Here is a 54963-nt window from a genome sequence, read left to right as displayed (position 1 = left end):
GCGGCGGTCGTCTCCTTCTCGGCGCAGCTCGGCCCGACCCACAGCTCGACGGTGCCCGCCTCGACGGCGCGCACGCCGCTCCGGTCGGTGAAGGCGAGGCGGGCCGAGGGCACGTCGAAGCGCACCTCGGCCTCCTCGCCCGCCGCGAGCTCGACCCGGGCGTAGCCGAGCAGCTGCGCGACCGGCCGTGTGACCGACGCGTAGACGTCGCGCGCGTAGAGCTGCACCACGTCGACCCCGGCCCGCTCCCCGGTGTTGCGCACGCGCACCGAGGCCGTGAAGGCTCCCGATGTCGGTGCCTCGCCGGATTCGAGCGCCAGTCCCTCGTGCGTGAACGTCGTGTACGACAGCCCGTGCCCGAACGGCAGCACCGGAGTGCTGTCGGCGCTCGTCACGTCCGACGGCCCGCCGAGGATCGGGTGCAGGTACGAGAACGGCTGCGCGCCCGCCGAGCGCGGCAGCGACACGGGCAGGTGTCCGGAGGGGGTCACGCGCCCCGAGACGACGCCCGCGATCGCGCCCGCCCCCTCCTCGCCCGGGAAGAACGCCTGCACGACGGCCGCCGGGCCCTCGAGCGCCCAGCCCACCGCGTACGGCCGACCGGTCAGCAGCACGAGCACGACCGGGGTCCCCGTCGCCACGACCGCCTCGACGAGCTCGCGCTGCCGCCCCGGCAGCTCGAGGCTCTCGACGTCGTTGCCCTCGCCGACTGTGCCGCGGCCGAACAGCCCGGCGCGGTCGCCGACCACGACGACGGCGACGTCGGCACCCTGAGCGGCGGACACCGCCGCAGGAATCCCCGACGCGTCGTCACCCTCGACCGCGCAGCCCTCGGCGAGCACGAAGGTGCCGTCCGGGAACTCCGCGGCGAGCGCCTCCTTCACGGTCGGGATCTCGAAGCCGAGCGGCACGCCCTCGTGGTGCGCGAGCACGTGGTTGGCGAAGGAGTAGCAGCCCATCAGGGCCGGGGCGCTGTCGGAGTTGGGTCCGATCAGCGCGATCCGGTGCGGCGAGGCGAGCGGCAGCACGCCGTCGTTCGTGAGGAGCACGATCGACTCCTCGGCCAGCCTGCGCGCGATGCCGCGGTGCGCCGGAGAGTCGAGGTCGATCGACTCCGGTGCGTCGTCGAAGCGCGCGTCGAGCAGGCCGAGCCGCTCCTTCTGCGCGAGGACCCGCAGCAGCGCGCGGTCGACCAGAGCGATGTCGGCCTCCCCCGAGCGGATGCGCTCGGCCAGCGGCGCGAGGAACGCGTCGCCGGTCGGCAGCTCCACGTCGATGCCTGCCTCGAGGGCGAGCTGCGCCGCCTCCCCGAGGTCGGCCGCGACCGCGTGCATGAGGTGCAGGAAGGCGACCGCGAAGTAGTCGGCGACGACGACTCCGTCGAAGCCCCAGCGCTCGCGGAGCACCCCGGTCAGGTAGGCCGGGGTGGCGCCGACGGGGTCGCCGTCGATCTCGGCGTACGAGTTCATCACCGAGCGCGCGCCGCCGTCGCGGATCGCCATCTCGAACGGAGGCAGCAGCACGTCCGCGATCTCGCGCGGGCCGGCGTGCACGGGGGCGTGGTTGCGCCCGCCGCGGGAGGCCGAGTAGCCGATGAAGTGCTTGAGCGTCGCGTCGACTCCGGCCGACTGCAGACCCTTCACGTAGGCGGTGCCGATCGTGCCGACCACGTACGGGTCCTCGGCGATGCACTCGTCCACCCGCCCCCAGCGCGGGTCGCGGATGACGTCGAGCACCGGAGCGAGGCCCTGGTGGATCCCGAGCTCGCGCATCGAGCCGCCGATCACGGCGGCCATCTCCTCGACGAGCGCGGGGTCGAAGGAGGCGCCCCAGGCGAGCGGAGTCGGGAACGTCGCAGCCTTCCACGCCGCCAGCCCCGTCAGGCACTCCTCGTGCACGATCGCGGGAATGCCCAGCCGGGTCTCCGCGACGAGGCGCCGCTGCTCGGCCCAGAGCCAGTGCGCGCGCTCGATCGGATCGACGGGGCGGGTGCCGTACACCCGGGTGAGCTGGCCGATCCCCTCCCGCGTCGCGTCCTCGTAGCGGGTCGACGTGGCCATCTCGCCCGCGAGCGGAGCGACGACCTCGCCGCCCTGGTCGACCCAGTACCCGACGAGCTGCGTCAGCTTCTCCTCGAGCGTCATGCGGCCGAGGAGGTCGGTGACGCGGGCGGACGGTGCCTGCGATGCGGTCACAGTGCGATCCTCTCGGTTCTCGGTGGAGCGGCGGTCCTCAGGGGCGCGGTGATCCTCTGCGGAGCCTCCGGTCTCGCTGGAGCGGCCGGTCTCGGCGGAGCGGGTGACGTCGAGCGTCATCCCTTCACGGCCCCGGTGAGCCCGCCGACGATGCGGCGCTCGAAGACGCTGAAGAAGATCAGCGCCGGGATCATCGACAGCGACACGAAGGCGAGCACCTTCGCCGTGTCGACGGAGTACTGCGACGAGAACGCCTGCACGCCCAGCGGCAGGGTGAACGTGCTCTCGTCGTTGAGGATGAACAGCGGCAGCAGGTAGCTGTTCCAGCTCGCGATGAACGCGAGGATGCCCGTCGTGATGACACCGGGCATCGCCAGGCGCACGACCATGCGCCAGAAGAAGCCGATGCGGCTGCAGCCGTCGATGAAGGCCGCCTCCTGGATCTCGTCGGGGATCGCGCGCAGGAACGGCACCAGGATGATGATCGTCGTCGGCAGGCCGAACGCGATCTGCGGCAGCACCACTCCGGCGAGCGAGTTCATCAGGCCGAGGCTCTTGATCACCAGGTAGAGCGGAGTGATCGCGACGGTCATCGGGAACATCAGGCCGGCCGCGAAGAGCGCGTAGAACACGCCGCGACCGCTGAAGGAGTAGCGGGCGAGCACGTAGCTCGCCATCAGCCCCAGCACCACGACGCCCAGCGTCGTCGCGAGCGCGGCGATGGCGGAGTTGCCCACCTCGCGCCAGAAGATGCCTCCGGTGATGACGTCGATGTAGTTCTGCACGTTCCACGGCGAGGGGAAGCCCGCCGGGTCGGTGGTGATCTGCGCGTTCGTCCGGAACCCGCCGATGATGATGTACGCCACCGGGGCGAGCATCAGCGCGATCACGACGATCGCCACCGCGTAGGCGATGAGCGTGCCGCGACCGAGCGGGCGCTTGCGCGGCTTCTGCCTGTTCACCGTGATCGGCGATGCGGTGCCGGGCGGTACGGCTGTCAGAGTGCTCATCGCTTGTCTCCCGTGAGTGCGCCGTCGGTGTCGCGCCGCAGCACGAAGCGCTGGTAGAGCAGCGCGACGATGAGCGAGACGAGGAAGAGGACGACGGCGACGGCGTTGCCGTAGCCGTAGTTGCCGGCGTTGCGTCCGTTGGTGACGAGGTACGTCGCCATGGTCGAGGTGCCGGCGGTCGAGGACACGTACTGGCCCCAGATGATGTAGACGAGGTCGAACAGCTGCAGGGCGCCGATGATCGACAGGAACGCCCAGATGCGCAGCGTCGGAGCGAGCAGCGGGAGGGTGATCCTCCGCTGGACCTGCCAGTACGTCGCACCGTCGATGGCCGCCGCCTCGGACAGCTCCTCGGGGATCCCCTGGAGTCCGGCGAGGAAGAGGATGACGGCGAAGCCGACGTACTTCCACGTGATGATCAGCATCAGGGTCCAGATGGCGATGGCCGGATCCGACAGCCAGTCCTGCTTCAGAGCGCCGAGGCCGACGTTCTCGAGGAAGCCGTTGACCGCACCGCTGGTCTGGAGCATCAGGCTCCAGCCGGTGCCGACCACGACCTCCGAGATCACGTAGGGCACGAAGATCAGCACGCGGATGATCGACTGCCCGCGCAGCTTGCGGTTCAGCAGCAGCGCGATGAGGATCGCCACCGGCCCCTGGAGCACGAGCGACAGGATCACGATCGTGCCGTTGTGGCTGAGCGCCTCGTGGAACGTCGGGTCCTGGAGGATCGTGAGGTAGTTCTTGAAGCCCACGAAGTCGGTCGGGACCCCGTAGCCCTGCCAGCTGAAGAAGCCGTAGTAGGCCGCCATCACGACCGGGAAGATCACGAAGGCGAGGAACACGATCAGGGCCGGGCCGACGAGGATCGCGACCTCGAGTCGTCCTGACCAGCCCAGTCCCCGGCGGCGCCGGCGCACCGGGGGCACCGCAGTGGCGCCCCCGGTGGTCGGACGCTCGCGCGGCGGTTCCGCTCCGAGGAGCGGGCTCTCGCGGAGCGCCACGGTCTAGGCCTTGGCCGCTGCGGCGTTGACGGCCTCGACGAGCTGCTCGGGGCTGCTCTTGCCGGCGAGCAGGTCGACGACTCCGACGTTCAGCGCGTTGCCGACGTTGAGGCCGTAGACGGTGTCGAGCCACTGCGAGACGTACGGCGCCGAGTTGTACGCGGCGAGGATGTCCTGCAGGTAGGGCTCGGTGACGGCCTCCTGCGCGACGGTGTTCACCGGCGGGGCGTTGAAGGCGGCGTAGTACTCCTTCTGCACGTCCGAGGTGGCGAGGTAGTTCAGGAAGTCGACGCACTCATCGGGAGCGTCGACCGAGCAGGAGTAGCCGTCGACACCGCCCATGATCGAGCCGGGCTCGCCCTCTCCGCCGTCGATCTCGGGGAAGGGGAACCAGCCGAGGTCGGGCAGCGGCTGCTCGTCGGGGGTGAGGGAGGCGATGACGCCGGGGTTCCAGGCGCCCATGAGCTCCATCGAGGCCTGGTGGTTGGCGAGCAGACCCGCCGAGCTGCCGGCGCCCTGCTGGGCGGCGGTGGTCAGGAAGCCCTCGTTGAACGGCTCGGTCTCGGCGAAGGACTGCAGGTCCTCGCCGGCCTTCAGCCAGCACTCGTCCGAGAAGTCCTTCGAGTCGGCCGCCTCGGCCATGGTGTCGGCGCTGCACTCGCGCAGCGCGAAGAAGTAGAACCAGTGCGCGGCGGGCCAGGCGTCCTTGCCGCCGAGCGCGACGGCCTGGGTCCCGCTCGCCTTCAGAGCGGTCACCGCCGAGTCGAGCTCGTCGATCGTCTTCGGGGTCTCGGTGATGCCGGCCGCGGTGAAGAGGTCCTGGCTGTAGAAGACACCGCCGGGCAGCACGGCGACGGGCATGGCGTAGACCTTGTCGTCGATCGTGTTCGCCGAGAACGAGCCCTCGGGGATCTCGCTGCGGGCCTCGTCCGAGATGCTGCCGGTGAGGTCCTTGACCTGGCCGCCGGCCACCATCGCCTGGAGCTTGCCGCCTCCGCGCTGGAGGAAGAGGTCGGGCGCGTCACCGGAGTTGAGCGCCGTCTGGAGCTTGCCGTCCAGGTCCTCGTTCTGGATGGCCTGCGCGTCGATCGTGACGCCGGGGTTGGCCGCCTCGAAGTCGGCGATGGTCTTCTCCCAGAACTCCTGGCCGGGGCCGGTGGTCGAGTTCTGCCAGAGGGTCATCGAGACGGAGCCGTCGGAGGACCCCGCGTCCTGGGCCGAGCAGCCGCTGAGGGCCGCCGCGGCGCCGAGCAGGGCGACTGTGGCCACTGCGAGCTTTCTGAACTTCATCGTTCGAACCGTTCTCTTCGCTGAGAAGGCGCCGCCAGGGAGAGCGGCGCCGGAGGTGCGCCCACCGAGGCGGGCACGCTCAGTCTCAGTTGAGGCCCGACGATCGACAAACGTTTTCGAAATCATTTTCGACGAGCGGCGTTAGAGTCGGTCGCATGCCACTGCGCCCCTCGATCCACGACGTCGCCGCCGCCGCCGGCGTCTCGGTCGCCACCGTGTCCAAGGCGGTCAACGGCCGCTACGGAGTGGCCCCCGCCACGGCCTCGCGCGTGCTCGAGATCGTGCGCCAGCTCGGCTACGAGTCGAGCCTCGTCGCGAGCAGCATGCGCTCCCGGAGGACGGGGGTCGTCGGCGTCCTCGTCGCGGGCTTCGAGCCGTTCAGCGCCGAGATCCTCAAGGGCGTCGGCTCCGTGCTCCGCCAGTCGCGCTTCGACCTGCTCGCCTACAGCGGCTCGCACGAGGGCGAGCAGGAGGGCTGGGAGCGGCGCTCGCTCAGCCGCCTGAGCGGCACCCTCATCGACGGAGCGATCATGGTCACGCCCACGGTCGTCAGCGCACCGTCCGACATCCCGCTCGTCGCCGTCGACCCGCACACCGGGCGGGCCGACCTGCCCACCGTCGAGTCCGACAGCTTCGGCGGGGCGCTGCAGGCCACCCGGCACCTGATCGCGCTCGGTCACCGCCGCATCGGCTTCGTGGCGGGCCGCGTCGACCTCCGCTCGGCGCGCCTGCGCGAGGCCGGCTACCGCGCGGCACTGTCGGAGGCGGGGATCGCCTTCGACGAGCGCCTCCTCCGCATCGGCAGCTACGACCACGACACCGCGCGCCGGCCCGCGTCGACGATGCTGTCGCAGCCCGACCGGCCGACCGCGGTGTTCGCCGCGAACGACGTCTCGGCCATCGCCATCATCGAGACCGCCGCCCACCTCGGCCTCGACGTGCCGCGCGACCTCTCGGTGGTCGGCTTCGACGACGTCCCGGAGGCCGCCCGTTTCGACCCGCCGCTCACGACCGTCCGCCAGCCGATGCAGACCCTCGGCGCCACCGCGGCCGAGATGCTGATCGCGCTGATGGCGGGCGAGACCCCGCGCTCGATGCACGTCCAGCTCCCGACGCAGCTCGTGCGCCGCGCCACGACGGCACCGCCCCTGTGAGCGCCGACGACGTGCGCGCCGTGCACGACGAGCTCTTCGACGCGCTGGAGCTGACCGACCTGCCCGCCCTCGAGACCCTCCTCGACGAGCGCTTCGTCATCGAGCACCCGACCGGCCTCGTGCAGTCGCGGGCGGAGTGGCTGGCCGATCTCGACGAGGACCGCAAGTCCTACCACGCGATCGACCACGTCGAGAGCGCGGTCTCCGGAGGCGCGGCGCACCCGGTGCTGACCTCGCGCACCCTCACCGAGGCCACCATGGGCGGCCTCCACGCCACCTGGCGCCTGCAGCTGACGAGCCGCCTCGTCGAGCTCGACGGGGCGTGGGTGATCACCCGGACGGTCGTGTCGACGTGGTGACGGGGGCGGGGCGCGCGCGGTCGGGACCTCGGGGTCTTCTGCAGACCGGGATCGTGTCCCGATCGGCGCCCCGTCACCGGGCGCATGAGCGGGCGGCTCATACGGCACGGAACGCCCCGCAGTGGTCCGCGAGGTGTGTCCTCGTCCGAGCGTGGCGGTCGACGACCCTCATGAGCTGCACCGCCCATCGCGTTGCTAGCGTCGAGGGATGGCGAGCATCTCCTACCCGAAGCAGCTTCCTACCGGCGGTCGGGTCGAAGTGCCCGCACCGTCGATGGGAGTACCTGAGCACCTGCACGAGCGACTGCACTCTGCCGTCCGCCAGCTCGCTTCGCGCGGCTTCGATGTCCGCATCAGGCCGCACGTGATGATCGGCGGCCTCGTTCCGCCGTCCGTCGCCGAGCGCGTCGCCGATCTCCACGACGCCTTCCGGAGCGGTGACACGGTCCTCCCGCCCTGGGGCGGGGAGCTGGCCATCGAGCTGCTCGACACGATCGACTGGCGAGCCCTGGCGGACGCCCGCTCCTGGTTCGTCGGCTGGTCCGACATCTCGACCCTGCTCCTGCCACTGACGACCCTCACCGGGCTCGCGACGATGCACGGCGCGAACCTGATGGACGAGCCGTGGGAGCTGCCTGTCGAGTTCGAGCGCTGGACGGACGTCGCCGCCCTCCCCGCGGGAAGCACTTTCACGCAGCGGGCCGCACCGCGGCGCCGCAGCCGCCCCTGGGGAGCGTGGGAGGACGAACCTCTCGACCGCGATCGGGCCTACGAGGCTCCGACCCGCTGGCGATCCCTCGACGGGACCGCCGCCGTCGCGATCCGGGGACGGCTCATCGGCGGCTGCCTCGAGACCGTCTCCCCTCTGGCCGGCACGCCGTACGGTGACGTCCCGGGCTTCGCCCGGCGCCACGCACCGGAGGGCACGATCGTCTACCTGGAGGCGGCCGAGTCGACCGCGCCCACCGTCCTCAGAATGCTCACCTCCCTCCGCCTCGCCGGCTGGTTCGACCACGCGAACGGCGTCCTGATCGGACGGACCGGCGGTAGCACCGTTCCCGGACTGAGCCAGGACGACTCGATACGACGCGCCCTCGGCGGTCTCGACATCCCCGTGATCCTCGACTTCGACACCGGACACCAGCCTCCGCAGATGCCTCTCGTCAACGGAGCTCTCGCCGACGTCGTGCTGGACGGAGAAGCCGCCTCGATCACCCAGCAGCTCATCCCCTGAGATACCCGCTCGGCGATCTCCTATCGGAACGTCAGGCGTCCCCCGAGAGGGCCTCACAACAGAGCGGCGGGCACGCGGACGTACGTCCGCGTGCCCGCCGTCATCGTTGTCCGGGTCAGAGTCCGAGGGAGGTCGAGGTGGTGCGCCAGGTGTCGAGGTCGTCGCGTCGCTGATCGAGGATCGTCTCGACGACGCTCACTGCGTCCTCGCCGGCCGCGAACCGCAGGGGCGGCCGGTCGGCGGCCACGAGGTCGAGGGTGGCCTGGGCGAGCTTGTCGGGGTCTCCGACCTGCTGGTGATTCATGTCGTCCTGGGACTTGCGGAACGCGGCGGATTCCTCGGCGTAGTCCTCGATGGTGATGTCGCCGTAGACGACGGAGCTGCTGTCGAGGAAGTCGGTCTTGAAGAACCCGGGCTCGACGATGGTCGCTTCGATCCCTAGGGGAGCGAGCTCCTTCTTCAGTCCCTCCATCCACCCCTCGAGGGCGAACTTCGAGGCGCTGTAGACGCTGCTGCCGGTGACGCCGAACGTGCCGGCGATGGAGGAGATGGTGATGACGTGGCCGCTGCCCTGTCGGCGCATGAGGGCCAGAACGGCGCGGGTGACCTCCATCGTCCCGTAGAGGTTGGTGTCGATCTGCTTCTTCACGAGGTCGAAGCTGGTCTCCTCGAACAGGCCGAGCTGGCCGTAGCCGGCGTTGTTCACGAGGACGTCGATACGACCGAACTTCGCCTCGGCCACCGCGACGGCCGCGGTGATCTGCTCGGCAGAGGTGATGTCGAGGGCTTCGGCGAGGAGGGCGTCGGAGGCGCCGAGGGCGTCGGTGACCGTCTCGGCGCGGCGGGCGGTCGCGACGACGTTGTGGCCGGCGGCCAGGGCGGCCTTCGCGATGGATGCGCCGATGCCGCGGTTCGCGCCGGTGATGAACCAGGTCTGCTGCTCAGTCATGGTGTTCTCCTTCTGTCAGTTGGGCCTGTGGGCCGAGAGCGCGGCTCGCGTGCTCGTGATCTCCACGACACCACCGTCTGAGCGGGGGAACGTGGCCGAGGTTCGCCCGGGGCATGAGTTGCCCGGGGTCGGATTGACCCCCCTCTATCGGTCCCGGCGCGATCTACCGTGGAAGGCATGGACCAGAAGGCAGAGCGGCGCGAGTTCTTGACGTCGCGCCGTGCGAACCTCACCCCCGACGAAGCAGGCATCGTCTCCTACGGGGGCGTGCGCCGCGTCCCCGGGCTCCGCCGTGAGGAAGTTGCTCAGCTCGCGGGGGTGAGCGTCGACTACTACACCCGGTTCGAGACGGGGAAGATCGCCGGCGTCTCCGACACCGTTCTCGAGTCCATCGCCCGGGCCCTGCGCCTCGATGACGCTGAACGAGCACATCTTCGCGACCTGGTGGCCACTCCGTCCACGCGCGGACGCCGCGCACTGCGCGCCCCGGCCCATCAGCAAGTCCGTCCCGGCGTGCGGCTGCTCCTCGATTCGATGGGTGACGTCCCAGCGATGATTCAGAACGGCCGGATGGACATCCTCGCCAGCAACGCCCTCGGGGACGCCCTCTACCTCGGGTTCGGGGCGACGCCGGAGCGGCCTGCGAACTTCGCCCGGTTCGTGTTCCTCGACCCCCGGGCCCCCGAGTTCTACGTTGACTGGGCTCGAGCTGCCGCGGACTCGGTGGCGATGCTGCACCTGCACGCCGGCAGGCACCCTGAGGACAAGGCTCTGGCCGATCTGATCGGGGACCTCTCGGTCCACAGTCAGCCGTTCCGCCAGTGGTGGGCCCAGCACGACGTCCGCATCCACTCCGCCGGCAGCAAGAGCTTCCACCACCCGATCGCCGGGGACCTCACCGTCGCGTTCGAGTCGTTCGATGTCGCCGCTGATGACGGCCAGATCCTCGTCACCTACACCGCCGAGCCCGGCTCGCCCTCGGCCGGCGCACTCGGGCTCCTCGCGAGCTGGATCGCCACCGAGCAGCCGGCACGCCCCACCGAGCCCGCCACCGACTCGAGCCGTATGAGCGGCACCGCGTGACCGCCCACGACGCGGCCCGCGCCTCGTCTACTACGGCCGGCGCTGGCAGATTTCCGCTGCTTTCCGTGCTCGTGCTGGCCTTCGCCGGGTTCGTCAGCGTCACCACGGAACTGATGCCCTCAGGGCTCCTCACCGAGATCGCGCCCGCACTCGGGGCGTCGGTCTCAGTGACGGGCACCATGACCTCCGTCTACGCGCTCGGCATCGTCCTGACCGTGCTGCCCCTGACCAGGCTCACCCTGACGATGACCCGCCGCCGGGTCCTCGTCGGCACGGTCCTCCTGTTCGTCGCCAGCAACATCGTCGTCGCCCTCGCCCCGAACCTGCCCGTGGCGCTCGTCGGCCGGTTCCTCGGCGGCGCCTCGCACGGGCTCCTCTGGGCGGTACTACCACCCGTCATCGGTCGCATCGCCAACCCCGCCCACGCCGGCCGGGCCATGGCGATCGTCTTCACCGGCAACAGCCTCGGACTCGCCGCCGGCGCACCCCTCAGCGCCCTCCTCGGCGGAGCGGTCGGATGGCGCATGGCCTTCGTCGTCATCGCCGCCGCAGGGCTCGCCACCGCGGCGGTACTGCTCCGGGTCGTCCCGCCCATCAAGATGCAGCAGCACGAGCACATGCCTTTTCTTCAAGCCGCTCGCCTCCCTGGCGCTCTGCGGGTCTCGGTCGGCTGGGCCCTGATGCTCCTCGGCCACTTCGCCGTGTTCACATACATCGCCCCGTACCTCGAAGACGCAGGCCTCGGCGGAGCCGCCGTCAGCGGCTCCCTCTTCGTTCTCGGCGTCGCCGGAATCCTCGGCGTCACCCTCGCCGGCCGCGTCCCCCGACGAGCGCTGCTCGCAGGACTCCTCGTCTCGCCGGCCCTGATCGTTGTCGCGTTCGGGGTGCTGGCGATCGCGCCCCTGTCGACATCGCTCGTCGTGGCCGTTCTCATCACCTGGGGCGCCGGCTTCGCCGCCGCCGTCCTGTTCAACCAGCAAGCCGTCCTCGTCGCAGGCCAGCGAGCCCCCGAAACAGTCACCAGCGTCTCGGTCCTGGTGATGCAGTTCGGAATCGCCCTCGGAGCCACCGTAGGTGGAGTCGCCGTCGCCACCTGGAGTGTTTCCGCGACCCCACTCACCGGACTCGTGTTCGTTGCCGCCTCTGCTGTCCTACTCGTCGGAATGCGGCCCGCGCTGAGAGTGTCCGTGTAGCCAGCCCACGGGACTCGTCGCGTTCGTCAAAACCCACGCCATCAAGCGCTGCCAAATTCACCGCCAACGAGCGCGAACATCCACAAATTTTCGTGGCACTCGGTGTCGCTTCTGCGTGTACCGGTGAGCGATCCCTTATCGGAACGCAGAAGAGCCCCGGACACCGACGTGTCGGTGTCCGGGGTTCTTCGAGGTGGTCAGGCGGAGAAGACCTGCTTGGCGACGGTGATCGCGGACATGGCCTTGGGCCAGCCGGCGTAGAAGGCGACGTGGGTGATCGCCTCGATGATCTCGGTCTCGGTGAGGCCGTTCTCCTTGCCGTAGTTGAGGTGGTACGGCAGCTGCGCGGCGTTGCCGCCGGTGATGAGCGCGGTGATGGTCACCAGGCTGCGATCACGGGGCGAGAGCTCCGGGCGCGCCCAGACGTCTGCGAAGAGGACGTCATCGGTGAGGGAGACGAGCTTCGGGGCGAAGTCTCCGATCATCTGCTGGGTCGCGGAGGGCTGGGTCGCGGAGGGCTGGGTCGCGTCGGTCATGGTTGCTCCTTCAGGGGGTGGGGTCGGGTTACGCGGCCGCGATGTTCGCGGTGCCGTTGTAGTCGTCGTCGGTGATGTGCTCGAGCCAGGTGTTCGTGGTCGCGGGGTCCTCGCCGTTCTCGACCATCGCGATGTGCTCCATGAACACGCCGGGCGCCGAGGCGTGCCAGTGCTCCTGGCCGGGCGGGGTGTAGAGCGTCTGTCCGGGGTGGACCTCGATGATCCGGCCGTCGCGGGTGCCGAAGCGGCCGATGCCCTGGGTGACGCGGAGGTACTGGCCGTGCTCGTGGGAGTGCCAGGCGGTGCGGGCGCCGGGAGCGAAGCGGACGGTGACGACGACCATGTGCTGGTCGGGCTCGTGGGGCTGCGCGATGGGATCCATCCACACGTCGCCGGCGAACTGCGCGGCGGGCACGACGGTGGTGGGAACGGCGGGTTCGATGTTCATGGGTGAGGCCTTCCTCGGTCAGGGGATGGTGTCGGCGGGAACCCCCTCGGAGGTCGCCTGCCAGAGGGCGAGGAGGCGGATCGCGTCCTCGTAGGGGGTGCCGGGAGTGGGCGGGTAGACGAGCATCGTCAGGCCCTCGTCCGGGCCGAGAATCAGGGCCTCGTAGTTCAGCCGCAGATCCCCGACGACGGGGTGGTGGAAGTGCTTCTCACCGGACACGTGACGGGTGACGTTCTGCGCCGCCCACCTGCTGCGGAACTCACTGCTTCGGGTGGAGAGGTCCCCGACGAGACCGGTGAGGGCCTTGTCGTACGGGTCACGGCCGGCCTCGGCGCGCAGCAGCGCCACCATGTCGTCCGCGGACCGGTCCCACTCGGGATAGAACCGTCGAGCGCGCGCATCCAGGAACACGAAGCGGGCGTGGTTCACCGGTCGGGCCGGTTGCACGTACATCTCCGAGTAGAGCGCGCGTCCCAGCTCGTTCGCGGTGAGGATGTCGCCCCTGCCGTTGCGGATCACCGCCGGGACGCTCGACACGCTGTCGAGCACGAGCTGCATGCTCGCGCGGATCACCGGCCTGCGAACAGGCCGCTGACGCGGGACAGCTCCGGCCCCGAGAACCTGCGCGAGGTGGATCAGGTGCTCACGCTCCACCTCGTCCAGCTGCAGCGCACGAGCGAGCGCATCGAGCACCGCCTCCGACACTCCCCGGACCGCACCGCGCTCGAGGCGGGCGAGGTACTCGACGCTGACACCGGCCAGCATCGCGACCTCGCTGCGCCGAAGACCTGCCACCCGACGAGTCCCACCCGAAGGGAGCCCCGCCTGCTCGGGGCTGAGGCGCGCCCTCCGCGAGGAGAGGAACACCCCGAAGCTGTTCTCGTTGATGTCCACGGCTTCGACGCTACGTTCCCCCGTCGATGCGAGGGACGCCCACGTTGTACGCCCTTCCGCGGGACACCCCTCCTAGCGTCCCGGACGCCGATCCCCTTGCCGGATGCTCAATGCGACAGCTGAACAGCGACGCTCCGGGCTACGTTCGACCAACATGCCGACGGACCGAGCTCGGAGGCGGCTCATGCCGGACACGACCGCACACCTGTCTCTCTCGCTCGACGGTTCCGTCGCCGGCCCGGATCAGAGTCGGAGGAACCTCTTCGAATACGCGGCATCGAGCTGCACGCCTGGCACATCGGCGATCCGCGCGCTACTCAAGCGGACGCGCAGGCCGCTGACTGGTTGATGCGCCCTCGCGGGTCGTACGTGATGGGCCGCAACAGGTTCGGCCCGGTCCGAGGTCGTCGGGACGAGGAATGGCGCGGCTGGTGGGGCGACGAACCGCCGTATCACGCACCCGTCTTCGTGTTGACGCATCACCCTCACGACCCGATCGAGATGGCGAGCGGGACGACCTTCCACTTCGTCACAGAAGGCTCTACCACCGCTCACGCCCGAGCCGTCGAAGCAGCCGACGGCCAGGGTGTGCGCGTCGCCGGCGGAGCGTCCACCGTGCGTCAGGCTCCGGCTGCCGCCGACCGGTCGAGGTACTGCACTCGCCCTTGGCGACGCACGTGCGCTACCTGCGCTGACGCGCGGGATCCGTCTCCCCGAACGCCGACGAGAACGATCAGCCCGCGGTGAGCGCTCGACGATCCCCTCTCGGGACTCGGACTCGACAGACGACACCTTGAGTTCGCAGTCGAGGACACAGTCCTCCAGGTCTGCGAGTCCCGACCGGACCGTGCCCACCCGGACGAGCGCGGCGTCACCCACTCCCGAGCCGTCGTGCGTGAAGACGACGAGCTCGCGGTGGGTCGGCGACCAGACGACGTCTCCCGCTCGGTAGTGGGCGACCGCCTCCGCCGAGGCGAGGGCCCCCGACACGGTGACGTCCTCGGCGACGAGCGCGGCGCCCATACGGTCCTCGAACACGAGGGAGGCGGGGAGCCCGGTCGCGATCGAGCGCGCGGCGGGTGAGTTCTCGAACTCGATGGTGATCGCGGTCACGTCGGCGGAGGAGAGCGGGACGGGAACGGGGAACGCGAGAGCCGGAGCGAGCAGCGCGATGAGTCCTGCCTGGGCGAGAGCACCGAGGAGGGCTCCCAGACGGCGACGCGACGACGCGGCCGTCGTGCGGACGATCGGGGCGCCGTCGGTCTCGCGGTCGTCGGTCGCGCTCAGGGGGAGTCTCATCTGTGCCTCCGTGGTCGAATCGAAACGGTGACCGCGGCGGTCGACCAGTGCTGCCTCTGCGGTACGACTCAGCGAACCGCTCGGCGAGTGCCCGTGGGAGTCCCGTCGCTGACGCGCCCTCTCAGGGCGCCCCACTCCGGCCGAGGGTCGACCTACTGTTGCCGCATGGTCGATCGATCCGAGATCCGCGAGTTCCTGGTGTCGCGCCGCGCCCGCGTCGAACCCGAGCAGGTCGGCCTCCCGCGCGGGACGGACCGGCGGGTGCCGGGCCTGCGCCGAGGCGAGGCCGCCGCGCTGGCCGGCGTCAGCGTCGAGTACTACGCCCGGCTCGAGCGGGGCGCGATCGGCGGCGCCTCCGAGGCGGTCCTCGACGGACTCGCCCGCGCCCTGCGCATGGACGCCGCCGAGCGCGAGCACCTCGGCAGACTCGCTCGCGGTGCAGGAGACGGACCGTCGGCCCGCAGCCGGAACAGGGCGGCGCCCGCGTGGGCCCCCTCCCCCAGCGTCCGGTGGATGCTCGACTCCGTCGGCACCGCCGCCGCCCTCATCGGGAACGGCCGCACCGATCTGCTCGCCGGGAACCGCCTCGGCCGCGCGCTGATGTCGGACCTGATCGCCACCGCGACGACACAGCCGCCGAACTTCGCCAGGTTCCTCTTCCTCGAGCCCGCCTCCCGCCTCTTCTACCCGGACTGGGACGCCGCCGCGCGCATGAATGTCGCCCAGCTGCGCACCGAGGCCGGGCGCGACCCGCACAGCAAGGAGCTGCACGACCTCGTCGGCGAGCTCTCCACCCGCAGCGACCACTTCCGGCACCTCTGGGCCCAGCACGACGTCTGGCAGCACGACTCCGGCACCAAGCGCTACCACCATTCCGCCGTCGGCACGATGACGCTCCACTTCGACGGACTCGACCTCGTCGGTCACCCCGCGATCCAGCTCACCGTGCTCACCGCGGAGCCCGGCTCCCCCGACTACGACGCACTCCTGCTCCTCGGCTCCCTCTTCACCACACCGGCGGAAACCGACCGCACGGTGGACTTGAAGAAAAGGTAGAGAGCCGACCTTCACGGAGAGGTGAAGCAGTAGCCCGGTCGACAATCGCAGTCCCGAAGAACCATCCCCATAGGGGACCGCGTGCCGACGAGAGATCCTGCTCATCGGTCTCGACGACGCACTCTCGACACGCGTACAGGGATCCCGACTCGGCGCTTCGCTGGCACGTACCCGTAATTGTCCGCCCATAGCTCCGGCTCGCTCGCGCGGTCGATCCAGCGCAACGAGTACACGCGCCCTCGGACGTCGACCGAGGCTTCGAGAAGTTCCTCGAAGAGCGACTCATCCCCCAGCTCGAAACCGTCCTCGTAGGCGGGGCCCACGCGCGGATGGGATTCGTCGAAGGCAGGCTCGTAGAAGAACGTCCACGCGATCCCCCAACGCGGATCGCTCAGCTCCCGTCTCCACCACCGGCCACTGGCCGCGAGGTGAGCGCCGACCTGCACCGAGAAGTAGCCCGCTAGCTCACCCTCGAATGATGCCTCAGCGAGAGCCTCGCGGAACCGCTCGAGTTCAGGACGCAATTGCGACGAATCACGCTTGCTCGAGTGGAAGAACATTCGCTGACGGTACTGCGCCGCACTGGCGAGGACGAGCGCCGCTGACATACTGGCCGAATGACGATGGCGAAGCCCGTCATCGGACGCGAGCGGGAGTCCGAGGCCCTCCGAGACGCTGTCCGCGACGTCGAGAGCGGCGGTTCCGCGTTCGTGATCGACGGTGAAGCGGGCATCGGCAAGACGTCGCTGGTCGCGGACGTGATCGAGTACGCGACCGGCCGCGGCGCGCGGATCCTGACGACCACCGGCACCCTGGCCGAGTCGACCGAGCCGTACGCCGCGCTGCACATGCTCCTGTACCCGTTGCGCGGCGGCATCCCGTCGCTTCCGGCACCGCAGCGACACGCACTGGACGTCGCGTTCGGGGTCGAGACAGGTGTCCAGCCCTCGCCGCTGCTCGCGGGACTCGCGGCGCTGACCCTGCTCTCCGACGCCGTCGCCGAGCATCCTCTCCTGGTCGTCGCCGAGGACCTGCACTGGATCGACGCGCCGTCCGAATGGGCACTGCGGATGATGGCGCGACGTGTCGCTGAGGATCCGATCGTCATGATCATGACCACACGGAACACGGACACGGCGGTGGAGGCGGGGCTTCGACGCCTGCATCTCGCCCCGCTGGACGAGGCGGCTGCCGACGAACTGCTCGAAGGGATTCCGGAGGCTCCCCGGGGTCGGGCTCGACGCGACCTCCTGCTTCGAGCCGAGGGCAATCCGCTGGCGCTGCGCGAACTCGGCCGCTCGGCGTCGGCGGGCCGGACGCGGGATCGGCCTACCGCGGGCAGAGTCGAGCAGGAGTTCGCCGGTCGATACGCGAAGCTGGACCCGTCGATCAGGCTGGCCGTCCTCGCCGTGGCGCTGTCCGAGGGCACCAGTGCGGAGGAAGCGGCGCGCGTGGCCGCACGCACCATCGGGCGGTTCCCCGCGCCGACCTGGACGGAGCAGGCGTCGGCGTCCTCACTCCTCGAGTGGGTCGCTCCGCGCGCGATCCGCTTCCGCCACCCGCTCGTCCAGTCGGCCGTGCTGGCAGCGGCGTCGCCGACCGAGCGGGCCGCGGTCCTGCGGTCGCTCGTGCTCGAGCACGAGCACGATCCGGCGCGGACGATCTGGTGGCGTGCCGAGCTGGCGACCGGCTACGACGATCCGCTCGCCGAGGAGATCGCAGCGCTCGGCGACGGCAGCGCGGCGATGTCCGACCCGTTCGCTGCGAGCCGCGCCTACGAGCGCGCGGCTGAACTGACATCCGACGTCGCCGGCCGAGTCGAGCGGCGCGTCATCGCAGCGGAGCTCGCCGGATTGTCCGGGAGGATCTCCGAAGCGTCGCTCCTGGTGCAGCGAGCACGCGACGAGGCGCCCGATCGGCTGCTCGCGGCGCGCGCGAAGTGGGTCGCCGAGACCCTGCCCACCGGCACGAACAGGCTCGCCGCCGGCGACCTCGCCCCTGCGCTGCACGCCGTCTCCGAGATGCAGGCGGCCGGCGGGAGCGGACTCGCTGCGGCCGCTCTGCTGCACCTGGCCGCGATCGCCTGGGATCACACCTCCGAGGCGAACCCGGGCGACCCGATGCTCGTCGTCGTCGACTCCCTCGCGCTCCCGGAGGACGATCCGCGGTCGATCCTCCTGGCAGCCCGGACCGAGCCCGTGGCACGCGGCGACAGTGTGCTGGAACGCGCACTCGCCTCGGCCCCGACGGCCCTGGACGAGGAGTCGGCATGGCTCCTCGGGTACGCCCTCAACCTCGTCGGCGAGATCGACACGGCCCGCGTCCTGCTCGACCGGGCCCTCGCGAGCATGCGGGCGAGGGGGGACCTGCGGACGTTCCCTCAGGCGCTGATGGGGAGCTCCATGACCACCTACCTCGCCGGCGACGCCGCGGGAGCCCGTGTCCTCGCAGAGCAGGCCCTCACGCTCGGCCACGACCTGGGAGACCCGGGGTTCTCGACCGCGGCACGGTGCGCACTCGCCTGGTTCGACGCCCTCGAGGGGGAGCAGCCGGACGTCGAGCGGATCGCGGCAGCGACGGACGCGGGCCGACAGGTCCTCCGCTCCAGCGCGATGCGGGCGACCGTCCTCGGGGCGGCCGGGGCCGCGCATCTCGTCTCCGGCCGAGCGGCGGAGGCGCTCGAGCGCCTCCGCTGCCTGCTCGACCCGGGCCACGACGCCTATCACCCGTGGTTCGCCGTCGTGACCTCGCACGACTTCGTCGACGCCGCGCTGGAGTCCGGCAAGCGCACGGACGCCGAGCAGCGGCTGGCGGGCCTCGAGCTGCTCCACGCGCGCTGGCACGCACCCATGGTGCGGACGGCCGTCGACTACGCCCGGCTCGCGCTCCTACCCGACGACCAGCTCGAGCCGGCGTGGGCGGCACTGCGGCACGAACGCTGGCCGATCCCGTACTTCCAGGCCCGCGCGCTCCTCCGACTGGGCCGGCGTCTTCACCGGGCGGGCCGGAACGACGCCGCCCGCTCCGCTCTGCACGCCGCCCTCGACCTCTTCGGGGCGATGCCGGCACCGGCCTGGGAGGAGCGTGTGCGAGACGCCCTCCGGGCCACGGGCGAGCGATCGCCGGTCTCCGGGCGGCGGGGCCTCGAACTGCTCACACCGCAGGAGCTCCGTGTCTGCACGCTCGCGGCGCGAGGGATGAGCAACCGTGCCATCGGTGAGCGCCTCTTCGTCTCGCCCCGGACGGTCGGTGCGCACCTGTACGCGGCCTTCCAGAAGCTCGGGATCTCGAGCCGGCAGCAGCTGCCGATGGCCCTGACGACCGACGGCACTCTGAGTCCGTCCGCGGACGACTAAGTCACCCGGCGCCGGATCTCGGTCATCGTGACCGATGCGCCGCCGCGGCGCGCGGCCGTACCGTCACGAACGGAATCACGCACCTCCGTCACCGGCACAGCTCCGCACCAGCGCGCGCGGATCAGGAAGGACATCGCCATGCCCGACTCCCCCACCATCGTCCTCGTCCATGGAGCGTTCGCCGACGCCGCCAGCTGGGCGCCCGTCACGAAGCTCCTCCTCGACCAGGGGCACCAGGTCCTCGTTCCGCCGGTGTTCAACCGCAGCCTGTCCGGGGATGCGGCCTACATCAGGTCCTTCGTCGAGCAGATCGACGGCCCGGTCCTCCTCGCCGGGCACTCCTACGGCGGCGCGATCCTCACCGTCGCCGGCGTCGCCGAGAACGTCGTCGGTCTCGTGTTCGTCGCGGCCTACGCGCTCGAGGAGGGCGAGAGCCTCGGCGCCCTCCAGGGAGGGTTCCCCGACAGCGACCTCGCCGCGAACCTCGTGTACGCGCCCTACCCCGTCGACGGCGCCGAGCCCGGAACAGACGTCTCCGTCGCGATCGACGCCTTCCCCGCCGTGTTCGCGGACGGGCTCGAACTCGAGAAGGCGAAGGTCCTCGCGGTCTCGCAACGTCCGTTGTCCGCCGTCGCGTTCGGCGAGCCCGCATCCGCGGCCGCGTGGAGGACCACGCCGTCCTGGGGCATCGTCTCGAGCGCCGACCGCACCATCAACCCCGATGTCGAACGCTTCGGCTACAAGCGCGCCGGGGTCCGCAGGGTGATCGAGATCGACGGACCTCACCTGGTGATGCAGACGCACCCCACCGAGGTCGCCTCGTTCATCACCGACGCCGTCGCCGAACTCGGCTGACCCCGAAGCCGGCACCAGACCACCGACGAACAGCCTCAGGAGGGCGACCATGGGATACGTGACCACCGACGACGGTGCAGAGATCTACTTCAAGGACTGGGGAAGCCACGACGCGCAGCCCATCGTGTTCCACCACGGCTGGCCGCTGTCCTCGGACGACTGGGACGCGCAGATGCTCTACTTCCTGGCCGAGGGCTACCGCGTGATCGCGACCGACCGGCGGGGCCACGGGCGCTCGTCGCAGATCGGCACCGGCCACGACATGGACCACTACGCCAGTGACGTGTCCGCCGTCGTCGAGCACCTCGACCTGCGCGACGCGGTCCACATCGGCCACTCCACCGGAGGCGGCCAGGTCGCCCGGTACGTCGCCCGGTTCGGCCAGCCGCAGGATCGAGTGACGAAGGCTGTCCTGGTGTCGGCCGTCCCGCCGCTGATGGTGAAGACGGAGGCGAATCCCGAGGGCACCGACATCTCGGTCTTCGACGGGTTCCGCGAAGCGCTGGCCGCGAACCGCGCCGAGTTCTTCCGGGCGGTCGCCTCCGGGCCGTTCTACGGCTTCAATCGCCCCGGCGCCACGATCTCGGAGCCGGTGATCGACAACTGGTGGCGGCAAGGGATGACGGGCAGCGCCCTCGCGCACTACGAAGGCATCAGGGCGTTCTCGGAGACCGACCAGACCGAGGACCTGCGCGCCATCACCGTGCCCGTCCTCGTCCTCCAGGGCGACGACGACCAGGTCGTGCCCTATCGGGACGCCGCCGTGAAACAGGCCGAGCTTCTCAGCGACGCGACCCTGAAGATCTACGAGGGCTACCCGCACGGGATGCTGACGACCCACGCCGACGTCATCAACCCCGACATCCTCGCGTTCATCCGGGGCTGACGCCGCCGAGGCGGAGTTCGGCGGTCCGAGCAGGAGGAGCGGTGCGGGGGGTGTCCGGCCCACCCGCATCGCTCTTCGACGGAGTCGCGCCCGCCGCCTCCGCGTCGCTGCGTCGGGGGTACTCGCCGCCGCCACCGCGGTGGATCACGGCGATCGGCGCTGGTGCAGCTCCGACAGGAGGTGCTCTCTCGTTCTGAGTGCGGCGGTCGGGGACTTCTCTGCGGCACGATCCATCCGTTCCGCCGGCCGCTCCGAAGACCGATCGCATGTCCTGGTGCCGACAGGGCGGCATTCGACCCGATCGGACGCCGCCCTCCGGGAGCCCCTCCACTTCTCGACGTGACGAGCGTCCATTCCGTTGCGGGACTCGGTGCCGCTTCGTCCGCTCGACCCGACCTCTGCTGCCGGACGAGCGCCGCCCGCCCACCGACTCTGGTCGGTCGGGCCGAGCGCTGCTAGCGTGCGCCACGTGTCAGACGATCGGTCGCGGGCCGTCCTCTTCGGAGTCGCCGTCCACCTCGCACGGTTCGGCGTCATCACGGGCACGCTCGCAGTGGCGGCCGCGATCGGGGTGCCTGGCTGGTACCTGGGCCTGACCGCGAACCTCGCGTGCGTCGCGTTCGCGGCACTGCTCGTGACCTGGCGGCGACTGTGGCACGCGAGCGGGATCCTCGTCGTCCGGCGCGGCCGGACCGCGCTGCTCCTCCTCGTGCCGCTGCTGCTCGAGGTGCTCGCGTGGACGACCGGCGGGCTCGAGGACCGTCCTCCGGGCTTCGGCCTGTGGGCGCTCACCCTGCTGCTCGTCGGCATCAACGAGGAGCTGATCAGCCGGGTCGTCGTGCTCGAGCGGCTGCGGTCCTCGTTCGCTGCGCCCCTCGCCGTGACGATCACCGCCGCGCTGTTCGGGCTGCAGCACCTCTCCGCCTTCGCGACCACGGACCGCACCGCGGACGACATCGCCCTGAACGTGCTGGTGTCCGGGTGCTACGGGTTCGCACTCGCCGCGTTCCAGTACCGCTACCGCTGGGTCCTCCCGCTGATCCTCCTGCACGCCGCGGCCGACTTCACGACGATCCTGTCGCTGCGGCCGCTGGCCGATCCGGCGATCGCCGTCACCCTCGTCGTCTTCATCGGGCTGGGTGTCCTCCTGCTCAGGAGGTCCCGGACCGTGGAGGGTGAGCCTCCTCGTCGTCAGCGGTAACGGGGTACCGGTTCTCGTCCGCGAGGAGTCGGCGCCCTCCCATGCTCGCCCGCGGGACGGCCCCTGCGTCACCCGCGTGCCGGCACCCGTTCCGGCATTCCCTAGTGCCCCGGCCGATCGTGGTCGACGGGTAGACACGAGCAACGGGATTTGTTTCTCTGACTCGTGCGTCGGCCGGCGCATCCAGGCCCGATGGCGGGCGCAAGGAGGCGCACAGTGAAGATCTCGACCCCACGGCGACTGTCGATGGCGGTGGCCGCCGCGGTGGCCCTCGCGCTGACCGGGTGCACGTCGACCGCAGAGGAGACCCCGGAGGACGGGATCACGTTCTGGGTGCAGGAGGATCTCCCCGACCGGGTGGCCGCGACCCAGGCGATCGTCGACGCCTTCACCGAGGAGACCGGCGTGCAGGTCGAGCTCGTCTCCGTCGCGGAGGACCAGTTCAGCCAGCTCATCACCTCGTCCGCTGCCGCCGGAGACCTGCCCGACGTCATCGGCGGGATCTCGCTCCCCCAGGTGCGCACCCTCTCCTCGAACGAGCTGATCGACACCGAGGCCGTCGGCACGACGATCGAGAGCCTCGACACCGCCACCTTCTCGGAGCGCGCCCTCGAGCTCACCTCCGACGACGGCACCCGCCTCGCGGTGCCGAGCGAGTCGTGGACGCAGCTGCTCTTCTACCGCACCGACCTCTTCGAGGCCGCGGGCCTCGAAGCTCCCGACTCGTACGACGCGATCCTCGAGGCCGCTCGAACGCTGGACAGCGACGACATCGCCGGGTTCGTGGGAGCCACGGCCCCCGGCGACGCGTTCACCGAGCAGACGTTCGAGCAGATCGCCCTCGGCAACGACTGCCAGCTCGTGGATGACGGCGGAGACGTGGCGATCGACTCCGACGCCTGCGTCGAGGCGCTGAGCTTCTACGGCGACCTCACGACCGAGTACTCCGTGCCCGGAGCGCAGGACGTCGACACGACCCGTGCCACCTACTTCGCCGGTGACGCCGCCATGTTCATCTGGTCGAGCTTCGTCCTCGACGAGATGGCAGGGCTCCGGGAGGACGCCAAGCCCTCCTGCCCCGAGTGCGCCGCCGACCCGGCGTTCCTGGCCCAGAACACGGGAGTCGTGACCGCTCTCACCGGACCCGAGGCCGACGGTCCCGCGCAGTTCGGGGAGATCACCTCCTGGACGATCACCGCCGGTGCGAACACGGGCGACTCGCAGGCCTTCATCGAGTACATGATGGGCGACGGCTACGAGCAGTGGATCGGCATCGCCCCGGAGGGCAAGGTGCCGGTCCGCACCGGCACCGCGGAGGAGCCGACACGGTTCTCCGATGCGTGGGCGACCCTGCCGGCCGGCGTGGACACCAAGGCTCCGCTCTCCGACTTCTATGCCCCCGAGGTGCTCGACGCGGTCGCCGCCGGCCCGCAGGACCTCGCCCGCTGGGGCATCACGCAGGGCCAGGGCGATCTCCTCGGAGCGCTGCAGGGCGAGCTGCCCGTCTCGACCGCGGTCAACGACGTCAGCCAGGGCGGCGACCCGGGTGACGCGGCCGAGACGGCCGCCGAAGCCGTGCGGAGCGTGCAGGAGTCACTTCAGTGACGCAGCTCGCGGGGGGAACGGGCCCGACCGGACCCGCCCCCGCAGCCGACCTCGGACCCTCGTCGGACGGACGCGGTCCGGGCCGCGGCCGACGGCGCTCCCGCCGGGATCGCGAGGAGAACCGGACCGGCCTCCTCCTCCTCGCCCCGACCCTCGTCATCGTCCTCGTCGCGGTGGTCGTGCCCATCCTCTGGGCGGTCGCACTGGCGTTCCAGCCCATCCGTCTGCTCAACATCAGAGGTGCCGGCTTCTTCGGCGAGTACACCCTGGAGAACTTCGCCGATGTGCTGACCTCGCCCGGGTTCTTCGCCGCGCTGAGGACGACGGTCGTCTACTCGGTGGGCGGAACCGCGCTGGCGATCGGCATCGGCCTCGTCGCGGCCCTCGCTCTCCGTCGGCCGTTCCGCGGGCGCAGTCTCGTCCGTGCCGCGCTCCTGCTCCCGTACGTGGCTCCGGTCGTCGCGGCGACCTTCGTGTGGTCGACGATGCTCAACCCGCAGTTCGGAGTCGTCAACTGGGTCGGCACGAACCTCCTCGGGTGGGACGACCCGGTCGCCTTCCTCTCCCAGCGCTCGCTTCCGGTGATGGTGCTCGGGGTGGAGGTGCAGCTGCCGATCGCCCTCCTGACCGTCATCCTCTTCGAGGCCTGGCGCTCCTTCCCGTTCGCGTTCCTCTTCCTCACCGCGCGACTCGCCGCAGTACCGGAGGTGCTCGACGAGGCGGCCCGGATCGACGGCGCCACGCCCTCGCAGCGCTTCCGCCACATCCTCCTGCCGCAGCTCCTCCCCACGATCGCGGTGCTCAGCGTGCTGCGGTTCATCTGGACGTTCAACAACTTCGACGACATCTACCTGCTCACCGGCGGAGGCGCCGGGACCGAGGTCGTCTCCGTCCGGGTCTTCGACTACCTCACGGCGCGCGGCGACATCGGAGCCGCCTCCGCCCAGGCGCTCGTCCTCGCGGCGATCCTCGCGGTGCTCGTCACCGTCTATCTGCGGCTCTTCGGCCGAGAGGAGGAGGTGTCATGACCACGGAGACCCGGCCCCGCAGCGCCGACGCCGGCCATCGACGAGGCGTGGCCCGCGACCGCTTCGAGAACGCGGCCATCCGCGTCCTGCGCCCGCTCATCATCGTCGCGCTGCTCGTCGTCGCGGTGTTCCCCTTCTACTACATGGTGCTCCTGAGCTTCCGCAGCCTCGACTCGCTCCTGCAGAACCCGGGCTCCATCTGGATCGCACCGAGCGAGGTCGACCTCTCGACGTACATCGACGTCCTCTCCCCGGTGGACAGCGGCGGCCAGGGATTCGTCGTCTTCCTGCGCAACTCGTTCCTCGTCGCGCTCGGCACCGTCGTCCTCACACTGCTGGTCGCGATCCCCGGGTCCTACGCGGTCAGCCGGCTCGCGTTCTTCGGGAGGCGGCAGGTGTCGGCGCTGTTCCTCGCCGTGTACTTCTTCCCGTCGATCCTGCTCGCCGTCCCGCTCTTCGTCTTCTTCACGCAGATCGGACTCCGGGGTTCGCTCCTCGGACTGCTGATCGTCTACGTGTCGCAGGTGGTCGCCGTCTCGATCTACACGCTGCGCAACTACTTCGCGACCATCCCCGTGTCACTCGAGGAGGCGGCGGCGATCGACGGCGCCTCCCGCCTGCAGGTGATGAGACGGATCAGCCTCCCGCTCGCGATGCCCGCGATCGTCTCCAACGGGCTCTTCATCTTCATGATCGCCTGGAACGAGTTCCTGTTCGCCCTGCTCTTCCTCGTCGAGCGCCGCGACACCTGGACGGTGTCTCTCGGCCTCTCGCAGCTGGGGGGCAGCATCGAAGTGCCCACGACCGTGCTGATGGCGGGATCCGTGATCCTCACGCTGCCCATCATCGTGCTGTTCTTCGCATCCGAGCGCCTCCTCACGGGCGGCCTCACCGCGGGCGCCGAGAAGGGCTGAACCACGGGTCGAGGGCCGCTGCTTCTCCGGCTCAGGACGTGTAGTAGCCGGCCTCGAGGTCCTCGAGCAGCGTCGGGCCGCTCGGCTCCCACGCGACGAGGTCCCGGGTGACGGCGTTCGAGGCGGGCTGGTCGCCTCCGAGCAGGGCGCCGAACACGCCGAGCTGCTCCGGGTCGACGGCCGAGGCCGTCAGGCCGGTCTTCCGGGCGATGGCCCCGGCGACGTCGCGCATCACCACCCCCTCCTCACCGACGGCGTGCAGCACGGCTCCGGCGGGCGCCGTCTCGAGCGCGATGCGGAACAGCCGGCCGGCGTCGCTGATGTGCACCGCGGGCCATCGGTTCGATCCGTCGCCGACGTAGGCGGCGGTGCCGAGCTGTCGGTCGAGCCCGACGAGCGCGGCGATGAGGCCGTTGCGGTCCCCTTCTCCGTGGACCGTGCGGGGCATCCGCACGAGACCGGAGCGGATTCCGCGGCTCGACAGCGCCAGCACGGCACTCGCCGTGCGGGCACGCGCCCCCGCCGGCCCGGCGGGATCGAGCTCGTCCTCCTCGGTGGCGAGCCGCCCGAGGCTCGTCGGAGTGCCCGACGCGGCGAAGAAGGCCTTCCCGGTGCTGTCCACCGCCGACCCGATCCGCTCGAGGAGGCGCACCTCATTGTCCACGGCGGCGTCGAATGCGGCGAAGTCGAGGGTGAAGGCGAGATGCGCGGTGGCATCCGCGTCCAGGGCCTCCGCGACCAGCAGATCGTGATCGCCCATGTCGCCCCTCACGGGCGTGACGCCGGCGCGACGCACCTTCTCGGACGAGGCCTCCGATCGAACGAGTCCGCGGACCTCGTGTCCCGCCGCGACGAGCTCGGTGGTGAGGGCCGTTCCGATCCAGCCGGATGCTCCGGTGACGAATACGCGCATGTGATCGCTCCTGTCCTTGACGGGTCGCCGCGCTCTGCGGCGGCCCGAGTCCCTTCGGTGATGTGACTCAGGCACATGACGCTACACCTGGTGCAACTCTGTCGCATCACCAGACAGATATCTCCGCGAGAAACAGGCGGTGACCGTGGGGTGCCCTTTCGCTTCGATGCAACCCGATAGCATCACTAGACTCGTGGCATGGCTCGATGGGAACCGGATACGCGGGGACGACTGCTCCACGCCGCGGTGGAGCTCTTCGCCGAGCACGGCTACGACGACACGACGGCGGCGCAGATCGCCGACCGGGCCGGCGTGACCCGCACCACGCTGTTCCGGCACTTCGCCGACAAGCGGGAGATCCTCTTCCAGGGACAGGACGAGCTGGTCGCCCTCGCCGTCGAGGGCGTGGAGGGCGCGACACCGGGCGGCACGCCGTTCGAGATCCTCCGGGCGGGGGTCCTGCCCCTCTGCGCCGTCCACACCGACGACCGGCGGCAGGTCCGCCAGCTGCTCGCTGTCATCATCCCCGCGAGCCCCGAGCTGCGAGAACGTGCGGCGTTCAAGCGTTCCGCGATCACGGACGCTCTCGGTGCCGCCCTGACCGCACGACTCGGCGATGCACGCCAGGCAGGCGTGCTCGCGGATGCCGGGGTCCGCGCGTACTACGACGGCTATGCGGCGTGGATCGACTCCGCCGAGCGGGATCCCCTGATCGACCGCGTCGGCGCCGAGCTCGCGACGGTCGAGTCCGTCCTCGTCCGGCTGGCCTTCTCGACACTGGCCGCAGCCCGCACCTGACCGGTCACCTACGGGCGCGGTCGCCTGTGGACGCGAGGGCCGACGCGGGCGCCTCTCCCCTGCCGGAGTCGACCGCGAGTCGGTCCTTCAGCGACCCGTCCCGGCGTCCTCCCGACCACTGGCGAACTGCTGGCTGCCGAGGACGGCGAGGAGCTCGAGCCTGCCGGCGGCCTCGCTGCGCGGCGGCGCGGTGAGCACGAGGAGCGCCTGCGAGTCGTCCTCGGTGAAGAGGACCTGGCAGTCGACCTCGATCGGTCCGAGGTCGGGGTGGAGGAGGATCTTGTGGTCGGCGAAACGGCGGCCCACCTCGTGCTGATCCCACAGGGCCGCGAACTCGGTGCTCTGCCGGTTGAGCTCGCGGACCAGCTCCGCGGCTCGGGAGTGCGGCCCCATCACGCCCAGGGCGGCCCGCAGCGAGGCGACCTGGGACCGGCTCTGCCGCTCGTGGTCGGCCTCCGGGTACCGGCGGCGCTCCGTCTCGGGGCGGAGGAACCAGCGGTGGATCTCGCTGCGCTCGAGGCCGGTGAAGCGGCTGAGATCCCCGAAGAGCGCCTTGGCCGGTTCGTTCTGCACGAGGGCTTCGCCGAGGGGCGACAGGATCATCGCGGGAGTGTCGGCGAGGCGGTCGAGGACGCGGAGCAGCCCGGGGGCGATGTAGTCGCCACTGCTGTGACGATCGGGCGCGTCGAGCCCGGCGATGCGGAACAGGTAGTCGCGCTCGTCCGGCGTGAGGCGGAGGGCGCGGGCCAGCGAGCCGAGGATCTGCGCGCTCGGCCGGGTGCTGCGGCGCTGCTCGAGGCGGGTGTAGTAGTCGGTGGACATGCCCGCGAGCTGCGCCACCTCCTCGCGCCGCAGGCCGGCTGTGCGGCGACGGGGTCCCTCGGGCAGGCCGACGTCGGAGGGGTGCAGACCGTCCCGGTGACGAGTCAGGAACTGGGCGAGAGCGTCGGGGTCCATCTGCCCCAGTATCGGTGCGCAGCGGACGCGGAACCAGGGACCCGCTCTCCCTGGATGACCGCTCTCTGGCAGCCGCCGCGCACCGGTCGCAGGGTGGACGCATGCACATCAGCGGAAACACTGTCTTCATCCCCGGCGCGACCAGCGGAATCGGCCTGGCGCTCGCGCTCGCACTCCAGGCCAAGGGCAACCAGGTCGTCATCGGAGGCCGCCGCACCGAGCTGCTCGACCGGATCACGGCCGAGCACCCCGGCATCCACGCCGTCGAGATCGACATCACCAGCCCCGACAGCATCCGGCGTGCGGCGACCCGGGTGATCGCCGATCACCCCGAGGTCGATGTCGTCGTCACGATGGCGGGAGTCATGCGCATCGAGGACTGGACCACCCCCGACGGGTTCCTCACCAGTGCCGAGGAGACGGTGACGACGAACCTGCTCGGCACGATCCGGCTCATCGCCGCATTCATCGACCACCTCCGGACGCGCCCCGACGCGACGATCATGACCGTGTCCTCCGGGCTCGCCTTCACTCCGTTGAAGGTCACGCCGAGCTACAACGCGACCAAGGCCGCGATCCACATGCTGAGCGAGACGCTGCGCCTGCAGCTGGCCGGCACCACCGTGACGGTGACCGAGCTCGAACCCCCGTCGGTGGCGACCGATCTGATGCCCGGTCAGCGGGACAGCTCCTTCGCGATGCCGCTGGACGACTTCATCGGCGAGGTCGTCGCGCTCATCGAGGCCGAGCCCGACGCGCGCGAGATCCAGGTCGAGCGGGTGAAGTTCCTCCGCTACGGCGAGGCCCGAGGCGACTACGACGAGACCGTGGCGGCGGTCAACGGACTCGATCCGCACGGGAACTGAGCGAGGGTCCGCTCGAGTGCACTTCAGCACGCAGAGCGGACGCCGGCACGGCGGCGGCGCGGGAGAAGCTGGAAGAAGATCTCCGCCCGGCTGTCGATCCGGCAGCAGGATGCTCGTCGTCTCGAGCGCGGTGTGGGACCCGTGCGGTCGCGCTCGACCGGGCCGCCGCCGTGGCGTTCGCCGACGGTCCGGCCGCCGCCCTGCCCCTCCTCACTGCGAAGACCTCGCCCGGGACTCCCGCGTCGCGCCCCTGGCTCGACGGAGCACCGGGCGACGAGTTGGATGAGCACATGCGGACACTCCTCCCCCTCGCGGAACACGAGCGCTGGTCGATCACCGGTGCGGGCAGCACGAACCACGGACCGACCGACGGGCTGACGATCGCCCTCGACCGCGGACCGCAGGCAGGCCGCTGCTCGATCCGGACGATGCTGCGCACCGGACTGCGGATCGGGCCGCGATCCTCCGTGCACGGGCAGGTCACCGACGCGGTGGCGACCGCCTCCCTCGCTGTCAACTGCCTCCTCCTCGATGCGGTCCCGGAGGGGCTCGAACGACGCGAGGCGATCGCCGCGATGGACGCCGCCGGAATGCGATCCACCGCTCTCGCCGAGGACCGCGACGGGTGGAGCGTCGAACCACTCACCCTCGACGGCACCGACTACGCGCTGTTCACCCGCGCGATCCCGGAGGGCTCCGCCGCTCACGCCGACCTCGGCTGGGCGACCATCGCCATGTGGAGCACCGGCCCGCTCTTCCCCGGGCCCTTCCGGCTGGCGGAGGTCGAATCGGGGGACGACCTCCGCGTCCGGTGATCGACGCCCGGCGAGACATTCCGGGGCTGCTGTGGCCAACGGAGGAGTTCTCCTCCGGCCTCTCGCTGGCGCTGCAGCTGAGCGGGATCCTCCTCCTCGCGATCTACGGCGTGCGGCACTTCACCAGCCGGCCTGCAACGAGGGGCTGAACGCCCGACCGACAACGCATCACCGATGGAGTCGCCGGCATCGCGCTCCTCGGACCGGCGGGCGTCTCGAAACGGGCCGTCCTTCGCGACGCGATCCTTCCGGTGCATTCAGCGTCTTCCTCACAGCCGGAGGGATGCGCTCGGCATCACTTCACCCCGTTATGCAAAGGAGACGCTCGGCCGCCCTCGGCCACTGTGTCCGCCGCCCATGGACTGATAGAAATCTCATGAACGCCCGGGGGAAACGATGGTGCGTCTCGATCGACGACCATCCTCTCAGCGAAAGACATCATTGTGCCCGCTCCCTCTCTCCGCGCCCGCTCGGCGCGTTCCTTCCTCCTCGGGCTGGCAGCCTCGAGCCTCGCTCTGGGAGGAGTGCTGATCGCCGCGCCGTCGGCGAACGCCTCGGTTATTCCTACTCCGACTGCGACGCCCACGGCCTCAGCGGCACCCACGGCGGCTCCTGTCCCGACTCCGACGCCCACAGCTGCTCCCGATCCGGTCGTTGACACCTGCTTCGATGTCGTCGGGCTCAGCCCCAGCGCCACCACGACCGAGCCCGTCGGGACGACCGAAGCAACGCCCGACGGCCTCGTCGTGCACCTCGAGCCCCTGACCCTCCGCGACTGCGTCGTCTCCGGAGAGATCCGAGTGGTCGCGACCGCGACGCTCGACAACGACGGCGACTACACGCCGCCGACCTCACACTGGTACGACCTCGCCGAGTTCGCCGAGGGAGGCGACATCCCGCTCGCCGTGCCCGCAGGCAGCTACTTCGTCTTCGCCGAGTACATCGCCCGCGCCGACGGCGAGCCCGACCTCGAGCACTCCTTCTACGTCCACTACGTCGACGGGAACCCCGCCTCCTTCGTCGTGCCACCCGCGCCGGCAGCCACGCCGGCACCGGTCGATGACACCTGCTTCGACGTCGTCGGACTCAGCCCCAGCGCCACCACGACCGAGCCGGTCGGGACGACCGAAGCCGCGCCCGACGGCCTCGTCGTGCACCTCGAGCCCCTGACCCTCCGCGACTGCGTCGTCTCCGGAGAGATCCGAGTGGTCGCGACCACGACGCTCGACAACGACGGCGACTACACGCCGCCGACCTCACGCTGGTACGACCTCGCCGAGTTCGTCGACGGAGGCGACATCCCGCTCGCCGTCCCCGCCGGCAGCTACTTCGTCTTCGCCGAGTACATCGCCCGCGCCGACGGCGAGCCCGACCTCGAGCACTCCTTCTACGTCCACTACGTCGACGGGAACCCCGCCTCCTTCGTCGTGCCGCCCGCGCCGGCAGCCACGACCCCGACGGCCCACGCGGCCGCGACGACGTCCGGGGCGCGCCTCGCCCGGACCGGAGCGGATGCGTCCGCACCGCTCCTCGGCGCCGGCGTCCTGCTCGCTGCCGGTACCGGACTCCTCATCGGACGCCGTCGAGCCGCCCGGGCCTGACGCGAGGTCGGGGTGTCCGTGCGGCCGGTGACTGCGGCGGGCACCTCGACAAGCGATGCCGCGAACGCGCTGGCCGCTCCCGGGCGGCGTGAAGGGCGACCCCTACGCGCGGAGCACCCGCTCCAGCTCCTCCGCGATGGCGGTCATGCCCCGTTCGTTCGGGTGGAACGATCCCGCCGCGCGCGACATCTCCCGGTGGAAAGGCTGCACCCACGGGTCGGCGGAGCCGAGCGCGTGCCCCTCGCTCAGCTCGGACGCCAGGATCAGATCGGCGCCTGTGCGCGCGGCGGCGTCACGGGACACCGTGGCGATGGCGTCCTGGATGTCGAGGAGCCGCTCCAGCTCCTCTGCGGTGAAGGGCGTGCGGCCGAGCGACGCCCGATCCAGCACGGTGAGGTAGTCCACGAGCAGCACCCGGCAGCGCGGCGCCCGCGCGCGGACCCGCTCGACGACCCGCTCGACGACCCGCACCAGACCCGCCGTCGCCCCTTCGACGGCATCCACGGTCGGCTCGGGGATCCCGTCGGCGAACGCGTCCCCGAAGAGCGCCAGCATGGGCGACTCCGGCTCGAGGCGGTGCCAGGCGACGTACGCCATCGCGCCGATGAACTGGAGGTCGTTGCCGCCCGCCGTGATCGTGACGACGGCGGCCGTCTCGGGCACCCCCTCCACCTGCGGGGGACGCTCCGTCCCGTCGCCCACGGCCTGGGGCGCGTCGAGGACGTTGGCCGTCGTGGCGCCCGACACCGTCAGGTCGACGAGCTCCGCGTCCAGGCGCTCCGCGAGCTGATGCGCGTAGTTCCGCCCGGACCGCAGGGCGGCAGCGTCGACGATCGGCTCGATCCCCGGGCCGGCGGCGAACGAGCTTCCCAGTGCGGCGATGGTTCGGGTCGTGGACACGGAGCCATGGTCGCACTTCCGAGGCACCGCACCGGACGGGAGCGTCCCTGAGGAGCGGCCCCGGAGCGACGCGACCGCTGAGATGCCGGTCGACGTCGTGTGCGCCCGCCGACCGAGGCCGCGGACGTGAGCCGGGCGGCACAGGACCCGTCCCCCTCACGGAACGCCGCTGGTCCGATGATTCGACGACTCGTACTCTCTCCTCCATGACGGACTACGCCCGACCCGCTGTCGAGGACCGCGTCTTCACCGACGAGGACGGTCGGCCCATCCCCTACGGCACTCGCTGGGGAGGAGGATCACCTCCCGACGAGAGCTACTCCGTCACGAGCGACACCGAGCGCTTCCGCCCCCTCCACACGATCGCCGACGCTCTGATCGAGCACCTCGTGCGAACCTGCGACGTCACGATCGAGGACGACCCGGCCCTGGCGTCCAGGGACGAAGCCGAGATCTCCTGGGCCACCCGCGCCGTCCGTCTGACCCCCGCGTCTGCCGAGGCCGCACCGCTGACGATCGTGCACACCGTCTTCCCCGGCATCCTCCTGCACGCCGGAGCACTGCACCGGTTCGAGTACCCCGTCTGCGGATGCGACGCCTGCGACGACGACTGGACCGCCCTCGCGGACGACCTCGAGCGCACCGTCCTCGACGTCGTCAGGGGCCGCTACGAGGAGAGCATCACCGCCGGCGACGGTGGCATCGCTGTCGGCTACCGCATCGGGGGTGACGGCGAGCTCGGCACGACGAGCGGTCACAGCACCACCGAGGGTCGGCACCACGTGACCGACCAGGACGGCCGGCAGCTGTCCGCGCCGTGGAGCCGAGTGTGGGAGGCCTGGCCCGGACGGGCGCGCTGACTCCTCTTCCGGCCGGGCACAGCGACGTGAGTCCCTGCGGGACGACCTGGAGCCCCTCCGGGAAGCCGAGCGGAGCACATCCGCTGCCCGAGAGCGCACCGGAGGAGAGACCGGCAGCCGATGCCTAGGCGCACCAGTCGCGGGAGACCCCGTTGACGCTGCGGGTCGTGTCGCCGCTGTCGAGGTCGACCAGCACCGTCGAGGTGGCGCTGAAGCCGGGCACATCCGGGTAGCCGTCGGCGACCCCCTCCTCCGACACCGCCTGCACGGCGACGAACTGCCCGTTGGGGGAGAGGCAGATGCTGCGGATGCGTCCCGTCGGGGACGTCCGGAAGATCTCGGTCGTCCCTGCCGCATCCACGCGCACGACGGAGTACTGCGTCGTGCCCGCGTCGGCCGCGTAGTCCGCTTCGAGTTCGAGATAGCTGCCGGAATCGAGCAGCAGCACCTGCACCGGCGATGCAGTCGCTGCCACGTCGGCGGTGGGCAGCGCGAGCGTCTCGACCGAGCCGTCGACCAGGTCGATCAGCGACCCGGACTCGGGGTCGGCCACGACGAGAGCGTTCGCTCCCGGCACGAAGCCGCGCAGCTCGGCGTGCTGCCCGAGCGGGCTGATCGAGGCGGGGTCCAGCAGGTCGATCAACAGCACGGTGTCGTCGGGCGAGTGGGTGACCGCGGAGGTGGTGCCCGGCACGACGAGCCAGTCGCGAGCGCGCAGCGGCCCGCCGTCGATCCCGGTGACCGCTACCGCCTCACCCTTCTGGTCGGTGAGGTCGTAGGAGTAGAGCGCGCGGTCGAGAGGGCCGGTCGGGGTGTCGCCGCTGAAGGTCCAGCCGAGAACGCCCTTCTCCGCGGAAGCGTGCAGCTCGCGGACGACTCCTCGGCCGGGCAGCGGGATGACTCCTTCCGAGCCGGTGTCGAGCGTGACCGTGCGGAGCAGCGTCGTGTCATCGGGTTCGAGCGTCGCCATCACGAGAACCGGGCCGACGACGACGTAGTCCTGGATGCGGTCGGCGGTCGCGACGACGCGAGCCTCGCCTCCCGAGAGGGGGCGCACCCGGATCGAGTCCGGCTCGGCCGGACCGGGGGTTCGATCGAGGGTGAAGAGGTCGGGGTCCTTGGTCGTGAAGGAGGCGCTGATGTCGGCCGCAGACCCTGTCGCGACACCGCGCGCCCGGTCGATCGTGATGTCGTAGGTGGTGGCGTAGCGGAGGGTGTCGGCGAAGGTCACGGTCAGCACGCCCCCGTCGAGCTCGGCCTCGTGCGGTGTCTCGGGGGTCACCTGCACGCGCTCGAGGGCGTCGGGCTCGAGCGACTGGTCGAGGTGGATCCTGACTCGGCCGCCGTCGCGCTCGACGACGCCGTCGCGGCTCACCTCGACGGCGGTCACCCTCGGGCCCTGGCCGATCGTCGCGGCGGTGAGCGCGCCGACCGCCAGCACGAGAGCGGTCGTCGCCCCCCAGAAGGCGCGAGCGAACGCGCGCGGCGAGCGCCGCTCGGGCCGCTTCCCCGGGTACTCCCGACCGGACGCTTCCGGCGACCCCTCGTCAGTAGACATAGGGCATCGCCGGCTCGTCGATCGGAACGACCGAGTCTGGCTCGAGCACGACCGTCTCGGCGCTCGTGACACTCGGGTTCGCACCGAACCCGCCGGTCGCCTCCAGCCACTCGCCCTCGGCGTACATGTCGGCCCAGCCCGGCTGATGGATCGGCACACCCACCGGCTGCGCGTCCACGGCGCAGCAGGTGACGATGAAGCGGGCGATGTAGAAGACGTTCTCGGGGTCGGAGGCGTCGGGCGTGACGAAGCCGCTGACGGTGGCCGTCCGACCCGCCAGGAACTGCTCGCTCGCGCCCTGCCGCAGCAGCGTCGCCCAGTCGCGCACGCTGAAGTCGGCGGTGTCTCCGGTGGGCGCGGCGGCGACGGCCGAGGAGTCGACGGCGCTCGTGTTCACCTCGCGCTGCGTCGCGGTGGACGCGGTGAGCGCCGAGGGCGGCACGACGAGCAGGGCGGCGGCGGCGGAGGCGATGATCGCGAGCGAGGCGACGACGGCGAGCCGCGCGCGCCAGGGCCGGCCAGGCGCGTGGTCGTGCAGGTGACCGTGGGCGTCCGCCTCCTCGACGCCTCCGTGCGGATCCTCGTCGTCGTCGGCGCCCGGCACGATCGCGAACGCCAGCAGCAGCAGGATCGCGGCCAGCACCGCGAGCACGACCGAGAACTCGAAGTACCGGGGGTGGATGTAGAGGCCGAGGCGTCCGGTGGCGGCGAGCCAGAGGGTCGAGACGACGCCGATGAGGCTCAGCGCGATCCCCTTCCACCGGGTGAGCAGACGCTCAGAGCGCATGGTTGACCGCCAGTCCGAGCACCGCGGAGGCGAGGCCCACCAGCACCGTCACTCGCACGAGCGTCTGCACGGAGAAGGTGGTGCGCAGCAGGGCGAGCATCTTGATGTCGATCATGGGTCCGAACACCAGGAACGCGATGATGCCTCCCGGGAGGAACGTCGATCCGAAGGAGAGGACGAAGAACGCGTCGACGTTCGAGCAGATCGAGATGACGAAGGCGAGCACCATCAGCGCGAGCACCGACCAGAGCGGATCGCCACCGAGAGTCGTCAGCACGTCTCGCGAGACACCGACCTGGATGAGCCCGGCGAGCGCTGCGCCGACGAAGAGGGCCGGCATCATCGCGCCGGTCTCCTCGGCGAAGAGCAGCACGCTGCGGCGCGAGCGGTCGCGGAGGGAGCGCGACGGCCGTTCGCCCGCCTCGCACGCCGCGCGGAACCGGTCGGTCAGCAGCGCCATCGGGTCGCTGTGGCGGCTGAAGATCCAGCCGACGAGGTTCGCGATGACGAAGCCGCCGACGATGCGCCACACGAGGATCCCGTCGGCCCAGCCGAACGCCTGGTAGGTCGTGATGATCGTGATCGGGTTCACGATCGGCGCCGCGAGCAGGAAGGTCATCGACTCCGAGACCGACAGCCCCTTCACGATCAGTCCGCGCGCGAGCGGCACGTTGCCGCACTCGCAGACCGGGAGGAGCACGCCGAGCAACGAGATCACCAGCCGCCGCGGCAGAGCGCGCTTCGGCAGGATCCTGACGAGCACCGCCTCGGGCACCCACAGCTGCACGGCGATCGAGAGCACGATGCCGAGGAACACGAACGGCAGCGACTCGATGACGACGCTGATCGAGAGCGTGAGGAAGTCGCGCACCGCGTCCGACAGGGCATCACCGGCCGAGTCGGGGGCGAGGACGCGCAGAGCCACGGCCGCGGCGACCAGCGCGAGCCCGGCAGCCAGTCGCCGACCGAGGCGCGGAGCGCTGCGGGCAGGGGCTGCGGCCCGCTCGATCGTCATCGCGCTCCATCGTAAGCGGGCGGACGGCGAGCGACGCGTCGCCTGCACGTCCGCTCGGATGAGCACGGGACCGAGGACCTGGAACCCGCCGCCCGGTGGCGGACGGCTCCACCGACGCTCCAGGGCGTCGCCCCTCGGGACTGCACCCTTCGCTGTTCCCGAGGTCAGCCCTGACGGGCCTTGAAGCGCGGGTTCAGCTTGTTGATCACGAAGACACGGCCGCGGCGTCGGACGATCTGCGAACCGGGCATCCTCTTCATCGACTTCAACGAGTTCCTTACCTTCATGCGGGTCTCCTGCTTCTATTGAGAACGGTTCTCGATAGAGTAGCTCGTCATGGAGCCCTCCTCGACACCGCACCGCCTTCCGATCCTCGCCGTCACGCTCGTCAGCGCCACCGAGTGCAGCGACAGCGCCTCGGCCGCCGCAGCTCTCGCCGGTCGCACGACGCAGAACACGCACTGGACCCTCGAGCGCCCCGACACCGACAGCGCAGCGTTCGCGGGCGAGTTGGCCGCCGAGCTCGCCCGGCAGGCGGACGACGGCGAGACCGGCGTCACCGTCCTCGCACTGGATGCCGCCGCGGACCCGATGGAAGTGGGCCTCGTCCTCGAGCACCTCTGCGAGCGACGCCACCCGGCAGACACGCGCATCGGCATTCTCGATGTCGTCGCGGTCACCTCCCTCGCCGAGGTGACCCACGTCCTCCTCGGACAGCCCGCAGCGTTCACCCCGACCGCGTCCGAGGCGGACGTCGACGCGGCGGAGAAGCTGGCGGGCCGCATCGAGTTCGCGGACCTCATCGTGCTGACCGACGCCGACGGCAGAGCGTGCGAAGGGGAAGCAGTGGATCTGCTGCGCGCGATGGCACCGGCAGCCGAGATCCTCGCCTCCTGCGATCTCGAGCAGTACCGCCGCCGGCCCGCTCGCCTGACGCCGCACCACGCGCACCGGCTGGCGTCCAGCCTGGGATGGCAACGGGTCCTCACCGGGAACTCGCCCCTCCGGGTCGGTGACATCGGACGAGTTCGCAGCCACCTGTTCCGCGATCCGCTCCCCTTCCATCCCGGACGCCTCGACGAGGCCATCACCAGGGACCTCGTCCCCGCGCGAGTCGGTCGGATCCTGCGCTCTCGAGGGCTCGTGCGCCTCGCGACCCGTCCCGACCGCGTCGGATCCTGGTCGATCGCCGGCGACATCGTCGCGCTCGACCCGACGAGCATGCGCAGCTGGGACCCGGACGCGCCCATCGGCCAAGAACTCGCGTTCTTCGGCACCGACCTCGACCGAGACGAGCTGACGAGAGTCCTCGACCAGTGCCTCCTCACCTCGGAGGAGCTGCTCGCCGGCCCCGACACCTGGGCGACGTATCCCGACCCGTTCCCCCTCTGGGAGGACGAGCACCAGCACTGACGGCGTCTTCGATAAAGCGCGACCGAGTCGGCTCTCGAGTTCCTGCGGAGGTTCTGGGGTCGAGGGTTCGCAACCGGAGCGTCCCGGGTGGTCATCGACCGCGCATCGGCAGTCGACCGCGACACTCCGTCGTCCACGGTCCACGAGTGGAGCACCGCACTACTGTCCCCTTCGGGCACCGGTCGGGCCGACCGCTTCCCCGAGCTCCCCGAGCGCGGGCGGCGCACGAGGTGCTCGCGTCGCGGTTCGCTCGACCTCTAGTGTCGGCAGCGATGGGGGCGCTGTGCCCCCGCTGAGGGGATCCCATGTCTGTGCTCTCGCGCGCCGCCGTCCGGCGGACGATCGCTCTCGCCGCCGCCGTCCTGGTCGCCGGCTCCGCACTCGCGACACCGGCCTTCGCCGACGAGCAGGAGGCGACCGGCACGATCACCGGACTGGTCCTGCTCGAGGGGACGCCCGACACGCCCGCACCCGCCGGCACCGACGTGCTCCTGCGTCCGACCAGCACGAGCGAGGTGAAGCCGCTCGTCCTCGCGACGACGGACGCCGACGGCGTCTTCGAGGCCACCGTGGTGCCCGACGAGACCTACACCGTCGCCGCCCTCGTAGAGGACGGCCTGCACGTCCAGCGCAACCTCGGCTCGACCCGCCCGAACGCCCCCGGCACCGTCTTCTCCGTGGGCGCCGGCGAGACCCTGTCCCTCCCCGAGTACGTGCTCCCGCTCGGAGCCACGATCAGCGGCCACGTCGCGACCGACGACGGCGCCCCCGTGCCCGTCACCGCCTTCGTCCGGCCGCCCTACGGCAGCTACGTCGACACCTACACGGACGCGAACGGCGACTACACCATCCGCGGCCTCGACATCGACTTCTACACCGTCGCCTTCGACGACCGGACGGGCGACGCGAAGCAGTGGTGGCCCAACAGCCCGACCCAGGACGGTGCCGAGCCCATCGTCATCACCAGCCTCGACCAGGCCATCACCGGCATCGACGCAGACCTGCGCACTCCGAGCACCGACCCGCTCGACTCCGCCCCCTGCCTCGACCGCTCGAAGCCGACCCTCGCGAAGGCCACCGCCGCCGCCCGCGCATACCTCCGGAGCCACGACCTCGACGCACTGAAGACCCTCACCCGAGCCGACGTGACGCAGTACCTCGCCCGCTGCGCCTGAGCACGACTCACCCGAGAAGCGGCCGCCGGCACCTCGCCGGTGGCCGCTTCGTCGTCGACGGCCCGGGCTCCGTCGCGCACGCCGGCCTCGGCCGGGCGACCATCGCCCCGTGGAGCACCGGCCCGCTCCACGCCGGCCGGTTCCGTCCGGCGGACGTCGAACCGGGCGACGACCTCGGCATCCGCTGATCGATCCCGGACGGGACGACGCAGTCGAGCGGGACAACGCGAGCGACGACACCTCCGATCGGCAGAACGGGCTCGTGTCGTCCGCCTTGAAGGTCCGTCGCGACGGCAGCCTCATCACCGGCGGAGGGGTCACGAGCGGCATCGACTTCGCGCTGACGGTGGCCGCCGAGGTCTACGACGAGGCGACAGCACGAGCCGTCCAGCTCACCGTGGAGTACGACCCGCACCCGCCTTTCGACGCCGGATCGCCCACCCGCCCGTCCCTCGACGAAACGCTGCCGGCCGGACGAGGCGACGACTCGTACTCTCTCCTCCATGACGGACTACGCCCGACCCGCTGTCGAGGACCGCGTCTTCACCGACGAGGACGGTCGGCCCATCCCCCTACGGCACTCGGTGGGGAGGAGGATCACCTCCCGACGAGAGCTACTCCGTCACGAGCGACACCGAGCGCTTCCGCCCCCTCCACACGATCGCTGACGCTCTGATCGAGCACCTCGTGCGAACCTGCGACGTCACGATCGAGGACGACCCGGCCCTGGCGTCCAGGGACGAGGCCGAGATCTCCTGGGCCACCCGCGCCGTCCGTCTGACCCCCGCGACCGCCGGGGCCGCACCGCTGACGATCGTCTACACCGTCTTCCCCGGCATCCTCCTGCACGCCGGAGGACTGCATCGGTTCGAGTACCCCGTCTGCGGATGCGACGCCTGCGACGACGGCTGGACCGCCCTCGCGGACGACCTCGAGCGCGCGATCCTCGACGTCGTCGCGGGCCGCTACGAGGAGAGCATCACCGCCGGTGACGACAGTCTCACCGTCGGCTACCGCATCGGCGGCTCCGACGAGCTCGGCCTGACGAGCGGATACAGCACTACCGAGGGCCGGCACCCGGTGAGCGACCACGACGGCCGGCAGCTGTCCCCGCCGTGGAGCCGAGTGTGGGAGGCCTGGCCGAGACGGGCGCGCTGATCCCTCTTCAGGGCAGGCATGGCGACGTGAGACGCGACCGCCGATCCATCCCCCTACGAGACGGTCGGGAGCCCCTTCGAGAAGCTGATCGGACGGAGGTCGGGGTCGAGCATCTCCCACTGGCGTCGCCGTTCGGCTTCCCGGTCGCCGTCGCCCGATCCGTGCAGCGCGATCGCCTTCGCCGCGTACGTCGCGGCATGAGGCGCGTGATCGGCCATGTGGGCGACGGCCGCGGCCTGCCCGGCTGCTCTCGCGGCGGCGGTCGCTGCGGTGGCGCCGGCCTGAGTGGCGGACCGTGCGGCGGCATGAGCCGCGAACGCAGCGGAACGGCACTCCGTCATGGGCACCTCTCCCCGCTCCCAGGCTCGGAGGACATCGAGCGCGTGTCGTGGGCGGGTGTCGATCGGATCCCACTCCTCGAACACGGGAAGGGCTCGTTCTGCACAGTCGGCGGCCCACCGCGCGAGCGCTCGGTGGATCTCCGGCTCGGGGTTCGCCCACTTCTGCTCGGTGGTCTCGGTCATGGAGTCATCGAACCAGCAGCTTGCACCTGCCGCAGCGTCATGTGGTCTGCTCGAAGCACGTCCCGTCCCGCTCCGAGAGGTCCGCCATGCACCCGTTCCCGACCCCGCCCCGTCAGGTCCCGATCGGCGACGCCGCGGCGTTCGTCGGCGTCACTCCTCGAGCGATCCGCCACTACCACCAGGTCGGCCTGCTCCCCGAGCGCGAGCGGGGCAGCGACGGCCGCCGCCGGTACGGCTATCCGGAGATCATCCGGCTGCTCTGGATCCGGCGGATGGCCGACGCCGGGATCGCCCTCGACGACATCCGCGACGCCTTCGACGGAGCCGCACCGGGCGGCGCCGACGGCGAGGAGGAGATCGCAGGCGTCCTCGCACGACTGGAGGACACCCTCGCCGCTCAGGAGGAGGAACTGCAGCGGAAGCGGGCCTCGGTGCAGCGCATGCTGGCCCTCGGCAGCCGGCTGGGACTGCTCGACGATCTCGTCTCGGGCCGCCTCGAGGGCGCGCCCGAGGGCTCGCTGCGCCAGGACGACCTGGACGTCCTGCTGGTGACCGAGCGGATCTTCGGTCCGCTCGGCGCCGCCGTCCAGGCTGGGCGCTTCGTCGCCCTGGCCGCCGATCCGGCACTGCGAGCGGAGTCCGACCGCGTCGATGCCGCCGAGGAGGCGCTCGACGACACGGTCGCCGTCGACGACCCCCGGGTGGCGCAGGTGGCGGCCGAGAGGCACGCCTTCGAGACGGCGCTGATGCGCGTCATCGAGGCGTCCGGTCAGCAGGAGGAGGACGACGCTCTCTTCGACGCCTGGGACGAGGCGCACCCGCCCGGGGACGCCGCCCCGGCGCCCGACCCCGACACGCAGGGCTCCCGGGCGAGGAGCGCGGCGGAGATCATCCGGAGCATGCCCTACGACTTCTCCCCGGCCCGCCGGCGCGCGATGGAGCTGGCCGTGCGACTCGGCGCGGCGGAGGCGGCGGCGGCGACCTGAGGAGGCCGAGCTGCGACAGCGAGCGCTGCCGTCCGTACCGCGATCCCGACCACCGATCGGCCGCTTCCGGACATGACCGCTACAGGCTCTTGCGACCGCGACCGGACACCTGCCACGGTCGCAGAGCGACCGACGACGGTCCGCCGACTCGAAGGACCGCGGTTCACTGATGAATGATTCCTCTTCGACCGAGCACGACACGAGCGAGATGACGCCCGAAGTGCTGGCCGCGTTCAGCGACGCCTGGAGCCGCCACGACCTCGAGGCGCTGATGAGCCACGTCACCGACGACTGCGTCTACAGCGCGTCCGTCGGCCCCGAGCCCGGCCGGACCTGGACCGGGAAGGAGCAGGTCCGCGAGGGCTTCGCGCTCATGCTCGCCTTCGACACGGGTCAGGAGCGGCACGAGGACGAGGGGCCCCTCATCGCCGGGTCCCGCGGTGCGGGCACCTGGTCCTTCACGGGCACCGGACCCGACGGAACGGTCCTGGTCACGCGAGGCTGCGACATCTACGAGTTCCGCGGAGGGAAGATCGCTCGCAAGGACGCTTTCCGGAAGGTCTACCAGCCCGACGTGAATGAGTAGTTCCCCGTCGACCGCCACGCGCACCCGCTCCTGGCTCCTCGTCGCCCCCTCGCTCATCGTCCTCGGCTGGGGTGGCAACCACTTCCTGCCGCTGATGCAGTACTACCGGTTGGTGGAGGGCTTCTCGCAGGTGCAGGTGAACATCCTGCTTGGGGCCTACGTCGTCGGGATCGTTCCCGGATTCGCTCTGTCGGGGGCGTGGTCGGACCGGTACGGACGGCGACCGGTGCTGATGGCGGGTCTCGTCCTCGGCATCCTCGGGAGCATCGTGCTCGCGAGTTCGAGCTCGAGCTTCGCCGGGCTCTGCGTCGGACGGTTCGTCTGCGGCCTCAGTGTCGCGGCCGGGATGGTCGTCGGCACCTCCTGGATCAAGGAGCTGTCGATCGCGGAGGGACGCTCCACGGCCGGCGCCCGGCGCGCGGCGGGCATGCTCACGATCGGCTTCGGAGGCGGCGCCGGCGTGGGCGGAGCCCTGGCCCAGTGGGCTCCGTGGCCCGCGGTGCTGCCGTACCTCGTGCAGATCGCCGCGTGCGTTGTCGCCCTGATCGTCCTGCTGCGGGCATCCGAGACCCGGCGATCCGACCCCGGCGTGCCGATCGCTGACGCGACCGAGCGTCGACCTCCGCCGGCGGAGGTCGACGCGAGGCTGCTCGGCGATCTCCGCGTTCCGCGACGCGCCAGGCCGACCTTCCTCCGGGTCATCCTCCCGCTCGCGCCCTGGGTGTTCGCGGCACCGGCCCTCTCGTTCGCCGTGGGTCCGAGCCTGGTGAGCGACCGCATCCCCGGGTTCACCATCGGCTTCGCCACCCTCGTGACGGTCATCACCCTCGGCGTCGGCTGGGCCACGCAGTTCTTCTCGGGCCACCTCGCGAAGTACCTGCGCGGGCGCATGGGGCTGGTGGGCGGATCGCTCATCGCCGCGGGGGCGCTTCTGCTGATCCCCGCCGCCGCCACGCACCAGGTGTGGATCGTGCTCGTCGCCGCTCCGGTCTTCGGAGCCGGCTACGGGCTCGCGATGGTCTCCGGACTCACCACGGCTCAGGGGCTGGCGACGCCTCAGGATCTCGCGGGGATCACAGCGGTGTACTACTCGCTGACGTACGTGGGGTTCCTCCTGCCTGCGATCCTCGCGGCTCTGGCCTCGTTCGCGCCGATGTGGGTCCTCCTCGGGGTGACCGCGGCCGCGTGTGCTCTGTGCACGGCAGTCGCGGCCCGCAGCATGCGGCGCGCGCTCGTCTCCGCCCCCTGAGCCCGCCGCACGGTCGTCACGACCGGACGCGGCGTCTAGTCGAGGTCGGGACCGGTCCCGCCCGACGCGGAAGCGTCGAAGGCGTGCCGGTTGCCGAGGATGGTGCGCTGATGCTCACTCACCCAGTCGCCGAGGGTGAGCGCCACCTGCTTCAGCGATCCGCCGAGAGGGGTGAGCTCGTACTCCACCCGCGGCGGCACCTCGGCGTAGACGGTCCGGGAGACGAGGCCGTCCCGCTCGAGCGCACGCAGGGTGACGGTGAGCATCCGACGCGAGATGCCGGGGATGATCTGCGAGAGCTCGGTGAACCTCCGCCGATCCTCCCCGAGGACCCCGATCACCAGCAGGGTCCACTTGTCGCCGATGCGGGAGAGAAGCGACCGGAACAGGTCCGGATCATCGCTGGTGCAGAGCTCGGCCATCGTCGGCATCGACTGGCTGAGCCGGTCGTGCAGGTCGAGGTCGATCTCGTGCTGGGCCATGCGACTCCTTCGGTTACCGCCGGGTAACGAGACCTCGTTTGCGGTAACGGGGACCCGCCGTGGAGAGTTACCGATCGTAACCATAGCCCGACCGACCTGGTCGAGCCCGATCGAAGGAGCGCCATGTCCCTGTTCCGCCTGGATGCCAGCATCCGCACCGAAGGCTCCACGAGTCGCGCCCTGGGCGACCTCGTCGAGGCCGAGTGGAGCGCTACCCACCCCGACTCCACGATCGTCAGACGGCACATCGGCGTCGAACCGATGCCGGCGACTGCCTGGTCCGACGCCGTGACGGCGTCGATGACGCCCGAGCCCGAGCGCACACCCGGCCAGAGAGCCGCCGTCGCGCTGGCCGCCGCGCTGACCGACGAGCTCGCCGCGGCCGACGCGCTGCTGTTCGCCGTTCCGCTGTACAACTTCGGCGTCTCGCAGCACTTCAAGTCCTACGTCGACCTCGTGGTGACGGACCCGCGGATGGCCCCCGGTGCGGCACCGGTGACCACCGGAAAGCCCGCCGTGCTGGTGACGGTGCAGGGGGGCAACTACGCCGCCGGCACCCCGAGGGAGGGCTGGGACCACGCCAGCGCGTGGATGCGGCGCATCCTCGAGGACGTCTGGCAGCTCGACCTCGAGATCGTGACGCGCGAGTTCACGCTCGTCGGAGTGAACCCCGCGCTCGATCAGTTCACGGAGATCGCCGACGAGTTGAAGCGACTCGCCGAGAGCCGCGCGACCCAGCACGGGCGGACGCTCGCCGGTCTGCGGCGAGCCGCCTGAGCGGGAGGCGGAGGAGTCGGCCGGCTCGTCGCACGCTGCGGCGGGCTCGGTCGAGCGCTGTCAGCCTCCGCGCCGCAGCGAGAGGGATGGGGCGATGTTCATCCCGACCAGAGCCGCCGGTCTCGAGGCGCGCACCTACTGGACGGGCTGGCTCGAGCAGAACCCCGAGGGCGTGGCGACGCTACCGCCGCGACGTGAGCGACTTCGCCGCGGGTGCTCACCCGCGCATGTGGTTCGCGAGCATCTGGATCCTCACCCTCGGCCTGCCCCGGCAGCTCGGCGCCGACTACTTCCACCGGCACCTGCTCGACGGCGACGCCGCGTCCACCATCGCCCGGTACAGGTCGCCCTCGGCACGACGCACCACCGCCGACCGGCGCTCCCACGAAAGTGCCGGTCGGCTTTCTCGTGGGGTCCCGCGCCGAGGCCCTGCACAGACCTCGGGATTCCGGTAGCGGCTCACCGCGGAGTGACGCCCCCCTAAGTTGGGACGGGTCTCCACGGAAGGAAGCGCAATGAGCATGGAAGGCGTCGCCTGGAGCTCGCTCTACAAGATCTCGACCGCCCAGGACGGCAAGCACAGGATCTCCCGCGCATCCGTGCGCCGGATCCTGACGTTCGCGGTCCCCTACCGCTCCATGCTGCTGATCTTCATCACCCTCTCCATCGTGGGAGCATTCCTCGCGGTCGCGACGCCGGTGCTCGCCGGCCAGGTCGTCGACGTGATCGTCGCCCGGGGCGCTGTCTCCACGATCGTGTGGCTCGCCGTCGTCATCGCGCTCGTGGCCGTGGCCGACGCCGCCGTGTCACTCGTGACGCGCTGGTATTCGGCGCGGATCGGCGAGGGCGTGATCCTCGACCTCCGCACCGCCGTCTTCAACCACGTGCAGAAGATGCCGATCGCGTTCTTCACCCGCACCCGGACCGGCGCCCTCGTGAGCCGCCTCAACAACGACGTGATCGGCGCTCAGCAGGCCTTCAGCGGCACGCTGTCCGGCGTGGTCACGAACCTCGTCGCGCTGATCCTCACCCTGATCGTGATGCTCAGCACGTCCTGGCTCGTCACGGTCCTCGCCGTGATCATGCTCCCCGTCTTCCTGGTGCCCGCGCGTCGGATGGGCGGCCGCCTCGCTGCGCTGCGTCGCGAGGCCGCCGACCACAACTCCGCCATGAGCACGCAGATGACCGAGCGCTTCTCGGCACCCGGCGCCACCCTCGTCAAGCTGTTCGGCCGACCCGATGAGGAGGCCGAGGAGTTCCGCGTCCGCGCCGCCCGCGTCCGCGACATCGGGGTCCGGAGCACGATGCTGCAGTTCGTCTTCTTCACCGCGCTGATGCTCGTCTCCGCTCTCGCCCTCGCGCTCGTGTACGGGCTCGGCGGCTCCCTCGCGCTCGGCGGCCAGCTGGACACCGGTGAGGTGGTCACCCTGGCGCTGCTCCTCACCCGCCTCTACGCACCGCTGACCAGCCTCGCGAACGCCCGCGTCGAGATCATGAGCGCGGTCGTCAGCTTCGAGCGCGTCTTCGAGGTGCTCGACCTCGAACCGCTCATCCAGGAGAAGCCCGACGCCGTCACCGTCCCCGACGGCCCGGTGTCCGTCGAGTTCGACGACGTCCGCTTCGCGTACCCGTCCGCCGACAAGGTGTCGCTCGCCTCCCTCGAGGAGGTCTCGACGCTCGACACCCGCGGCGGCGAGGAGGTGCTGCACGGCGTGTCCTTCAGGATCGAGCCGGGGCAGACCGTCGCCCTCGTCGGGACGTCCGGAGCGGGCAAGTCCACGATCGCGCAGCTGCTCTCGCGTCTGTACGACGTCGACAGCGGGGCCGTGCGCCTCGCGGGCACGGACGTCCGCGATGTGACGTTCGCCTCCCTGCGGGACACCCTGGGCATGGTGACGCAGGACGGCCACCTCTTCCACGAGACCATCCTCAGCAACCTGCGCCTCGCGAGGCCGGAGGCGACCGACGACGAGGTGTGGGACGCCGTCCGCCGTGCGCGGCTCGAGCCGCTCATCCGGTCCCTGCCCGACCAGCTGGACACGATGGTGGGCGAGCGCGGCTACCGGCTGTCCGGCGGCGAGCGCCAGCGGATGACCATCGCGCGGCTCCTGCTCGCCCAGCCGCGCGTCGTCATCCTCGACGAGGCGACGGCGGCGCTGGACTCGACGTCGGAGGCCGCCGTGCAGGCGGCGCTGAGCGAGGCGCTCGAGGGGCGGACGGCGATGGTGATCGCGCACCGCCTCTCCACCATCCGCAGCGCCGACCTGATCCTCGTGGTCGAGGACGGCTCGATCGTGGAGCGCGGCACGCACGACGAGCTGCTGGCGGCGGCCGGTCGGTACGAGGAGCTGCACCGGACGCAGTTCGCCGTGCAGAAGAACGTCGCGGCAGAGGAGGAGGCGCTGAGCGCGACCTGATCGCCGAGCTCGGTGCCCCTGGACGCGCTCGGACTCCACCCCGTTCTGGTGCTGCTGAGCGAAGATCCGCGCGGGAGCTCGTCGGCTCAGCCTGCGGCGCGGCGGTACGGCGCCGCGACCCGCAGCATCAGCACTCCTCCGATCGCCAGGAACACCGCGCCGATCAGGCCGAGCCCCGGTGGGTTGTCGGCCGAGGTGTAGCCGCCGTTGATCGCCGGAGTGAAGACGAGGTCGATCAGGATGCTCGACGCCAGCACCGCGACGAGCGCGAGACCGGCGGTACCGAGGCGTCTCCCCGCCGCGACCGAAGCGCCGATGACGACCAGGGCGAGCAGCACCTCCGCGAACCAGACCCACAGAGGAGCGAGCCACGCGGGCGACGGCGCCTCGTACTGCAGGATGGAGCAGGCAGCGCTCTCGTACCCCTCCGACCAGCAGGGCCGCCAGAACGTCGCCGCCCCGATCCCCTGCACCGCCGCGTGCCCCAGCAGCAGGAGCCCGGCCACCACCGAGAGCACGGTGAGGAGGATCGACGCCTTCCGCCCGGTGAGTCCCATGAGGACAACGGTAGAAGCGCTCGGTGAACAGCGGGGAGTCGTCCTCGTCGGTGTCCAGGACCTTCGAGGACTCAGGAACGCCGGCGAACCGTTCCTGGTACTGCGATTCGCAGGGGTCGACGTCCGACCGCGAAACAGGGCGGAGCACCGCTCGAGAGATTCGGCGGCCCGGGCACTCCGGTCACGTCGCACCCTGCAGTTCGAAGCTCGCAGGGAGTCCGGCGGTCGGCCCCCGAGTACCGACAGGTTCTTGTCGAGCTAGGTCCAACCGTTGCCGGTGGCCTCCCCCGGCGCGGCCTCGTCGATGTGGATCTGCACGGTCCACTCCCTCTGCCTCGACAGCCTCCCCCCGTGACCGCTCGCCTCTAACCTGACGAGATGGACGCATTCACGAGGAGGACTCTCGGAGCCGTCGCAGTGATCCTCGGCTCGCCGATCGCCCTCGTGACCTTCGGAATCGGCTGGATCCAGGAGGGCTGGGAGGTCCCCGTGGTGCAGTGCCAGCGCAGCGATCACCCGCCGGGAATGCCTCTCGAGGGCGTCAACGTGTCGGGCGAACGGATCTGGTATCCGCTCGGGCTCTCGTGCACGTACGAGGACGGCTCCCGGAGCGTGACGGTGAACCACTACAACTCCGACGCGACGGTCGCCTTCACCGCTTCGGCCGCAGTCGCACTGCTGGGAGTCGTCACGCTCGCGACGGCCAGGACGCGAAAGCCCGCACCCGCTCTCGTCCGAGTGGAGCCCGCCGACGACGAGGACACCGCCCTCCGCTGACCGGCGCTCGCTAGCACGGCGGCTGGATGCGCGGCCTCTCAATATCGAGGAGGCAGACCCCCTGCGGCCCGCGGCCACTCGCCAGATGAGGTCTCGGCGCTCCCCGGCCATGGCCCGTTGAACGCCATTGCCCTCGGCGTCGCCGGGTACGCCGCACAGACAGCTCGAGAGTGCGCTCGTCTCGCGTTAAGAATGAGACCCGTCCGGACATGTTCACAGTGAACGACGATCGCTGAGGGGGACGACATGGACGATCTGGATGACGTGGTGCGACGCGCGGCGCCACTCCCGCTGGGTGCAGATGCGACGAGTGCCGCGGAGGCGCGAGCAATCGCGCAGGCAGTGGTGACGAGCCGCCGTCCGCGGCGCTTCCTGTTGCGCTCCGGGATGGGAGCAGCAGTCATCGGGATCGCGCTGGTGGGGTTCGGGACAACGGCCGCTGTTGCGGGACCGGCCCTGCTGAGCTGGGTGGGCTGGGCGCCGGACGCGTCAGTGCAGCGCACGTTCGAGCTCAGTGGCGGCAACGACGTCGGGCGGTGCTCCGTCGTCGCCCGCGTCCTGCCGGTCTACGGAGGCGGGCTCTCCGATGAGGAGACCGACGATCTGACCGAGCGGGCGCGCGACTTCCTCGCGGAGCACGACTGGGGTCCGGTGATCGCACGCGTCACCGCCGACGACATCGAGGCGGCTCTGACCGCGGAACAGGCGGGAAGGGATGAGGCGAACGCGGCGGCGGCCGCCGCGGGTCGCCCGGCGGACATTCCTGATGCGACCCGAGGCGTGGTCGCGAGCTCCCTCATGGGGGATGAGATCTCCCGCGTCTTCGATGAGGCCGGCTACCTCACCACCAGCACCTCGATCGAGATGGCCGGTCAGTGCGAAGCCGAGTCCCCCGGAGCAGCCCAGTGATGACGCGGAGGCGCCGCTCCGAGCAGGAGACGACCCTCGAGAGACTCCACGACGCCAATGCCGCCGACCTCCTCAGCTACTTCGGCCGGAGGGTTCCCGTGCCGGCCGACGCAGCCGATCTGCTCAGCGAGACCTTCATCGTCGCCTGGCGGAGGATCGGGCAGCTGCCGGACGACCCGGAGCAGGCACGCATGTGGCTGTTCGGAGTCGCGCGCCGAGTTCTCGCGAACAACGCGCGAGGAACGATCCGCCACCACGACCTGGCCCGCAAACTCCGGCAGCACCTGGACACTCAGTCGGCCGAGCCCGTCGACACGGACACGCTCGACGTCCGCGCCGCGCTCGATGCCCTTCCGGCAGACCAGGCCGAGCTCGTCCGGCTCATCTCCTGGGACGGCTTCACTCTCCCCGAAGCCGCGAGGATCCTCGGGATCAGCGAGACGACTGCCCGCGGCCGCCATCAGCGAGCGCGCACTCGACTCCGGACTCTCCTCGGGCCGCGACAGAGGACGACGCCGTGACGTGAAGCAGGAGACAGGGACGAGGTGGCCCCTCCTGACCCGACTGTCGCTCTTCCCCTGAGCGACGCAGCGGAGGTGCCGCCGCCGGCGAACGCCGGGGCGGCTTCGCATGCAGGCCTAAGGAGTCACTTCTCGCGACCAGAAGTCGGCGCGGACGATCAACAGAGGTCCATCGACTCTCGAACTCACCGTGATGGTTCGCGGGTCCCAGAGCGTTCCCGGGATGCGCGCTTGCGGCGTCGTCCCCAGCTCGCTCGACAACTCCTCGGGGGTCATCACCTCGGGCGGACGCACCGAGAGCAGTGCCCAGCAACCACCGGAAGCACACTCGACACTCTCATCGACTACTTCGCTCCCCTCGGGAAGAGAGATGGCCGAGGCCGCCGGCACGTCCCCCTCCGTCGCGAACACCGCCGAGCTGAAGTAGTACACGAGCGCGAACAGCACGGTCACCGCCACGATCGTCACTCCTGCGATCGAGAAGAGGCGTCCGCGCTCTCGGGGCTCGTCCATAGGCCGCGACCCTAGCAAGGCGATTCGGTGCGCCGTCGCCGCTACCGGGCCGCCGGTGCTGCGACGTCAGGACGGAATCCGCGGAGGACGACCTCGAGCAGCACCTGCGCACGATCGCTGTCCGCCGTCAGACCGGCGCTGCGGATCGAGTGCGCCACCCCGCATGCGAGCAGCAGCACCGCCGCGGCGTCGACACCCGCCCGCACGCTTCCCTCGGCGCGGGCCTCGTCGAGCACCGAGGCGAGGCGTGCGATCAGCGCATCGCGCTTCGATGCCGTCTCGGGCAGCACGGGGTGCGGACGCGCGGTGACCGCCTCGAAGAGCGGATCCTCGACCAGGAGCGCGACGTGTGCGGAGAGCGTCCGCTCGAACCGATCCGGACCTTCGCCGCTGAGCACCTGATCCAGCTCGTCGAAGCGATTCCAGACCACGGCCTCTTCGAGCTCCTCGACGCCGGCGAAGTGCCGGTACACGGTGCCCACTCCGACGTCGGCGGCACGGGCGACGGCGTTCATCGTCAGGGCCTCCCCCCGCCCGGCCGCCTTGCGAGCGGCGGCGAGGATGCGATCGCGGTTGCGTGCAGCGTCGCGGCGGAGTCCATCCATTCCCCCACCGTACCGGAACGAGTGTCCGATCGGATGAGTGTTCCGAACGGATAGATAATCCGTTTACACTCGGGGCAACCGAAAGGACATCATGGCCACCCTGGACCGCCCCCTCGCCCTCGTCACCGGAGCCAGCTCCGGCATCGGCGCCGAGTTCGCCCGCCGCTACGCCCGCGAGGGCTTCGACCTCCTCCTCGTCGCCCGATCGGAGGGCGCGCTGCACGCCCTGGCCGACGAGCTCTCCGACCGGCACGGCATCACCGCATCCGTTCATCCCGCCGATCTCTCGAACCCGACTCACGTCTCGCAGCTGGTCGAGGTCGTCACGAGCCTGCTGCCGCGCCTCGACCACGTCGTCAACAGCGCCGGCACGGCTCCGGAGGGGGACCTCGATCGGATGGATCCGGACGAGCTCCGCCGGATGGTCGACATCAACGTGACCGCACTGACGCTCCTGACCAGGGCTGCCGTCATCCGGATGCGCGAGGCCGGACGCGGCACGATCATCAACATCGCCAGTGGCGCCGGGTACCAGCCGCTTCCGCACTTCTCGGCGTACGCCGCATCGAAGGCCTACGTCCTCAGCCTCACCGAAGCGCTGTCGGAGGAGCACCGCCCGCACGGGCTGCGGATCTTCTCCGTCGCGCCCGGCGACACCGACACCCCGATGAACCCCGGACCGGGGAAGAACAAGCGCCGGGCCCGCGACGTCGTCGACACCGCGTGGAGGGCCATGCCCACCCGGGTGCCGTCGGTGGTGGACGGTCGGATGAACGGCGTCCTCGCCTTCCTGTCGACGCGGATATTGACGAAGCGGTTCGGGCTGCGCACGGCGGAGAAGATGATGCGCGGCAAAGCCTGATCCGTCGCGCGAGACCTGGTCACCGAGCCCGGTCGCAGATCGTCCCGAAGAATCCCGCCTCCCGAATGAACGCCCGCCCCTGCCCGGGCGTACACCCTTCGAGTCGCCGACCTCCGGCGACCGACAGTTCCAAGGAGTTCACGATGAGCAGGACCTTCAGACTCGGTATCGCCGCTGTTGCCGTAGCCGGTGTCATGGCCGTGGCACCCGTGGTGGCCGGTGCGAGCAGCGTTGCTCCCGCCGCGGCGACCAGCGCTTCCGGCAACGCCTCCGTCAACGCCGCCGCCGCGAAGCTGATCAGCGCCGCCCGCTCGGTGGCGGGCAACCTGCGCGTCGTCGGCCTGGCCGACGGTGGCGCGAAGCTCGTGCAGTTCAACCCCGTCAAGCCCGGCACGATCACGGGCAGCGTCGCCGTGAGCGGCCTGACCGGCGGCGACACCAAGCTGATCGGCATCGACTACCGGGTCCAGGACGGCAACCTCTACGGCGTCGGCGACAACGCGGCGAGCGCCGGCGTCTACTCCATCGACGCGAGCACCGGAGTGGCCACCCAGGTCACCCGGCTCACCGTCGCGCTGAGCGGCACCACCTTCGGCGTCGACTTCAACCCCGCCGCCAACGCACTCCGCGTGGTCAGCGACGCCGGCCAGAACCTCCGTCAGCCGTTCGCCACCCCGGGTGCGGCGACGGTGTCCGACGGCGCGCTGAGCTATGCGGCGCCCGCCACGGCCACCGGAGTCAACGGCGCGGCGTACACCAACAACGATCTCGACGCGGACACGGCGACCACTCTCTTCGTCCTCGACACGGCTCTCGACCAGGTCGCCATCCAGTCCCCCGCCAACGCGGGCTCGCTGGCGCCGACCGGGAAGCTCGGCATCGACGCCGCGGGCGCCACCGGCTTCGACGTCTTCTCGCTCCTCCGCAACGGCAGCTCCGTCGGATCGATCGGCCTCGCCGTCGTCAACGGGTCGCTCTACGAGATCGGCCTGCTCGACGGCACGGCCACCGCGCTCGGCAGGGTCGGCGCCGGCGTCACCGATATCGCGATCCCGCTCGCACAGCGCTGACCCTCCCGGTCATCGCACCACCGCCGGCCGGCACCCTCTCGGGGGTGCCGGCCGGCGAGACGTTCGGCTCGTGAGATCCGGTTCGGCTCGTCCAATCAGGCGATTTCGGCGAGCCGAACGCGTTCCGACGAGCCCAACGTGTCCCCCTCCGCAGTCGCACGCTGTCAGTGTTCGCACCGCCTCGAGACGGATGATGGGTCGATGTTCATCCCGACCAGAGCCGCCGGTCTCGAGGCGCTCGACGACTTCGTCGCCCGCGCCGGCTCCGCCTACGCGCGCAACCGCAATCACGACCTCGGACCTTCCCGCGACAACGTGTCGGGGCTCTCCCCGTACCTCCGCCATCGACTCGTGACCGAGCGGGAGGTCGTCGCCGCGGTCCTCGCACGTCACTCCCTCTCCGCGTCGGAGAAATTCGTGCAGGAAGTGTTCTGGCGCACCTACTGGAAGGGCTGGCTCGAGCAGAACCCGGAGGTGTGGCGCCGCTACCGTCGCGAGGTGGACGCCTCCGCCGCTGGCGATCTCCCGTCGGGATTCCACGACGCGATCGGCGGGCGCAGCGGCATCGAGGCGATGGACGCGTGGGTGCGCGAGCTCGTCGAGACCGGCTACCTCCACAATCACACGCGCATGTGGTTCGCGAGCATCTGGATCTTCACCCTCGGCCTGCCCTGGCAGCTCGGCGCCGACTTCTTCTACCGGCACCTGCTCGACGGCGACGCCGCGTCCAACACCCTGTCCTGGCGGTGGGTCGCCGGCCTGCAGACCGCGGGGAAGACCTACCTGGCCTCCGCCTCCAACATCGCCAAGTACACCGAGGGGCGCTTCTCTCCGAACGGCCTCGCCACCTCGGCCCCCGCGCTCAGCGAGGAGCCCTTCCCGCCCCGGGACTCCCTCGAGCCGGACGACGTCGTCGGGACCATCGGTGCGCGCGCCGGCCTCCTGCTGCACGAGGAGGATCTCGACCCGGTGAGCCTCCTCGCCGAGCAGCCCGGTCTGGCGGACCGGCTCGTTGCGAGCGCCGCCTCCGCCGACGCCGGCGAGCGCTCCCCCTTCCCTGTCTCCGATGCGGTGCACGCCTTCACGGCAGCAGCCCTCGCCGACGCCGCGGAACGCGCGCCGGGCGGGCCGGCGCGAGTGCTGGCCGACGCGCGACCCGCGACCGTCGTCGACTGGGCGACGTCCGAGCGGCTCGACACCGTGGTGGTCCCCTACGCGCCGGTCGGCCCCGTCCGCGAGCGGCTGGACCGACTCCGCTCCGCCCTCGCCGACGAAGGCGTCGCGCTCGTCACCGTGCGCCGCCGGTGGGACAGCACCGCGTGGCCCTCGGCATCGCGCGGCTTCTTCCCCTTCAAGAAGCGGATCCCGGCGCTCGTGCGCCACCTGGAGGAGCCGGCCGATACGGTCCGTCTGTTCTGAACCGCTGCGGAGCGGGATCAGGGAGTCGTGCTCTCCGCCGCCGAGCGCAGCGCCCAGGCGGTCACCGCCACCTCGGCGCCCGCCACGATGTCGGTCTGCACGGGCCAGGATCCGCGCACACCGCCCGCGATCTGCGCGCAGAAGAGAGTGCTCGCCACGAGGGCGCCCTGGGTGGCGCCCGCGTCCCAGCCGAGGCGTGCGACCGCGGAGCCGCCGGCGGGGATCTCGAGGCGCACCGGACCCGCGTCCTCGGTCATGAACGAGCCTCCGCGCACGAGGTCGACGTCGAGCGCGTTGCCGTTCTGGTCGGCGAAGGCCAGATCGGGGTAGCCCTCGACTACGCA

General features: G+C 70.8%; 56 protein-coding genes (2 of these 56 only partly in view). 32 read left to right on the top strand and 24 right to left on the bottom strand.

All coding sequences use genetic code 11. The features are described 5' to 3' along the window. The 4 genes from GRS92_RS08470 to GRS92_RS08455 all read right to left on the bottom strand — a co-directional run. Positions 1–2144: the 5' portion of a glycoside hydrolase family 3 N-terminal domain-containing protein gene (locus GRS92_RS08470; protein ID WP_235021912.1), read on the bottom strand. It extends 94 nt beyond the left edge of the window; 2144 of the gene's 2238 nt are visible here — the first part of the coding sequence; its start codon is at positions 2142–2144; its stop codon lies beyond the left edge, outside the window. 167 nt (positions 2145–2311) lie between these two features. Beyond that, a complete protein-coding gene (locus GRS92_RS08465; RefSeq protein WP_159855202.1) occupies positions 2312–3205 on the bottom strand; it encodes a carbohydrate ABC transporter permease in 894 nt (297 codons plus the stop codon). After that, positions 3202–4209: a carbohydrate ABC transporter permease gene (locus GRS92_RS08460; RefSeq protein ID WP_159855200.1), complete on the bottom strand. Its 1008-nt coding sequence runs from the start codon at positions 4207–4209 to the stop codon at positions 3202–3204. Before GRS92_RS08460 ends, GRS92_RS08465 begins: the two co-directional genes overlap by 4 nt. Before the next feature lie 3 nt (positions 4210–4212). Next, the gene (locus tag GRS92_RS08455; RefSeq protein WP_159855198.1) at positions 4213–5499 is read right to left on the bottom strand and encodes an ABC transporter substrate-binding protein; all 1287 of its coding nucleotides are present in this window, start codon (positions 5497–5499) and stop codon (positions 4213–4215) included. A gap of 155 nt (positions 5500–5654) precedes the next feature. Between GRS92_RS08455 and GRS92_RS08450 the strand changes: the two genes are divergently transcribed. The 3 genes from GRS92_RS08450 to GRS92_RS08440 all read left to right on the top strand — a co-directional run bounded on the left by GRS92_RS08450 (position 5655) and on the right by GRS92_RS08440 (position 8246). Next, positions 5655–6653: a LacI family DNA-binding transcriptional regulator gene (locus tag GRS92_RS08450; RefSeq protein ID WP_159855196.1), complete on the top strand. Its 999-nt coding sequence runs from the start codon at positions 5655–5657 to the stop codon at positions 6651–6653. Then, positions 6650–7012 (top strand): nuclear transport factor 2 family protein, encoded by a 363-nt coding sequence (locus GRS92_RS08445; RefSeq protein ID WP_159855194.1) that lies wholly within the window; start codon positions 6650–6652, stop codon positions 7010–7012. Before GRS92_RS08450 ends, GRS92_RS08445 begins: the two co-directional genes overlap by 4 nt. A gap of 208 nt (positions 7013–7220) precedes the next feature. Then, positions 7221–8246 carry a S66 family peptidase gene (locus GRS92_RS08440; RefSeq protein ID WP_159855192.1) on the top strand — a complete coding sequence of 342 codons (1026 nt, stop codon included), beginning with the start codon at positions 7221–7223 and terminating at the stop codon, positions 8244–8246. A gap of 115 nt (positions 8247–8361) precedes the next feature. Here the strand turns inward: GRS92_RS08440 and GRS92_RS08435 are convergent, their stop codons facing one another. Beyond that, entirely contained in the window at positions 8362–9195 is an 834-nt protein-coding gene (locus tag GRS92_RS08435; RefSeq protein WP_159855190.1) for an SDR family NAD(P)-dependent oxidoreductase, read from the bottom strand. Between the two features lie 177 nt (positions 9196–9372). On the opposite strand from GRS92_RS08435, the gene GRS92_RS08430 reads away from it, so the two are divergent. Together GRS92_RS08430 and GRS92_RS08425 are read left to right on the top strand one after the other, a co-directional pair. Continuing rightward, positions 9373–10278, top strand: coding sequence for a helix-turn-helix transcriptional regulator (locus tag GRS92_RS08430; RefSeq protein WP_159855188.1), 906 nt, complete (start codon positions 9373–9375; stop codon positions 10276–10278). A gap of 65 nt (positions 10279–10343) precedes the next feature. Next, on the top strand, positions 10344–11471 hold the full coding sequence (locus GRS92_RS08425; RefSeq protein ID WP_159855186.1) for an MFS transporter: 1128 nt from the start codon (positions 10344–10346) through the stop codon (positions 11469–11471). Between the two features lie 197 nt (positions 11472–11668). Here the strand turns inward: GRS92_RS08425 and GRS92_RS08420 are convergent, their stop codons facing one another. The 4 genes from GRS92_RS08420 to GRS92_RS18845 form a co-directional block, all read right to left on the bottom strand. Beyond that, complete coding sequence (locus tag GRS92_RS08420; protein ID WP_159855184.1) at positions 11669–12007, bottom strand: carboxymuconolactone decarboxylase family protein; 339 nt, start codon at positions 12005–12007, stop codon at positions 11669–11671. Between the two features lie 28 nt (positions 12008–12035). Beyond that, entirely contained in the window at positions 12036–12455 is a 420-nt protein-coding gene (locus GRS92_RS08415) for a cupin domain-containing protein (protein WP_159855182.1), read from the bottom strand. Positions 12456–12473: 18 nt separating this feature from the next. Then, positions 12474–13349, bottom strand: a complete 876-nt coding sequence (locus GRS92_RS08410) for a helix-turn-helix transcriptional regulator (RefSeq protein WP_235021887.1) — start codon at positions 13347–13349, stop codon at positions 12474–12476. Positions 13350–13592: 243 nt separating this feature from the next. Beyond that, a complete protein-coding gene (locus GRS92_RS18845; protein ID WP_204162369.1) occupies positions 13593–14462 on the bottom strand; it encodes a cyclophilin-like fold protein in 870 nt (289 codons plus the stop codon). A 351-nt stretch (positions 14463–14813) separates the two neighbouring features. On the opposite strand from GRS92_RS18845, the gene GRS92_RS08395 reads away from it, so the two are divergent. Continuing rightward, the gene (locus GRS92_RS08395) at positions 14814–15704 is read left to right on the top strand and encodes a helix-turn-helix transcriptional regulator (RefSeq protein ID WP_159855180.1); all 891 of its coding nucleotides are present in this window, start codon (positions 14814–14816) and stop codon (positions 15702–15704) included. A 101-nt stretch (positions 15705–15805) separates the two neighbouring features. On the opposite strand, the gene GRS92_RS08390 is transcribed toward GRS92_RS08395, so the two are convergent. Then, a complete protein-coding gene (locus tag GRS92_RS08390; protein WP_159855178.1) occupies positions 15806–16264 on the bottom strand; it encodes a hypothetical protein in 459 nt (152 codons plus the stop codon). Positions 16265–16321: 57 nt separating this feature from the next. Between GRS92_RS08390 and GRS92_RS08385 the strand changes: the two genes are divergently transcribed. Continuing rightward, complete coding sequence (locus GRS92_RS08385; RefSeq protein ID WP_159855176.1) at positions 16322–19060, top strand: AAA family ATPase; 2739 nt, start codon at positions 16322–16324, stop codon at positions 19058–19060. On the opposite strand, the gene GRS92_RS08380 is transcribed toward GRS92_RS08385, so the two are convergent. Next, positions 19057–19200 carry a hypothetical protein gene (locus GRS92_RS08380; RefSeq protein ID WP_159855174.1) on the bottom strand — a complete coding sequence of 48 codons (144 nt, stop codon included), beginning with the start codon at positions 19198–19200 and terminating at the stop codon, positions 19057–19059. The two genes, GRS92_RS08385 and GRS92_RS08380, sit on opposite strands and share 4 nt — an antisense overlap. Here GRS92_RS08380 and GRS92_RS08375 point away from each other — a divergent pair. The 6 genes from GRS92_RS08375 to GRS92_RS08350 all read left to right on the top strand — a co-directional run bounded on the left by GRS92_RS08375 (position 19199) and on the right by GRS92_RS08350 (position 25549). Beyond that, complete coding sequence (locus GRS92_RS08375) at positions 19199–19915, top strand: alpha/beta fold hydrolase (RefSeq protein WP_159855172.1); 717 nt, start codon at positions 19199–19201, stop codon at positions 19913–19915. The genes GRS92_RS08380 and GRS92_RS08375 overlap by 2 nt on opposite strands. Positions 19916–19964: 49 nt before the next feature. After that, positions 19965–20801: an alpha/beta fold hydrolase gene (locus GRS92_RS08370; RefSeq protein WP_159855170.1), complete on the top strand. Its 837-nt coding sequence runs from the start codon at positions 19965–19967 to the stop codon at positions 20799–20801. Positions 20802–21270: 469 nt separating this feature from the next. Then, entirely contained in the window at positions 21271–22002 is a 732-nt protein-coding gene (locus tag GRS92_RS08365; RefSeq protein ID WP_159855168.1) for a CPBP family intramembrane glutamic endopeptidase, read from the top strand. Between the two features lie 216 nt (positions 22003–22218). Then, positions 22219–23607 (top strand): ABC transporter substrate-binding protein, encoded by a 1389-nt coding sequence (locus tag GRS92_RS08360; RefSeq protein WP_235021886.1) that lies wholly within the window; start codon positions 22219–22221, stop codon positions 23605–23607. Then, on the top strand, positions 23604–24635 hold the full coding sequence (locus tag GRS92_RS08355) for a carbohydrate ABC transporter permease (protein WP_159855164.1): 1032 nt from the start codon (positions 23604–23606) through the stop codon (positions 24633–24635). Before GRS92_RS08360 ends, GRS92_RS08355 begins: the two co-directional genes overlap by 4 nt. After that, positions 24632–25549, top strand: coding sequence for a carbohydrate ABC transporter permease (locus GRS92_RS08350; RefSeq protein ID WP_159855162.1), 918 nt, complete (start codon positions 24632–24634; stop codon positions 25547–25549). Before GRS92_RS08355 ends, GRS92_RS08350 begins: the two co-directional genes overlap by 4 nt. A gap of 31 nt (positions 25550–25580) precedes the next feature. Here GRS92_RS08350 and GRS92_RS08345 read toward each other — a convergent pair whose 3' ends face one another. Then, positions 25581–26462 (bottom strand): NAD-dependent epimerase/dehydratase family protein, encoded by an 882-nt coding sequence (locus tag GRS92_RS08345; RefSeq protein ID WP_159855160.1) that lies wholly within the window; start codon positions 26460–26462, stop codon positions 25581–25583. A 198-nt stretch (positions 26463–26660) separates the two neighbouring features. Between GRS92_RS08345 and GRS92_RS08340 the strand changes: the two genes are divergently transcribed. Beyond that, entirely contained in the window at positions 26661–27260 is a 600-nt protein-coding gene (locus GRS92_RS08340) for a TetR/AcrR family transcriptional regulator (protein ID WP_159855158.1), read from the top strand. Positions 27261–27347: 87 nt separating this feature from the next. Here the strand turns inward: GRS92_RS08340 and GRS92_RS08335 are convergent, their stop codons facing one another. Next, complete coding sequence (locus tag GRS92_RS08335) at positions 27348–28217, bottom strand: helix-turn-helix transcriptional regulator (protein WP_159855156.1); 870 nt, start codon at positions 28215–28217, stop codon at positions 27348–27350. Positions 28218–28318: 101 nt separating this feature from the next. Between GRS92_RS08335 and GRS92_RS08330 the strand changes: the two genes are divergently transcribed. The 3 genes from GRS92_RS08330 (at position 28319) to GRS92_RS08320 (ending at position 31499) form a co-directional block, all read left to right on the top strand. After that, on the top strand, positions 28319–29083 hold the full coding sequence (locus GRS92_RS08330) for an SDR family oxidoreductase (protein ID WP_159855154.1): 765 nt from the start codon (positions 28319–28321) through the stop codon (positions 29081–29083). A 290-nt stretch (positions 29084–29373) separates the two neighbouring features. Beyond that, positions 29374–29898, top strand: a complete 525-nt coding sequence (locus tag GRS92_RS08325) for a hypothetical protein (protein ID WP_159855152.1) — start codon at positions 29374–29376, stop codon at positions 29896–29898. A gap of 443 nt (positions 29899–30341) precedes the next feature. Beyond that, entirely contained in the window at positions 30342–31499 is a 1158-nt protein-coding gene (locus GRS92_RS08320; protein ID WP_159855150.1) for an LPXTG cell wall anchor domain-containing protein, read from the top strand. 102 nt (positions 31500–31601) lie between these two features. On the opposite strand, the gene GRS92_RS08315 is transcribed toward GRS92_RS08320, so the two are convergent. Beyond that, positions 31602–32399, bottom strand: a complete 798-nt coding sequence (locus GRS92_RS08315; protein WP_159855148.1) for an SGNH/GDSL hydrolase family protein — start codon at positions 32397–32399, stop codon at positions 31602–31604. Between the two features lie 206 nt (positions 32400–32605). On the opposite strand from GRS92_RS08315, the gene GRS92_RS08310 reads away from it, so the two are divergent. After that, positions 32606–33259 carry a DUF6226 family protein gene (locus GRS92_RS08310; protein ID WP_159855146.1) on the top strand — a complete coding sequence of 218 codons (654 nt, stop codon included), beginning with the start codon at positions 32606–32608 and terminating at the stop codon, positions 33257–33259. A 124-nt stretch (positions 33260–33383) separates the two neighbouring features. Here the strand turns inward: GRS92_RS08310 and GRS92_RS08305 are convergent, their stop codons facing one another. The 4 genes from GRS92_RS08305 to ykgO form a co-directional block, all read right to left on the bottom strand. Continuing rightward, on the bottom strand, positions 33384–34817 hold the full coding sequence (locus GRS92_RS08305) for a hypothetical protein (protein WP_159855144.1): 1434 nt from the start codon (positions 34815–34817) through the stop codon (positions 33384–33386). Next, positions 34807–35604, bottom strand: coding sequence for a TIGR03943 family putative permease subunit (locus tag GRS92_RS08300; RefSeq protein ID WP_159855142.1), 798 nt, complete (start codon positions 35602–35604; stop codon positions 34807–34809). The genes GRS92_RS08305 and GRS92_RS08300 overlap by 11 nt, the downstream gene beginning before the upstream one ends. After that, a complete protein-coding gene (locus GRS92_RS08295) occupies positions 35594–36619 on the bottom strand; it encodes a permease (RefSeq protein WP_159855140.1) in 1026 nt (341 codons plus the stop codon). The genes GRS92_RS08300 and GRS92_RS08295 overlap by 11 nt, the downstream gene beginning before the upstream one ends. A 164-nt stretch (positions 36620–36783) precedes the next feature. Then, on the bottom strand, positions 36784–36906 hold the full coding sequence (gene ykgO / locus GRS92_RS08290) for a type B 50S ribosomal protein L36 (protein WP_159855138.1): 123 nt from the start codon (positions 36904–36906) through the stop codon (positions 36784–36786). 49 nt (positions 36907–36955) lie between these two features. Here ykgO and GRS92_RS08285 point away from each other — a divergent pair, with 49 nt between their 5' ends. The 3 genes from GRS92_RS08285 to GRS92_RS08275 all read left to right on the top strand — a co-directional run bounded on the left by GRS92_RS08285 (position 36956) and on the right by GRS92_RS08275 (position 40365). Further along, positions 36956–38032 (top strand): GTP-binding protein, encoded by a 1077-nt coding sequence (locus GRS92_RS08285; RefSeq protein ID WP_159855136.1) that lies wholly within the window; start codon positions 36956–36958, stop codon positions 38030–38032. A gap of 305 nt (positions 38033–38337) precedes the next feature. Further along, positions 38338–39207 carry a carboxypeptidase-like regulatory domain-containing protein gene (locus GRS92_RS08280; RefSeq protein WP_159855134.1) on the top strand — a complete coding sequence of 290 codons (870 nt, stop codon included), beginning with the start codon at positions 38338–38340 and terminating at the stop codon, positions 39205–39207. 525 nt (positions 39208–39732) lie between these two features. Then, on the top strand, positions 39733–40365 hold the full coding sequence (locus GRS92_RS08275; RefSeq protein WP_235021911.1) for a DUF6226 family protein: 633 nt from the start codon (positions 39733–39735) through the stop codon (positions 40363–40365). A gap of 53 nt (positions 40366–40418) precedes the next feature. Here the strand turns inward: GRS92_RS08275 and GRS92_RS08270 are convergent, their stop codons facing one another. Further along, entirely contained in the window at positions 40419–40889 is a 471-nt protein-coding gene (locus GRS92_RS08270) for a putative immunity protein (RefSeq protein ID WP_159855130.1), read from the bottom strand. Between the two features lie 86 nt (positions 40890–40975). On the opposite strand from GRS92_RS08270, the gene GRS92_RS08265 reads away from it, so the two are divergent. From GRS92_RS08265 to GRS92_RS08255, 3 genes are all read left to right on the top strand, one after another. Continuing rightward, the gene (locus tag GRS92_RS08265; RefSeq protein ID WP_159855128.1) at positions 40976–41875 is read left to right on the top strand and encodes a MerR family transcriptional regulator; all 900 of its coding nucleotides are present in this window, start codon (positions 40976–40978) and stop codon (positions 41873–41875) included. Positions 41876–42044: 169 nt separating this feature from the next. Next, positions 42045–42461, top strand: coding sequence for a nuclear transport factor 2 family protein (locus tag GRS92_RS08260; RefSeq protein WP_159855126.1), 417 nt, complete (start codon positions 42045–42047; stop codon positions 42459–42461). Next, entirely contained in the window at positions 42454–43710 is a 1257-nt protein-coding gene (locus GRS92_RS08255) for an MFS transporter (protein WP_159855124.1), read from the top strand. The genes GRS92_RS08260 and GRS92_RS08255 overlap by 8 nt, the downstream gene beginning before the upstream one ends. Positions 43711–43745: 35 nt before the next feature. On the opposite strand, the gene GRS92_RS08250 is transcribed toward GRS92_RS08255, so the two are convergent. Beyond that, positions 43746–44192 carry a winged helix-turn-helix transcriptional regulator gene (locus GRS92_RS08250; RefSeq protein ID WP_327437428.1) on the bottom strand — a complete coding sequence of 149 codons (447 nt, stop codon included), beginning with the start codon at positions 44190–44192 and terminating at the stop codon, positions 43746–43748. Positions 44193–44315: 123 nt separating this feature from the next. Between GRS92_RS08250 and GRS92_RS08245 the strand changes: the two genes are divergently transcribed. Together GRS92_RS08245 and GRS92_RS08235 are read left to right on the top strand one after the other, a co-directional pair. After that, positions 44316–44969, top strand: a complete 654-nt coding sequence (locus tag GRS92_RS08245; protein WP_159855122.1) for an FMN-dependent NADH-azoreductase — start codon at positions 44316–44318, stop codon at positions 44967–44969. Positions 44970–45484: 515 nt separating this feature from the next. Then, positions 45485–47386, top strand: a complete 1902-nt coding sequence (locus GRS92_RS08235) for an ABC transporter ATP-binding protein (protein ID WP_159855120.1) — start codon at positions 45485–45487, stop codon at positions 47384–47386. Between the two features lie 86 nt (positions 47387–47472). On the opposite strand, the gene GRS92_RS08230 is transcribed toward GRS92_RS08235, so the two are convergent. After that, a complete protein-coding gene (locus GRS92_RS08230; protein WP_159855118.1) occupies positions 47473–47943 on the bottom strand; it encodes a hypothetical protein in 471 nt (156 codons plus the stop codon). A 378-nt stretch (positions 47944–48321) separates the two neighbouring features. Here GRS92_RS08230 and GRS92_RS08225 point away from each other — a divergent pair, with 378 nt between their 5' ends. The 3 genes from GRS92_RS08225 (at position 48322) to GRS92_RS08215 (ending at position 50150) form a co-directional block, all read left to right on the top strand. After that, complete coding sequence (locus GRS92_RS08225) at positions 48322–48720, top strand: hypothetical protein (RefSeq protein WP_159855116.1); 399 nt, start codon at positions 48322–48324, stop codon at positions 48718–48720. 246 nt (positions 48721–48966) lie between these two features. Continuing rightward, positions 48967–49629: a hypothetical protein gene (locus GRS92_RS08220; RefSeq protein ID WP_159855114.1), complete on the top strand. Its 663-nt coding sequence runs from the start codon at positions 48967–48969 to the stop codon at positions 49627–49629. Further along, the gene (locus tag GRS92_RS08215; RefSeq protein WP_159855112.1) at positions 49629–50150 is read left to right on the top strand and encodes an RNA polymerase sigma factor; all 522 of its coding nucleotides are present in this window, start codon (positions 49629–49631) and stop codon (positions 50148–50150) included. Before GRS92_RS08220 ends, GRS92_RS08215 begins: the two co-directional genes overlap by 1 nt. 117 nt (positions 50151–50267) lie before the next feature. Here the strand turns inward: GRS92_RS08215 and GRS92_RS08210 are convergent, their stop codons facing one another. Both GRS92_RS08210 and GRS92_RS08205 read right to left on the bottom strand, forming a co-directional pair. Next, a complete protein-coding gene (locus GRS92_RS08210) occupies positions 50268–50663 on the bottom strand; it encodes a hypothetical protein (protein WP_159855110.1) in 396 nt (131 codons plus the stop codon). 41 nt (positions 50664–50704) lie between these two features. Beyond that, a complete protein-coding gene (locus GRS92_RS08205) occupies positions 50705–51268 on the bottom strand; it encodes a TetR/AcrR family transcriptional regulator (protein WP_159855108.1) in 564 nt (187 codons plus the stop codon). Between the two features lie 91 nt (positions 51269–51359). Here GRS92_RS08205 and GRS92_RS08200 point away from each other — a divergent pair, with 91 nt between their 5' ends. From GRS92_RS08200 to GRS92_RS08190, 3 genes are all read left to right on the top strand, one after another. Further along, entirely contained in the window at positions 51360–52130 is a 771-nt protein-coding gene (locus GRS92_RS08200; RefSeq protein ID WP_159855106.1) for an SDR family NAD(P)-dependent oxidoreductase, read from the top strand. A gap of 143 nt (positions 52131–52273) precedes the next feature. Beyond that, positions 52274–53200 (top strand): DUF4394 domain-containing protein, encoded by a 927-nt coding sequence (locus tag GRS92_RS08195; protein WP_204162368.1) that lies wholly within the window; start codon positions 52274–52276, stop codon positions 53198–53200. Between the two features lie 201 nt (positions 53201–53401). Beyond that, complete coding sequence (locus GRS92_RS08190) at positions 53402–54619, top strand: FAD-binding domain-containing protein (protein WP_159855095.1); 1218 nt, start codon at positions 53402–53404, stop codon at positions 54617–54619. A gap of 17 nt (positions 54620–54636) precedes the next feature. On the opposite strand, the gene GRS92_RS08185 is transcribed toward GRS92_RS08190, so the two are convergent. Next, a protein-coding gene (locus GRS92_RS08185) for a DUF4232 domain-containing protein (protein ID WP_159855093.1) crosses the window boundary here: on the bottom strand, positions 54637–54963 show its end. It continues 816 nt past the right edge of the window; only the last 327 of its 1143 coding nucleotides appear in the window; the start codon falls outside the window, past its right edge; it ends in the stop codon at positions 54637–54639.

Origin of the sequence: Rathayibacter sp. VKM Ac-2754, from assembly GCF_009807095.1 — a bacterium.
GTDB lineage: Bacteria > Actinomycetota > Actinomycetes > Actinomycetales > Microbacteriaceae > Rathayibacter.
This window is presented reverse-complemented; position numbering and strand designations above follow the sequence as displayed.

Coding starts and splice junctions, on each gene's coding strand:
- GRS92_RS08210 (WP_159855110.1), bottom strand. CDS start 50,663: ATGGACGAGCCCCGAGAGCGCGGACGCCTCTTCTCGATCGCAGGAGTG.
- GRS92_RS08220 (WP_159855114.1), top strand. CDS start 48,967: ATGGACGATCTGGATGACGTGGTGCGACGCGCGGCGCCACTCCCGCTG.
- GRS92_RS08260 (WP_159855126.1), top strand. CDS start 42,045: ATGAATGATTCCTCTTCGACCGAGCACGACACGAGCGAGATGACGCCC.
- GRS92_RS08345 (WP_159855160.1), bottom strand. CDS start 26,462: ATGCGCGTATTCGTCACCGGAGCATCCGGCTGGATCGGAACGGCCCTC.
- GRS92_RS08225 (WP_159855116.1), top strand. CDS start 48,322: ATGGACGCATTCACGAGGAGGACTCTCGGAGCCGTCGCAGTGATCCTC.
- GRS92_RS08385 (WP_159855176.1), top strand. CDS start 16,322: ATGACGATGGCGAAGCCCGTCATCGGACGCGAGCGGGAGTCCGAGGCC.
- GRS92_RS08250 (WP_327437428.1), bottom strand. CDS start 44,192: ATGGCCCAGCACGAGATCGACCTCGACCTGCACGACCGGCTCAGCCAG.
- GRS92_RS08380 (WP_159855174.1), bottom strand. CDS start 19,200: ATGGCGATGTCCTTCCTGATCCGCGCGCGCTGGTGCGGAGCTGTGCCG.
- GRS92_RS08280 (WP_159855134.1), top strand. CDS start 38,338: ATGTCTGTGCTCTCGCGCGCCGCCGTCCGGCGGACGATCGCTCTCGCC.
- GRS92_RS08305 (WP_159855144.1), bottom strand. CDS start 34,817: ATGTCTACTGACGAGGGGTCGCCGGAAGCGTCCGGTCGGGAGTACCCG.
- GRS92_RS08395 (WP_159855180.1), top strand. CDS start 14,814: ATGGTCGATCGATCCGAGATCCGCGAGTTCCTGGTGTCGCGCCGCGCC.
- GRS92_RS08195 (WP_204162368.1), top strand. CDS start 52,274: ATGAGCAGGACCTTCAGACTCGGTATCGCCGCTGTTGCCGTAGCCGGT.
- GRS92_RS08255 (WP_159855124.1), top strand. CDS start 42,454: ATGAGTAGTTCCCCGTCGACCGCCACGCGCACCCGCTCCTGGCTCCTC.
- GRS92_RS08415 (WP_159855182.1), bottom strand. CDS start 12,455: ATGAACATCGAACCCGCCGTTCCCACCACCGTCGTGCCCGCCGCGCAG.
- GRS92_RS08390 (WP_159855178.1), bottom strand. CDS start 16,264: ATGTTCTTCCACTCGAGCAAGCGTGATTCGTCGCAATTGCGTCCTGAA.
- GRS92_RS08330 (WP_159855154.1), top strand. CDS start 28,319: ATGCACATCAGCGGAAACACTGTCTTCATCCCCGGCGCGACCAGCGGA.
- GRS92_RS08435 (WP_159855190.1), bottom strand. CDS start 9,195: ATGACTGAGCAGCAGACCTGGTTCATCACCGGCGCGAACCGCGGCATC.
- GRS92_RS08265 (WP_159855128.1), top strand. CDS start 40,976: ATGCACCCGTTCCCGACCCCGCCCCGTCAGGTCCCGATCGGCGACGCC.
- GRS92_RS08375 (WP_159855172.1), top strand. CDS start 19,199: ATGCCCGACTCCCCCACCATCGTCCTCGTCCATGGAGCGTTCGCCGAC.
- GRS92_RS08295 (WP_159855140.1), bottom strand. CDS start 36,619: ATGACGATCGAGCGGGCCGCAGCCCCTGCCCGCAGCGCTCCGCGCCTC.
- GRS92_RS08300 (WP_159855142.1), bottom strand. CDS start 35,604: ATGCGCTCTGAGCGTCTGCTCACCCGGTGGAAGGGGATCGCGCTGAGC.
- GRS92_RS08325 (WP_159855152.1), top strand. CDS start 29,374: ATGCGGACACTCCTCCCCCTCGCGGAACACGAGCGCTGGTCGATCACC.
- GRS92_RS08270 (WP_159855130.1), bottom strand. CDS start 40,889: ATGACCGAGACCACCGAGCAGAAGTGGGCGAACCCCGAGCCGGAGATC.
- GRS92_RS08215 (WP_159855112.1), top strand. CDS start 49,629: ATGACGCGGAGGCGCCGCTCCGAGCAGGAGACGACCCTCGAGAGACTC.
- GRS92_RS08230 (WP_159855118.1), bottom strand. CDS start 47,943: ATGGGACTCACCGGGCGGAAGGCGTCGATCCTCCTCACCGTGCTCTCG.
- GRS92_RS08235 (WP_159855120.1), top strand. CDS start 45,485: ATGAGCATGGAAGGCGTCGCCTGGAGCTCGCTCTACAAGATCTCGACC.
- GRS92_RS08440 (WP_159855192.1), top strand. CDS start 7,221: ATGGCGAGCATCTCCTACCCGAAGCAGCTTCCTACCGGCGGTCGGGTC.
- GRS92_RS08420 (WP_159855184.1), bottom strand. CDS start 12,007: ATGACCGACGCGACCCAGCCCTCCGCGACCCAGCCCTCCGCGACCCAG.
- GRS92_RS08190 (WP_159855095.1), top strand. CDS start 53,402: ATGTTCATCCCGACCAGAGCCGCCGGTCTCGAGGCGCTCGACGACTTC.
- GRS92_RS08455 (WP_159855198.1), bottom strand. CDS start 5,499: ATGAAGTTCAGAAAGCTCGCAGTGGCCACAGTCGCCCTGCTCGGCGCC.
- GRS92_RS08340 (WP_159855158.1), top strand. CDS start 26,661: ATGGCTCGATGGGAACCGGATACGCGGGGACGACTGCTCCACGCCGCG.
- GRS92_RS08370 (WP_159855170.1), top strand. CDS start 19,965: ATGGGATACGTGACCACCGACGACGGTGCAGAGATCTACTTCAAGGAC.
- GRS92_RS08200 (WP_159855106.1), top strand. CDS start 51,360: ATGGCCACCCTGGACCGCCCCCTCGCCCTCGTCACCGGAGCCAGCTCC.
- GRS92_RS08285 (WP_159855136.1), top strand. CDS start 36,956: ATGGAGCCCTCCTCGACACCGCACCGCCTTCCGATCCTCGCCGTCACG.
- GRS92_RS08450 (WP_159855196.1), top strand. CDS start 5,655: ATGCCACTGCGCCCCTCGATCCACGACGTCGCCGCCGCCGCCGGCGTC.
- GRS92_RS08335 (WP_159855156.1), bottom strand. CDS start 28,217: ATGGACCCCGACGCTCTCGCCCAGTTCCTGACTCGTCACCGGGACGGT.
- GRS92_RS08245 (WP_159855122.1), top strand. CDS start 44,316: ATGTCCCTGTTCCGCCTGGATGCCAGCATCCGCACCGAAGGCTCCACG.
- ykgO (WP_159855138.1), bottom strand. CDS start 36,906: ATGAAGGTAAGGAACTCGTTGAAGTCGATGAAGAGGATGCCCGGTTCG.
- GRS92_RS08310 (WP_159855146.1), top strand. CDS start 32,606: ATGACGGACTACGCCCGACCCGCTGTCGAGGACCGCGTCTTCACCGAC.
- GRS92_RS08430 (WP_159855188.1), top strand. CDS start 9,373: ATGGACCAGAAGGCAGAGCGGCGCGAGTTCTTGACGTCGCGCCGTGCG.
- GRS92_RS08205 (WP_159855108.1), bottom strand. CDS start 51,268: ATGGATGGACTCCGCCGCGACGCTGCACGCAACCGCGATCGCATCCTC.
- GRS92_RS08465 (WP_159855202.1), bottom strand. CDS start 3,205: ATGAGCACTCTGACAGCCGTACCGCCCGGCACCGCATCGCCGATCACG.
- GRS92_RS08350 (WP_159855162.1), top strand. CDS start 24,632: ATGACCACGGAGACCCGGCCCCGCAGCGCCGACGCCGGCCATCGACGA.